The sequence below is a fragment of the Collinsella sp. AM44-11 genome, from assembly GCF_003467145.1.
Classification (GTDB): domain Bacteria; phylum Actinomycetota; class Coriobacteriia; order Coriobacteriales; family Coriobacteriaceae; genus Collinsella.
This window is the reverse complement of the sequence record NZ_QSFE01000001.1, coordinates 115,343-170,965: the sequence shown is the minus strand read 5'-3', so window position 1 is coordinate 170,965 and position 55,623 is coordinate 115,343. Positions and strand designations below refer to the sequence as shown.

58 protein-coding genes, 5 tRNA genes and 1 pseudogene (2 of these 64 only partly in view) are annotated in these 55,623 nt (G+C 57.1%); 9 read left to right on the top strand and 55 right to left on the bottom strand.

Features of this window, described 5'->3' with window-relative positions:
* The 4 genes from DW943_RS00830 to DW943_RS00815 all read right to left on the bottom strand — a co-directional run.
* On the bottom strand, nt 1–466 hold the 5' portion of the coding sequence (locus DW943_RS00830) for an adenine phosphoribosyltransferase (RefSeq protein WP_117861916.1). It extends 65 nt beyond the left edge of the window; 466 of the gene's 531 nt are visible here — the first part of the coding sequence; it begins with the start codon at nt 464–466; its stop codon lies beyond the left edge, outside the window.
* A gap of 40 nt (nt 467–506) precedes the next feature.
* The gene (locus DW943_RS00825) at nt 507–1,385 is read right to left on the bottom strand and encodes a MerR family transcriptional regulator (RefSeq protein ID WP_117861915.1); all 879 of its coding nucleotides are present in this window, start codon (nt 1,383–1,385) and stop codon (nt 507–509) included.
* Between the two features lie 3 nt (nt 1,386–1,388).
* Nucleotides 1,389–1,823 (bottom strand): FHA domain-containing protein, encoded by a 435-nt coding sequence (locus DW943_RS00820; RefSeq protein WP_006236002.1) that lies wholly within the window; start codon nt 1,821–1,823, stop codon nt 1,389–1,391.
* Between the two features lie 66 nt (nt 1,824–1,889).
* Nucleotides 1,890–2,594 (bottom strand): CDP-alcohol phosphatidyltransferase family protein, encoded by a 705-nt coding sequence (locus tag DW943_RS00815; protein ID WP_089573364.1) that lies wholly within the window; start codon nt 2,592–2,594, stop codon nt 1,890–1,892.
* A gap of 396 nt (nt 2,595–2,990) precedes the next feature.
* Between DW943_RS00815 and DW943_RS00810 the strand changes: the two genes are divergently transcribed.
* The 6 genes from DW943_RS00810 to DW943_RS00785 are packed head-to-tail and all read left to right on the top strand — an operon-like array spanning nt 2,991 to nt 7,607.
* Nucleotides 2,991–3,719, top strand: coding sequence for a lantibiotic protection ABC transporter ATP-binding protein (locus DW943_RS00810; RefSeq protein ID WP_055250122.1), 729 nt, complete (start codon nt 2,991–2,993; stop codon nt 3,717–3,719).
* Nucleotides 3,716–4,486: a hypothetical protein gene (locus tag DW943_RS00805; protein WP_117861914.1), complete on the top strand. Its 771-nt coding sequence runs from the start codon at nt 3,716–3,718 to the stop codon at nt 4,484–4,486. Before DW943_RS00810 ends, DW943_RS00805 begins: the two co-directional genes overlap by 4 nt.
* Nucleotides 4,486–5,301 carry a lantibiotic ABC transporter permease gene (locus DW943_RS00800; RefSeq protein ID WP_117861913.1) on the top strand — a complete coding sequence of 272 codons (816 nt, stop codon included), beginning with the start codon at nt 4,486–4,488 and terminating at the stop codon, nt 5,299–5,301. The genes DW943_RS00805 and DW943_RS00800 overlap by 1 nt, the downstream gene beginning before the upstream one ends.
* A 16-nt stretch (nt 5,302–5,317) precedes the next feature.
* Nucleotides 5,318–5,476, top strand: a complete 159-nt coding sequence (locus tag DW943_RS10410; protein WP_158566041.1) for a hypothetical protein — start codon at nt 5,318–5,320, stop codon at nt 5,474–5,476.
* Between the two features lie 44 nt (nt 5,477–5,520).
* The gene (locus tag DW943_RS00790) at nt 5,521–6,183 is read left to right on the top strand and encodes a response regulator transcription factor (protein ID WP_117861911.1); all 663 of its coding nucleotides are present in this window, start codon (nt 5,521–5,523) and stop codon (nt 6,181–6,183) included.
* Nucleotides 6,171–7,607 carry a sensor histidine kinase KdpD gene (locus DW943_RS00785; protein ID WP_158566039.1) on the top strand — a complete coding sequence of 479 codons (1,437 nt, stop codon included), beginning with the start codon at nt 6,171–6,173 and terminating at the stop codon, nt 7,605–7,607. The genes DW943_RS00790 and DW943_RS00785 overlap by 13 nt, the downstream gene beginning before the upstream one ends.
* Before the next feature lie 606 nt (nt 7,608–8,213).
* On the opposite strand, the gene DW943_RS00780 is transcribed toward DW943_RS00785, so the two are convergent.
* The 32 genes from DW943_RS00780 to DW943_RS00630 form a co-directional block, all read right to left on the bottom strand.
* A tRNA-Pro gene (locus tag DW943_RS00780) sits at nt 8,214–8,290 on the bottom strand.
* A gap of 80 nt (nt 8,291–8,370) precedes the next feature.
* Nucleotides 8,371–9,585, bottom strand: coding sequence for a bifunctional phosphopantothenoylcysteine decarboxylase/phosphopantothenate--cysteine ligase CoaBC (gene coaBC / locus DW943_RS00775; protein ID WP_233543545.1), 1,215 nt, complete (start codon nt 9,583–9,585; stop codon nt 8,371–8,373).
* A 2-nt stretch (nt 9,586–9,587) separates the two neighbouring features.
* Entirely contained in the window at nt 9,588–10,307 is a 720-nt protein-coding gene (locus tag DW943_RS00770; protein ID WP_117861909.1) for a zinc ribbon domain-containing protein, read from the bottom strand.
* Complete coding sequence (locus DW943_RS00765; RefSeq protein ID WP_117861908.1) at nt 10,304–11,113, bottom strand: Nif3-like dinuclear metal center hexameric protein; 810 nt, start codon at nt 11,111–11,113, stop codon at nt 10,304–10,306. Before DW943_RS00765 ends, DW943_RS00770 begins: the two co-directional genes overlap by 4 nt.
* On the bottom strand, nt 11,110–12,288 hold the full coding sequence (locus DW943_RS00760) for a cysteine desulfurase family protein (RefSeq protein WP_117861907.1): 1,179 nt from the start codon (nt 12,286–12,288) through the stop codon (nt 11,110–11,112). Before DW943_RS00760 ends, DW943_RS00765 begins: the two co-directional genes overlap by 4 nt.
* Before the next feature lie 6 nt (nt 12,289–12,294).
* Nucleotides 12,295–12,966, bottom strand: a complete 672-nt coding sequence (gene rpe / locus DW943_RS00755) for a ribulose-phosphate 3-epimerase (protein ID WP_117861906.1) — start codon at nt 12,964–12,966, stop codon at nt 12,295–12,297.
* An 18-nt stretch (nt 12,967–12,984) separates the two neighbouring features.
* Nucleotides 12,985–13,992, bottom strand: coding sequence for an NAD(P)H-dependent glycerol-3-phosphate dehydrogenase (locus DW943_RS00750; protein WP_117861905.1), 1,008 nt, complete (start codon nt 13,990–13,992; stop codon nt 12,985–12,987).
* 9 nt (nt 13,993–14,001) lie between these two features.
* Nucleotides 14,002–14,685: a glycerol-3-phosphate 1-O-acyltransferase PlsY gene (plsY, locus tag DW943_RS00745; RefSeq protein ID WP_117861904.1), complete on the bottom strand. Its 684-nt coding sequence runs from the start codon at nt 14,683–14,685 to the stop codon at nt 14,002–14,004.
* Nucleotides 14,678–16,012, bottom strand: coding sequence for a ribosome biogenesis GTPase Der (der, locus tag DW943_RS00740; protein WP_117654759.1), 1,335 nt, complete (start codon nt 16,010–16,012; stop codon nt 14,678–14,680). Before der ends, plsY begins: the two co-directional genes overlap by 8 nt.
* A gap of 10 nt (nt 16,013–16,022) precedes the next feature.
* Nucleotides 16,023–17,465 (bottom strand): DUF512 domain-containing protein, encoded by a 1,443-nt coding sequence (locus tag DW943_RS00735; RefSeq protein ID WP_117861903.1) that lies wholly within the window; start codon nt 17,463–17,465, stop codon nt 16,023–16,025.
* Nucleotides 17,466–17,467: 2 nt separating this feature from the next.
* Nucleotides 17,468–18,367, bottom strand: a complete 900-nt coding sequence (locus DW943_RS00730) for a 4-hydroxy-3-methylbut-2-enyl diphosphate reductase (RefSeq protein WP_117757988.1) — start codon at nt 18,365–18,367, stop codon at nt 17,468–17,470.
* A gap of 2 nt (nt 18,368–18,369) precedes the next feature.
* Nucleotides 18,370–19,098 carry a lysophospholipid acyltransferase family protein gene (locus DW943_RS00725; RefSeq protein ID WP_117806927.1) on the bottom strand — a complete coding sequence of 243 codons (729 nt, stop codon included), beginning with the start codon at nt 19,096–19,098 and terminating at the stop codon, nt 18,370–18,372.
* Between the two features lie 3 nt (nt 19,099–19,101).
* Nucleotides 19,102–19,788 carry a (d)CMP kinase gene (gene cmk, locus DW943_RS00720; protein WP_117636034.1) on the bottom strand — a complete coding sequence of 229 codons (687 nt, stop codon included), beginning with the start codon at nt 19,786–19,788 and terminating at the stop codon, nt 19,102–19,104.
* A 65-nt stretch (nt 19,789–19,853) separates the two neighbouring features.
* Entirely contained in the window at nt 19,854–20,783 is a 930-nt protein-coding gene (locus DW943_RS00715; protein WP_117861902.1) for a pseudouridine synthase, read from the bottom strand.
* Nucleotides 20,784–20,805: 22 nt separating this feature from the next.
* A complete protein-coding gene (gene scpB, locus DW943_RS00710; RefSeq protein WP_117861901.1) occupies nt 20,806–21,534 on the bottom strand; it encodes an SMC-Scp complex subunit ScpB in 729 nt (242 codons plus the stop codon).
* A gap of 11 nt (nt 21,535–21,545) precedes the next feature.
* Nucleotides 21,546–22,358 carry a ScpA family protein gene (locus DW943_RS00705; protein ID WP_117861900.1) on the bottom strand — a complete coding sequence of 271 codons (813 nt, stop codon included), beginning with the start codon at nt 22,356–22,358 and terminating at the stop codon, nt 21,546–21,548.
* 84 nt (nt 22,359–22,442) lie between these two features.
* On the bottom strand, nt 22,443–23,126 hold the full coding sequence (locus DW943_RS00700) for a site-2 protease family protein (protein ID WP_117861899.1): 684 nt from the start codon (nt 23,124–23,126) through the stop codon (nt 22,443–22,445).
* Nucleotides 23,127–23,135: 9 nt separating this feature from the next.
* Nucleotides 23,136–23,432, bottom strand: coding sequence for a hypothetical protein (locus tag DW943_RS00695; protein WP_117861898.1), 297 nt, complete (start codon nt 23,430–23,432; stop codon nt 23,136–23,138).
* Entirely contained in the window at nt 23,419–25,452 is a 2,034-nt protein-coding gene (locus DW943_RS00690) for an ABC-F family ATP-binding cassette domain-containing protein (RefSeq protein WP_117861897.1), read from the bottom strand. The genes DW943_RS00695 and DW943_RS00690 overlap by 14 nt, the downstream gene beginning before the upstream one ends.
* A 75-nt stretch (nt 25,453–25,527) precedes the next feature.
* Nucleotides 25,528–25,600, bottom strand: a tRNA-Ala gene (locus DW943_RS00685).
* 478 nt (nt 25,601–26,078) lie between these two features.
* Nucleotides 26,079–26,154, bottom strand: a tRNA-Ile gene (locus tag DW943_RS00680).
* Between the two features lie 198 nt (nt 26,155–26,352).
* Nucleotides 26,353–26,425 (bottom strand) — tRNA-Ala (locus DW943_RS00675).
* A 118-nt stretch (nt 26,426–26,543) separates the two neighbouring features.
* On the bottom strand, nt 26,544–27,701 hold the full coding sequence (locus DW943_RS00670; RefSeq protein WP_117861896.1) for a hypothetical protein: 1,158 nt from the start codon (nt 27,699–27,701) through the stop codon (nt 26,544–26,546).
* 379 nt (nt 27,702–28,080) lie between these two features.
* Nucleotides 28,081–28,155 (bottom strand) — tRNA-Val (locus tag DW943_RS00665).
* Between the two features lie 138 nt (nt 28,156–28,293).
* A complete protein-coding gene (locus DW943_RS00660; protein WP_117861895.1) occupies nt 28,294–29,082 on the bottom strand; it encodes a DUF3825 domain-containing protein in 789 nt (262 codons plus the stop codon).
* A 45-nt stretch (nt 29,083–29,127) separates the two neighbouring features.
* Nucleotides 29,128–29,640 carry a Fic family protein gene (locus DW943_RS00655; protein ID WP_233543543.1) on the bottom strand — a complete coding sequence of 171 codons (513 nt, stop codon included), beginning with the start codon at nt 29,638–29,640 and terminating at the stop codon, nt 29,128–29,130.
* Nucleotides 29,640–29,825 (bottom strand): hypothetical protein, encoded by a 186-nt coding sequence (locus DW943_RS10405; RefSeq protein WP_117757177.1) that lies wholly within the window; start codon nt 29,823–29,825, stop codon nt 29,640–29,642. Before DW943_RS10405 ends, DW943_RS00655 begins: the two co-directional genes overlap by 1 nt.
* An 11-nt stretch (nt 29,826–29,836) precedes the next feature.
* Nucleotides 29,837–30,526: a helix-turn-helix domain-containing protein gene (locus DW943_RS00650; protein WP_117800183.1), complete on the bottom strand. Its 690-nt coding sequence runs from the start codon at nt 30,524–30,526 to the stop codon at nt 29,837–29,839.
* A complete protein-coding gene (locus DW943_RS00645) occupies nt 30,507–31,175 on the bottom strand; it encodes a DUF3990 domain-containing protein (protein WP_117800184.1) in 669 nt (222 codons plus the stop codon). The genes DW943_RS00650 and DW943_RS00645 overlap by 20 nt, the downstream gene beginning before the upstream one ends.
* 198 nt (nt 31,176–31,373) lie before the next feature.
* A complete protein-coding gene (locus DW943_RS00640) occupies nt 31,374–31,673 on the bottom strand; it encodes a nucleotidyltransferase family protein (RefSeq protein WP_117800185.1) in 300 nt (99 codons plus the stop codon).
* A gap of 28 nt (nt 31,674–31,701) precedes the next feature.
* On the bottom strand, nt 31,702–31,980 hold the full coding sequence (locus tag DW943_RS00635) for a hypothetical protein (protein WP_117800186.1): 279 nt from the start codon (nt 31,978–31,980) through the stop codon (nt 31,702–31,704).
* Between the two features lie 306 nt (nt 31,981–32,286).
* Complete coding sequence (locus DW943_RS00630) at nt 32,287–33,135, bottom strand: hypothetical protein (RefSeq protein ID WP_117800188.1); 849 nt, start codon at nt 33,133–33,135, stop codon at nt 32,287–32,289.
* Between the two features lie 297 nt (nt 33,136–33,432).
* Here DW943_RS00630 and DW943_RS00625 point away from each other — a divergent pair, with 297 nt between their 5' ends.
* Together DW943_RS00625 and DW943_RS00620 are read left to right on the top strand one after the other, a co-directional pair.
* Nucleotides 33,433–33,993 (top strand): hypothetical protein, encoded by a 561-nt coding sequence (locus DW943_RS00625; RefSeq protein ID WP_117861893.1) that lies wholly within the window; start codon nt 33,433–33,435, stop codon nt 33,991–33,993.
* A gap of 176 nt (nt 33,994–34,169) precedes the next feature.
* Entirely contained in the window at nt 34,170–35,324 is a 1,155-nt protein-coding gene (locus DW943_RS00620) for a hypothetical protein (RefSeq protein ID WP_117861892.1), read from the top strand.
* A 340-nt stretch (nt 35,325–35,664) separates the two neighbouring features.
* On the opposite strand, the gene DW943_RS00615 is transcribed toward DW943_RS00620, so the two are convergent.
* The 4 genes from DW943_RS00615 to DW943_RS00595 form a co-directional block, all read right to left on the bottom strand.
* Complete coding sequence (locus DW943_RS00615) at nt 35,665–36,771, bottom strand: hypothetical protein (protein ID WP_117861891.1); 1,107 nt, start codon at nt 36,769–36,771, stop codon at nt 35,665–35,667.
* 251 nt (nt 36,772–37,022) lie between these two features.
* A complete protein-coding gene (locus tag DW943_RS00610) occupies nt 37,023–37,631 on the bottom strand; it encodes a hypothetical protein (protein WP_117861890.1) in 609 nt (202 codons plus the stop codon).
* Between the two features lie 12 nt (nt 37,632–37,643).
* Nucleotides 37,644–38,588 carry a hypothetical protein gene (locus tag DW943_RS00605; protein WP_117861889.1) on the bottom strand — a complete coding sequence of 315 codons (945 nt, stop codon included), beginning with the start codon at nt 38,586–38,588 and terminating at the stop codon, nt 37,644–37,646.
* A 505-nt stretch (nt 38,589–39,093) separates the two neighbouring features.
* The gene (locus DW943_RS00595) at nt 39,094–39,450 is read right to left on the bottom strand and encodes a hypothetical protein (protein ID WP_233543541.1); all 357 of its coding nucleotides are present in this window, start codon (nt 39,448–39,450) and stop codon (nt 39,094–39,096) included.
* 135 nt (nt 39,451–39,585) lie between these two features.
* On the opposite strand from DW943_RS00595, the pseudogene DW943_RS00590 reads away from it, so the two are divergent.
* Nucleotides 39,586–39,750: pseudogene (locus tag DW943_RS00590) on the top strand (IS200/IS605 family transposase); the annotation flags it as partial.
* Nucleotides 39,751–39,902: 152 nt separating this feature from the next.
* Here DW943_RS00590 and DW943_RS00585 read toward each other — a convergent pair.
* The 15 genes from DW943_RS00585 to DW943_RS00520 form a co-directional block, all read right to left on the bottom strand.
* Complete coding sequence (locus tag DW943_RS00585) at nt 39,903–41,273, bottom strand: P-loop NTPase fold protein (RefSeq protein WP_117861887.1); 1,371 nt, start codon at nt 41,271–41,273, stop codon at nt 39,903–39,905.
* A gap of 70 nt (nt 41,274–41,343) precedes the next feature.
* Nucleotides 41,344–41,484 (bottom strand): hypothetical protein, encoded by a 141-nt coding sequence (locus DW943_RS10555; RefSeq protein ID WP_199572709.1) that lies wholly within the window; start codon nt 41,482–41,484, stop codon nt 41,344–41,346.
* 57 nt (nt 41,485–41,541) lie between these two features.
* A complete protein-coding gene (locus DW943_RS10550; RefSeq protein WP_199572707.1) occupies nt 41,542–41,955 on the bottom strand; it encodes a hypothetical protein in 414 nt (137 codons plus the stop codon).
* 9 nt (nt 41,956–41,964) lie between these two features.
* Nucleotides 41,965–42,984 carry a dTDP-glucose 4,6-dehydratase gene (gene rfbB, locus DW943_RS00575; RefSeq protein ID WP_117861886.1) on the bottom strand — a complete coding sequence of 340 codons (1,020 nt, stop codon included), beginning with the start codon at nt 42,982–42,984 and terminating at the stop codon, nt 41,965–41,967.
* A 2-nt stretch (nt 42,985–42,986) separates the two neighbouring features.
* A complete protein-coding gene (rfbA, locus tag DW943_RS00570; RefSeq protein ID WP_117647901.1) occupies nt 42,987–43,874 on the bottom strand; it encodes a glucose-1-phosphate thymidylyltransferase RfbA in 888 nt (295 codons plus the stop codon).
* Between the two features lie 635 nt (nt 43,875–44,509).
* A complete protein-coding gene (locus tag DW943_RS00565; protein WP_117861885.1) occupies nt 44,510–45,733 on the bottom strand; it encodes an ATP-grasp domain-containing protein in 1,224 nt (407 codons plus the stop codon).
* On the bottom strand, nt 45,730–46,860 hold the full coding sequence (locus tag DW943_RS00560; RefSeq protein WP_117861884.1) for a DegT/DnrJ/EryC1/StrS aminotransferase family protein: 1,131 nt from the start codon (nt 46,858–46,860) through the stop codon (nt 45,730–45,732). Before DW943_RS00560 ends, DW943_RS00565 begins: the two co-directional genes overlap by 4 nt.
* A gap of 75 nt (nt 46,861–46,935) precedes the next feature.
* A complete protein-coding gene (locus tag DW943_RS00555) occupies nt 46,936–48,396 on the bottom strand; it encodes a lipopolysaccharide biosynthesis protein (RefSeq protein ID WP_158566037.1) in 1,461 nt (486 codons plus the stop codon).
* The gene (locus DW943_RS00550) at nt 48,383–49,609 is read right to left on the bottom strand and encodes a hypothetical protein (protein ID WP_158549081.1); all 1,227 of its coding nucleotides are present in this window, start codon (nt 49,607–49,609) and stop codon (nt 48,383–48,385) included. The genes DW943_RS00555 and DW943_RS00550 overlap by 14 nt, the downstream gene beginning before the upstream one ends.
* A 49-nt stretch (nt 49,610–49,658) precedes the next feature.
* Nucleotides 49,659–50,732 carry an EpsG family protein gene (locus DW943_RS00545; protein WP_117647896.1) on the bottom strand — a complete coding sequence of 358 codons (1,074 nt, stop codon included), beginning with the start codon at nt 50,730–50,732 and terminating at the stop codon, nt 49,659–49,661.
* The gene (locus DW943_RS00540) at nt 50,729–51,988 is read right to left on the bottom strand and encodes a glycosyltransferase (protein WP_117861882.1); all 1,260 of its coding nucleotides are present in this window, start codon (nt 51,986–51,988) and stop codon (nt 50,729–50,731) included. The genes DW943_RS00545 and DW943_RS00540 overlap by 4 nt, the downstream gene beginning before the upstream one ends.
* A gap of 47 nt (nt 51,989–52,035) precedes the next feature.
* Nucleotides 52,036–53,136 carry a non-hydrolyzing UDP-N-acetylglucosamine 2-epimerase gene (wecB, locus tag DW943_RS00535; protein ID WP_117861881.1) on the bottom strand — a complete coding sequence of 367 codons (1,101 nt, stop codon included), beginning with the start codon at nt 53,134–53,136 and terminating at the stop codon, nt 52,036–52,038.
* A gap of 30 nt (nt 53,137–53,166) precedes the next feature.
* A complete protein-coding gene (locus DW943_RS00530) occupies nt 53,167–54,384 on the bottom strand; it encodes a nucleotide sugar dehydrogenase (protein ID WP_117861880.1) in 1,218 nt (405 codons plus the stop codon).
* Nucleotides 54,385–54,396: 12 nt separating this feature from the next.
* Entirely contained in the window at nt 54,397–55,617 is a 1,221-nt protein-coding gene (locus DW943_RS00525) for a glycosyltransferase family 4 protein (RefSeq protein WP_117861879.1), read from the bottom strand.
* Nucleotides 55,614–55,623, bottom strand: partial view of a sugar transferase gene (locus DW943_RS00520; RefSeq protein ID WP_117861878.1) — the final stretch only. It continues 692 nt past the right edge of the window; only the last 10 of its 702 coding nucleotides appear in the window; its start codon lies off the right edge, out of view; the stop codon is at nt 55,614–55,616. The genes DW943_RS00525 and DW943_RS00520 overlap by 4 nt, the downstream gene beginning before the upstream one ends.

Below are 55,623 nucleotides of genomic sequence, written 5' to 3'. Positions count from 1 at the left end.
GGTTGAGAAACGCAAGCTCAAGTATACAACCGTAACCGATAAGCTTTGCGCCCATATCTCGCACCAGTTTACCTGTTGCCTCGACGGTTCCGCCCGTCGCGACCAAGTCGTCCAGAATCAACACGGTATCTTTAGAGCTGATAGCGTCGGCATGGATCTCAATTGAATCGGTGCCGTACTCGAGCTCGTAGCTCTGGCTTACGGTCTCGCGCGGCAGCTTGCCCGGTTTACGTGCGGGAACAAAGCCGGCGCCAAGGGCTACAGCCACCGGTACGCCAACCATAAAGCCGCGAGCCTCGGGACCCACGACCTTGGTGATCCCCATGCCGGCAAAGTGCTCGGCGAGGGCATCGGTCATGGCTTTGAGCGCCTCGGGATTGCCAAAGAGCGGCGTGATGTCTTTAAAGACGACTCCGGGCTCGGGATGGTCGGGGATGTCGACGATTTGAGATTCGAAGTCGTACATTGCATGACCTTTCAATGAGTTGCCGAAATATCAGCAGCGGTTATTTGCCCGCGGTGACGGTGCCGGAGTGCGAAGGGGCGACGACCTTGAGCGGCTTTACGAGAGAATCCTCGTGCGAAGCAGGCGCGGCAGTTTCTTCGTTTTTGGCCTTGGTGGACTCGGAGCGAGCGATTTCCTCATCGAGTGCATCGATGTCGGCGTCCTCGACCACGGCGTTGAGTGACTCAAAAACGCGGTTTTTGAGCAGCGCGGTGTGCACGCCCTCCGTCAGGTCGTGAAGCTTCTTAAACGCACGCTCGAGCTTGGCGTCGCGCTCGTCATCGGAGGTATCCATGCCGAGCATGCTCACGAGAATCTGCTCAAACATCGAAGACTCGCGGTTTGCCGACGATACGTACTGACGCAGGTTGCGCGGCTCAATGTGGAAGCGCGACAGCTCCGAGCAGTAACGGATAATTGGGAAATCTCGGCCATCGACGAGCTCTCGGTTCTGCGGGCTCTTGATGATGCGGATAAGATCGTTCTCGGCAAGGGAGCGGATAAACGAAATCTCAACACCGAGCATATCTGGAATCGTCTCGATGGGGTGCAGCTTTTGCTTGGTCTCCTTGGGCTCCGTCTTAAGCGGAACATCGGACAGAAGACCCACCTCGTAAGCCAAAGTGGACAGGTCCGTTGCGTTTTCCAAGCGCTGCTTAATGACGTTGAGTGGCATGTAGCGGGTCTTCTGCAGGTGCAGGATGACCTCGAGACGGTCAACGTCTTCCTTGGAGTACTGGCGATACCCCTTAGGCGTACGATGAGGGGTGATGAGCCCCTCATCTTCTAGAAATCTAATTTTTGAGTTCGAAAGATCGGGGTATGCGCCTCGAAGAAGGTTGACGACTTGGCCGATACTCAGATAGTTGCGTTCGGCCATGCCCTACTCACCGGTTTCGATGCGCTCCGGCGTGCTCTCGTGGTAGATGAGCGTAAACGTACCGATCTGGACGGAAGAACCATCGTGCAGCGGGGCCGCGTTGACAATGGCGCCGTCGACCCAGGTGCCATTGAGCGAGCCCAGGTCCTCAATGCGAGCGCCGAGGCCCTCGCGAATAATGCGCGCGTGGCTACGCGAAACGGTCATGTCATTGAGGAAGATGCCGTTCGCAGGATCGCGGCCGATGGTGGTCACGTCGTCCTCGAGCTCAAAGGCGGCACCAGTCTGCGGACCCTTGACGATGGACAGAACGGGTGCGGTGATGCGCACGTTGGCCATGAGGTCGGGAACGGTGACGTCGCTTGAAGGCACGCGGAATACGCAGGTAGCGTCAGCAGTCTTATCATTCTGAGGCATATTGTTAACCATGTTGTCCATGACAACCCCTAACTTATCGCGGACGTGCCGCAAATAATGAACCGTACGTAATCATACCCCAACGAATCAGTCTTCGATTTCAGGGTTCAGAAAGTCGATGTCCTCGTCCTCGGGATGCGCGAGAGCCTGTTTAATGGCCACTCCGCCCTTAATGGAATAGATGACAGCCGTGAGCATGGAGAAGATCACGCCGCCGTACACAAAGAAGATGCCGAGGGGCACCGAGCTTCCGTTGAGGCCCGGGAAGGCCGTAAGGGTTGAAGGTAAAAGATGCAGGCCGTCAATAACGGGGAACCCGAGCAGCATGAGCGAGAAGCCGGTCATGAGCAGTGCAGTGGCAATCTTTCCGGGAAAGACGACATCGATGGGGCGACGGTGATAATGACGCACGATAAGCGTGCCGATGCCCAGATAGATGTCGCGGCCAATAATGAGCACGCAGACCCAGATAGGCAGCTCTCCGCGGACCACCAGCCCAAGTACGCCGGTGAACAGCAGCGCACGGTCGCAGATGGGATCCATGACCTTGCCGAGCCACGAGACCGTCTTGGTCATGCGGGCGATCTGACCGTCCATCCAGTCGGTAGAGGCGGCAACGGCGTAGATAACGATGGCGATGACGCGGTTGTTATCCGTCACAAACAGGTACAGAAATACCAGGGTGAGGATCAGGCGCGTAAAGGTGATGAAATTGGAGATCGTAAAGATCTTATTCGACGGGTAATCGGAAGTGCCGATAAGCTCCTTTTTGATCTTCTTTTTGATGCCCACAGGACTCCCCCGCTGGTTAACGACAAAACTTTCGCTACTATACCCGTTCCTGCGATGTCTATCCAGCGTAAGCATAGAGAGTCCAGACATGAGGAAGGCGCTTTTGGGCGGCGGTGGATTTCACATTCGTGTACATCAGCCTCCAAACATGCCGAAAAATGTCGGTTTTGGAGGGTGATGTACACGTTTTGATTCGGTGATTACATCGATCGGGAAAGTTGTTGCTTTAAGCAAATTAATCATGATGTGCGGGTCGAGAAGGGCTGGCGCCAAAAGAGCCCAACGGCCGTTACGGTTTCGTTAGAAACGCGCCCCACCATGGATGGTGAACCCGAAAGGTAAGGCGCGCGGGCACGGTGACTCGGCCCGCGCTCCCGGAAGAGAAAGGATAAACCCATGGGTTACATGCTCGAGACGCGCGGGCTCACCAAGCGCTTCGGCCGCGGCGACCAGGCGCAGGACGCCGTGGCCGACGTGAGCCTTCATATCCGCGAGGGCGAGGTGTACGGGCTGCTCGGCCCCAACGGCGCCGGCAAGTCGACAACGCTCAAGATGATCTGCGGGATGCTGCGGCCGACGGCCGGGGAGATCCTCTTTGCCGGGCACGCCTGGCGCCGCGAGGACCTCTACGCAATCGGCAGCCTCATCGAGGAGGCGCCGCTCTACCCCAACCTCACCGCGCGCGAGAACCTGCGCGTGCGCACCACGCTGCTGGGCCTTCCCGAGAGCCGCATAGATGAGGTGCTCGCCGCCGTGGACCTCGCGGACACCGGGAAGAAGCGCGCCGGGCGCTTCTCGATGGGCATGCGGCAGCGCCTGGGGCTCGCGCTGGCGCTGATAGCCCGGCCACGCCTGCTCGTGCTCGACGAGCCCACCAACGGCCTCGACCCCATCGGCATCGAGGAGCTGCGCGACCAGATCCGCGGCTTCGCGGCGGCGGGTACGACGGTGATCGTCTCGAGCCACATCCTCTCCGAGGTGCAGCAGATGGCGGACACCATCGGCATCATCTGCGGGGGGCGCCTCGCCTACGAGGATGCGCTTCGGCCCGGGCAGGACCTCGAGGAACTCTTCATGAGCTTCTGTCGGGAAGGGCGACGAGCGCGCGGGGAGGTGGCGGCATGACGGGTGAGAAAGGCGGCCTGCTCGCGGCCCTGCGCGCCGAGGCCCTGAAGTCGCGCCACGCGGCACCGGTTCGCCTGGCCGTGCTCATGGCGCTGCCGATGCCGCTGCTCGGCGCGATGCCCTACCGGGGCGTGCAGATCTTCAGCGCGTGGAACTACTGGTACGCGCTCTTCCTGCCCGTGTCTCTTTCGCTCGTGGTGGCGTGCGTCGCGCGGGCGGACGCTCGCACGCGGATGCGGGGGCTTTTGGGCCTGGGCTTCCCGCTCGGGCGCGCCTGGTGGGCCAAGGCGCTCTGGTGCCTCGCGCTCTGCACGCTCTCGAACCTCGTGGTCTTCGGCATCTACCTCGCGGGATCGGCGTTCTCCTCGCAGGGCCTCACGGCCGCGGGCACGCTCACGATGCTCCTCTGCGCGCTCGTCAACACGGTGACTGCGGCGTGGATGATCCCCGCAGGGCTCTTCCTCACGGCGCGGCTCGGCATGCTCGCGGGCATCTTCTGCCCGCTCGCCGCGCAGCTCGTGGGTGGGTTCGCCTGGTCGCTGATGCCGCTGCCGCAGCTCTTTCCGCCGTCGGCGAGCATGGTCATCCCCACGAGCTTCATCCCCGTGCTGCCGAGCGGCGAGCCGCTCGCGGCGGACATGGCGCTCGGCGGGGCGCTCGCGTCAGACGGCATGCTCACGCTAGCGGGCCTTGCGGTCTGCGCGCTCGCGTTCGCCGTGCTCACGGCGGCGGGCGCGGCCTGGTTCGCGCGCTCCGAGGAGAGGTGATGGCCGTGACACGACTCTCCGACCCGACGCCACGCATGACTCTCTCGCGGGCCCTGCTCTCCGAAGCCCTGCGCCTGGCGCGCTCCCCGCTCGCGGCGGTGCACCTCGTCTGCGGCCTGGCAGCCGGTCTTGCCTGCGGCGAGTACTTCTCCGTAACCCGATGGGACCCGGCGCTGGGCGCGGACGCCTACGCCCAGTTCCTCGGCGCCCTCATGCCGCTCATGTCCGCCATCGTCTGCGGGCTCGCCGTGGACGAGGAGCGCGCTGCCGGGCGCCTCGCCAACCTCACGGCGGTCCCCTCGCGCGGGCGCGCCGTTGCGGCGAAGCTACTCGCCCTTGCGGCGCTCGGCGCGGGCGCGCTGGCCGTGGCGCTCGGCGTGTTCGGGGCCGTGCTCGCCGTCGCCGGGCGCCTGCCGCTCGGGCCCGCTCCGCTTGCGGCCGCCTGGGCGGGCATCGTGCTGGGCGGCCTGCCCCTCTACGCGCTGGGGCTTGGCGTGGCCCTGCGCCTCGGCCGCAACGCCGCCATCGGCGCCGGCGCGGCGGGGGTGCTCCTCGCGTTCTTCTCAGTGGGCGGACTTGCGCACGGTCTCATGACCGGCGAGCTCACCGGTGCCCTGGCGACGCCCCTGAGCTGGGTGCCGCTCGCCTGGCCCGCGCGCCTGGGGTCGCTCGGGGTGGAGGCCTTCATCGACGCCGTACGCGCGGCGGGCCCACTCCTCACGACTGCGCTCGCTGGCCTCGTGCTCACCCTTGCAGCCGACGCCGTTCTTCTTGCCTGGTTCTGCCGCTTCGAGGATGGGAGGGCAGATGCGTAGGAGGCCGCTCGCCGCCATGCTCGCCCTCCTCTCCGCAGCGCTCCTTCTGGGCGGGAATGCCCTGCTCGACGCCGGCTGGGGGTCGGCGCTGCGCTCGATCGCCGACCGCGTGCTGCCCAACCCTGAGATCGTCATGTTGACGCCCGCGGCTGCGCGCAGGGCTCTGGACCGCTGAGCGCGGCGCTAGTACAATTCCGACGAGAGTTTCAGGAGGTCAACATGGCGAGGATACTGGCAGTGGATGATGAACGGGCGATCCTCGACGCGCTCGCGCGCGTCCTCGGCCGCGACGGCCATGAGGTCGTCAGGGCGGCGGACCCGACGGCGGTCCCGGGGATGGACCTCTCGCGCTTCGACCTCGTGCTCTGCGACGTCATGATGCCGGGGCTCGACGGCTTCGAGCTCGTGCGGCAGATCCGTCCGGACTTCGACGGGCCCATCGTCTTCCTGACCGCTCGCGTGGCCGAGGAGGATGCCGTGGCCGCCTACGGCCTGGGCGCCGACGACTACGTCCGCAAGCCCTTCGGGGCCGCGGAGCTGCGCGCCAAGGTCGCGGCCCATCTACGCCGTGAGCGCCGGCCGCGCTCGCACGCCCTCTCCTTCGGGGAGGTGCGGATCGACCTCGGGGCGCGCGACCTCGCCGTGGGTGGCGAGACCGTGCCGCTCACGCCCACCGAGTACGCCATCTGCGAGTACCTCGCGCGCCACCCCGGGCAGGTCATGAGCCGCGCGCAGATACGCGAGGCGGTGCTCGGCTGGGAGAGCGACGCCGACGACGCGGCCATATCCATGCAGGTCAGTCGCGCCCGGAGGAAACTCTCCGATGCCGGCGCCGATCCGATCGCGACCGTCTGGGGGATGGGGTACAAGTGGCAGCTCTGAAGATCGGGGCGCGAGGTCGCGGGGGCATGCCGCTCTCCTTCGTCATCGCGCGCTACTTCGCCTACGCGTTCGCGGCGGTCGCCACGGCGTGGCTCGCCTCGTTCATGGTGCTCTCCGTGGCGATCAACGCGGGCTTCGTCTACGAGGCAAGCTGGGGGCCGGCCAATGCGCGCGAGGTCGCGGAGGGCCTGGCACGCGACGGCGTCTGCGGGCAGCAGGACGTGCCGACGGCCTACCGCTACCTCATCCTGAACAAGGACGGATACGTGCTGATGACAGACCTCGAGGGCACGCGGCTCGAGGATGCGACGGAAATGGCCAGTACGGCACTCGCCGCGGATCCGGGCACAGTGGAGATCGAGGGCGGGGGCTCGGGCCTCACCTACGCTGCGTTCCCGCTCAAGGGCGGCGGGGCCTGCGCACTCGTCAGCGAGTACCTGCCGCAGTGGGTCTCGCGCGATCTCGCCAGCCTGCTTCCCAACCCGCAGAACCTCATGCTCGTCGGCGCCGCTGTGGGAAGCGCGCTCGCGCTCGCGCTCGTGGCGCGCCGTGCGAGCCGCGTGATCTCGCGCAAGATGGCGCCGCTCGCGGAGGCGGCGGGGCGCGTCGGCGCGGGGGAGCTCGACTTCGCGGTCGGCAGCACCAACGTGCGCGAGGTGAACGACGTCCTCGCCGCGATGGACGCCATGCGGGCCTCCCTCGCCGAGTCGCTCGAGGCCCGCTGGGCTGCGGAGCGGGGGCAGCGCGAGCAGATGGCGTCGCTCGCCCACGACCTCAAGACGCCGCTCACCGTGCTGCGCGCCAACGCCGACTTCGTGGCGGAGGAGCTGGAAGACGAGAATGACAGCGACCTCTCGGCCGCCGCGCGCGACATAGCCGGCGGTGTCGAAAGGCTCGACGGCTACGTGCGCCTGCTCATCGAGGCCTCGCGCGGGTCCGGCGGGGCGGAGAGGGCCCCCATGCGGCCGGCCGAGCTCTGCGAGCAGGTCCTCGCCGAGGCCGCCCAGATCGCCCGGGCGCGAGGCGTGACGCTCGACGCGGCCACGGGCCCCGCTGTCGCGGGCGCGCCCGAGGCCCCGCTCGACCGAACCGCCCTGGCGCGAGCCGCCGCGAACCTCGTGGCCAACGCCGCCGAGCACGCGCGCTCGCGCGTGGCGGTCTCCTGCGACGTCGCGGGCGGACACCTCGTCATCGAGGTGGCCGACGACGGACCGGGCTTCTCTCCCGCCGCCCTCGAACGCGGCTGCGAGCGCCTCTTCACAGACGACTCGTCCCGCTCCTCGCGCGACGGAGGCCGCCACTACGGGCTCGGCCTCCATGTCGCCTCCGAGGCCGCGAGCGCCCACGGGGGCTCCGTCTCGCTCGCCAACAGCCCCTCGGGCGGCGCGGTGGTCACCATCGCGGTCCCCCTGTGCGGGATCTGACGACTTCCTCGATGTCTACCTCGACTGCGATATGTCGCTCGCCGAGGCCGCGACGAGATGGTGTTGCGTCTGCCCCGCTTGGTGCTTCTAGCTCAAATTTGATCTGATGTAAGGCTCGTGCAATCCTGCATGGGCCGTTCTTTTGGCAATTGCTCGACCGATTCGTGGCTTGAAACACAAATTATCGAGTTAAGGAGACATGGGGTCACACAGCGGCTCTCAGAGCGCCCGCCGCACTCCCCCGCCATTACCCTGCGGCGTCCTCGTATAGAGCCCATCCTGCTTGGCGTTTCGTTGCAACAGCCCACTTGTCCACCGATCAAGTGAACTACTGGAATAAATACAGCGACACGCTTGTCCGTTATAGTCGCTATATCTGTGTTAATCGCCGCGATAAATACAGCCTGTACTCGGCTGCATACCAGCTACGCGTATGTAGATTCATATCGCGTTAATAAATCGGCTCAAGCGTGTGCAAAACGCGCAAGTAGCCGCAAAAGGCGATTATCGCGCAGGTAGATTTTTGGCACCCTGTTGCTTAAACAAAATTAAGCAATTGCTTAAAACAAAAAAGGTCAGGCACAAGGTGCCTGACCTGCAAACTTCTGGTCGGGACGACTGGATTCGAACCAGCGACCCCTTGACCCCCAGTCAAGTGCGCTACCAAGCTGCGCCACGTCCCGAAGCTTTTGTTTGTTGCTCTGCTCTCGCTCGCAACAGGGAGTATATTAACCCGAAACTTTAGACTTGTGCAAGAACTTTTTTACAAATTTTGAAGCAAGTCCAAAATTGTATCTGCGAGCTGGGGTTTTGTTAGAACGGGAAGTTCTTGCGTACCCGTTGTGCTCACAATCCAGGCCTTGTTGGTATCGGTTCCAAAGCCCGAATCGGCGCGTGAGACATCGTTGGCGATAATTACATCGCAGCCCTTGCGGGTCAATTTGCGCTCGGCGTACTCGACAACGTTATCGGTCTCGGCCGCAAATCCGATCACGCATCGCTCGCCCTTTTGGCGCGAGAGCTCGGCCAAGATATCGACCGTCTCGACGAGCTCGATGCGATCCAAGCGTTCGTTAGACTTTTTGAGCTTATGGTCCGCAGGGGTGGCGGGGGTATAGTCGGCGACGGCGGCCGCACAAATTGCCGCCTCGGCCGTCTGGAAGGCGCTCAGCGCAGCCTGGAGCATTTCTGCGGCGGTCTGTACGCGCACGCACTCCACACCGCGGGGAACGTCGAGCGATGTCGGGCCCAGCACGAGCGTGACCGCAGCACCGCGGCGAGCAGCCTCCCCCGCCAGGGCGATGCCCATCTTGCCCGAAGAACGGTTGCCAATGAAGCGCACGGGGTCAATCGGCTCGTGCGTAGGACCGGCGGTGATCACGATGCGCTTGCCCGCCAGGTCTTGCGGCACGGGATTGAGCACCCTGCAGACAGCCTCGACGATGTCCTCGGGCTCGCTCATGCGTCCCGTGTCCACGTCGCCGCATGCAAGGTAGCCGCTGCCGGGTCCCACCACATGGACACCGTGCTCGCGCAGCGTGGCCATGTTGGCCTGCGTCGCCGGCGCCTTCCACATGCCGTTGTTCATAGCAGGTGCGATCACGATCGGTCGCGGCGTGGCAAGCAGTGTGGTAGAAATAAGGTCATCGGCGATGCCATTGGCCATCTTGGCGATGATATTGGCCGTCGCGGGCGCCACGACCACCAGATCGGGCTCCTGCGCCAGCGAAATGTGGTGGATGGGGTCGGAGGGATCGTCGAATAGGCCCACGGCAACTGGCTCGTTGGTGAGCGCACGGAAGGTGAGCGGGCCCACAAACTCGGTGGCATGCTCGCTCATAACGGCCTTGACGCGCGCGCCGCGCTTTTGCAGCAGGCGCACGATATTGCACGACTTATAGGCGGCGATCCCGCCGGTAATGCCCAGCAGGATCGTTTTTCCCTCAAGTTGCATTGAATTGTTGGATGTCGCCGTCATCGCTAGGCTTCCTTGCTAGGGAGCACGAGCAGGCGGTGGCAGTACGGGCAGTGCGTAATCTCACTGCCGTCGTGGTTGAGGTCGCTCATGGACGATGCCTGCAGCGCGGTGTGACAGACCGTGGGGATGTTGCCCTTGATGGTCTCGACGGCCAGGCCGCGGAACTGCTTGAGCAGGCGCTCGTAGTCGCTGAGCACGTCGGTGGGCAGCGTAGCGGCCAGCGCGGTGCGCTCCTTGGTGGCGGCTTCGATCTGAGCCTGCAGGTCGGCAGCCTTGGCGCGGGCGGCCTTGGTATCGGCCTTCACGCCCTCTTCGAACTTGGCGATGATTGCCTGCGCGCGGGTCTCGCGGTCGAGCGCCTCTTTGTGGGCGACAACGACGTCCTTGCGGGTGTGCTCAATCTTGTCCAGACGCTTGGCCAGGGTGGCGAGCTCGTTCTCCAGGTCCTGAACCTCGCGATAGTCAGAGCCGTCGACGTGGCGCTTCTTGGCGGCCTCGATGGCGTTGTTGGTCTGAATCTCGGTGGTGTTGAGATCGTCGAGCTCAATGTCCAGGTCCTTGCGTTGGGCGTAGAGCTTGGTCATCTCGGACTTGAGCTTTACATAGGTCTTGCGCTTGGAAGCGAGCTCCTTGAGCTCCGGCATATTGGCAAGTTCGCTCTTGTTGCGGGCGAGCTCCAAATCGATCTGTTGCAGCTTGAGTAGCGTAGCGCCGGCGCTCATAAGTTCTCTCCTTTTGTCACAGTCCACCATTGGCAAGGGTTCAGTATTTTAATCGCATGACGGGGGTCGGCCCCGGCGTCAACTGCAGAGTTCATCAATATATCAACGAACGGCTCCTCGGAGCGGTCGTGGCCGAGCAAGATCACCGGCAGCCCGCGCAAGGCAAGGTCTTGCGCCACGTGGTAGCCCGCCTCGCCCGTCACGATGACATCCGCACCGGCGGCGATGGCAAGCTCGCCAAAGTCACCCAGCGAACCGCCCAAAATTGCGATGGTGCGGCACGGGTGATCGGCCTCGCCCCACACGCGCGGGTCGCTGCCAAACGCCGCTGCGGCGCGTGCGGCAAGGTCGCGCAGGCTGCAGGGGTCGTGGAGGGTCGCGAGTGCGCCCAGTCCGCAGGCCTCGGGGTCGTCCACGTGCTCCAACGAGCTTGCGGGCGCGGCGTCCAAAAGCCTACTTAGGCAGATACGTGCCTCGTGCGAGCGGTCCAGGTTGGTGTGGAGCGAGATAATGCTCACGCCGCAACGGGCTGCCTCGTAGAGCGCCGCGCTGCATTGGGGGCGCGTCGCGCCGGGCGGGCAAAACGCCTCGGGCGCCTTGATATAGATGGGATGATGCGTTAGCAGCACGTTGGCACCGGCATCTTGTGCACGGCGAACATTAGCTTCGGTCGCATCGAGCGCGCAGGCCACGCCGGTAATCTCGGCGGCAGGGTCGCCCACGGAGAGCCCTACATGATCCCAGCCCTCGGCGTCCGTCTTGGGATAGCGTGCCAGTAGGGCGCGCTCGAGCTCGGCGACGATCATACGGCACCTACGATCGAGAGCAGCGTCTGGGCAAAGTCGTCCAGATCGCCTGGATTCACGCGATCATCGAAGGAGATGCGCAAGGCACCCAGCGCCTGTTCGCGGCCGATGCCCATCGCGCTGAGCACGTGGCTCGGGTCCATGCTGCCACTCGAGCAAGCCGAGCCTGCCGACACCTCAAAGCCGGCGGCGTCGAGCTTGATGATGAGTTCCTCGGAGTCCATGCCGTCAATGTAGATCGATACCATGCCGGGAAGACGGTCGGCTTGCGCGTAGTCACCCATGGTGGCGTGAATGCGCTGGTGGGCCGTAAGCGTGGCGTAGAGCTTGTCGGAAAGGGTTTGCAGCTTCGCGCGCTCCTGAGCCACATGGGGCGTCAGAGACGAGGCGGCAGCGGCAAAGGCGAGCTGCGTGCGCAGGTCTTGCGTGCCGGCACGACGACCGGCCTCCTGTCCGCCGCCAAAGATGCGCGGACGCAGCGGCGTGCGGCTCTTAAGGTAGAGCGCACCGGACGCCACGGGACCGCCAATCTTGTGTGCGGCAACGGACATGGCGTCGACGCCCAGCTCGGTGACATCGAGCGGAATATGCAAGTAGCCCTGGATGGCATCGGTATGAAACAAGGCGCCGGCAGCATGTGCGGCGGCGGCCAGCTCGCGGATGGGCTGCACCACGCCGGTCTCGTTGTTGGCGACCATAATGCTCACGAGCGCCACGTCGTCGCTGAGCAGCTCGACAAGCGCGGCAGGCTCAATGTAGCCCGCGCGGCAGGGCTGCACCAGGTCGACGGTAAAGCCGGCGGCACGCAGCAGCGGCAGGTTGTCCAGAATCGAATCGTGCTCGATGGACGAAACGATGACACGATCGCGCTTGCGATCGCGCTGGCGAGCGCCCTCGGCAAGACCGAGCAGTGCCAGCTGGTTGGCCTCGGTGCCGCCGTTGGTCAGGATGATCTCGGACGGGCGAACGCGCGCGCCAAAGCTGCGGGCAATCTCGCGACGGGCGACTTCCAGCCGTGCGGCGGCCTTGCGGCCAAGCGAGTGCAGCGAGTTGGGGTTGACGCCGGCAAGCTCACTGTCGTCATATTCGCGCTGCGCAAGGCGCGCCTCGGCGCGCATGGGCGTCGAGGCGGCATAGTCAAGATTCACGGGTATGCGGTTTTGACCTGCGGTCATAAGGGTTTACGCCTCCTGTGCGGCCTCGTTGCCCAATTTCTGCAGTAGCGCAACCTCGGCGGCGGGATCTTCGGACTTAAATACGGCGGAGCCGGCTACGAGCACGTTGGCGCCAGCCTTGACAACCTCAGCGATGTTCTTGGAAGAAATACCGCCGTCGACCTCGATGAGGGGTGAAACGCCGTGACGCTCGCACATGGCCTTGAGCTCGTGCAGTTTGGCAATGGTACCGGGAATAAAGCTCTGGCCGCCAAAGCCGGGATTCACGCTCATGAGCAGCACCATATCGACGACATCGATGATGCTCTCGAGCACGCACACGGGGGTGGCGGGGTTGAGCACCACGCCGGCCTTGACGCCGCGCTGCTGCAGATGCGTGAGCGTGCGGTGCAGGTGTGTGGAAGCCTCGTAGTGCACGGTGATCATGTCGGCACCGGCATCGGCGTACCAATCAACCGTCTCGTCGGGGTTCGACACCATCAGGTGCGCGTCGACCGGTACATCGGTGGAGCGCTTGATGGCCTTGAGGATATCGACGCCAAAGGTCAGGTTGCCGGTAAAGTGACCGTCCATGACGTCGAAGTGCACGTAGTCGGCACCGGCGATCTTGTCGAGTTCGCCCTTGAGGTTGGCCATGTCGGCCGAAAGGACAGACGGAGCGATTTTGATGGAACCCATGGTAGAAGCCTTTCTGCGCTAGTCGGTGAGTCCGTAGAACTCTTGAGAAGGGACGCGATCGGTAAGAATCTCGAGCGCCCTATCCAAAGTAACACCGTTGTAGAGCGTTTGCTCCACAGCAAAGGTGAGCGGAATGTCTACACCCAGTGAACGGGCAAGCTCACTGACGCTGCGGGCCGCGACGGCGCCCTCGACCACCATATGCGTACGTGCCTGGTACTCGTCGAGCGAGACGCCGTGGGCAAACTCGTAGCCAAAGGTGCGGTTGCGCGAATGCTCGGAGGTGCAGGTGGCAATGAGGTCGCCCATGCCGGCAAGCCCCATGCAGGTCATAGCCTGGCCGCCGCGGGCGTGCACCAGTCGGCTGATCTCGGCCAGGCCGCGCGTCATGATGAGGGCGAGCGTGTTGTCGCCCGCACCGCTACCGGCGGAGATGCCGCACACGATGGCGATGACGTTTTTCATAGCGCCGCAAACCTCGACGCCGGTCATGTCCTGCGACAGGTAGATGCGGAAGGCCGTGGATAGGAGCAGGTCCTTAAAGGTCTCCCCTACCTGCGGATCTTTGCTGGCGATGACGGCGGCAGAAAGCCCGCCGCGGCAGATCTCCTCGGCATGGTTTGGGCCCGAGAGCGCCGCGACACGCGACTCGTTGCCGATCTCACTGGCGATGACCTCGCTCATAAGCAGGCCGGATTCGGGCTCAATACCTTTGGTGAGGCAGAGCACCGGGGTATCGGCGGCGATGAAGGGTGCTGCCTGATGGCATACGCTGCGCAGGTGCGTGGAGGGCACGGCAAAGATGATGGCCTCGGCACCGTCGAGCGCCTGTGACAGGTCCGTGGCGGCGACAACGTTGCCGGGCAGCTCGTAGTCCACCAGATACCGGGGATTGCGGTGCTCGGCATTGATGCCGACGGCCGTCTGCTCGCTGTGGGCCCACATGGTCACGCGCTCGGCTCGCGCGGCGGCAAGACCGGCGACGGCGGTTCCCCAGGAGCCGGAGCCAATCAGCGCAACATTCATGACTCTCTCCTACTTATCGTCGGGCTCGGTGACGCGCTTGGTAAACGAGAGCTTGGACTCCTTACCCGTCATGAGCTTTTGGATATTCGCGCGATGGGCCCACACCACGGTGATGCCGATCATCGCCATGCAGAACTTGAGGTCCAGGCTGCTGTACGGAAAGACCGCGCAAGCAGCGATAGGAAGTCCGATGGCTGCGGCAAGCGAACCCACCGACACATACTTGGTGATGGCAACGGCTACGATAAACATGCCCAGCAGCGACAGGCCAATGGGCCAGTACCAGGCAAGGATCACGCCCAGACCAACGGCGATACCCTTGCCGCCGTGGAAGTTGAGATAGGGCGAGAAGATATGGCCCCACACGGCTGCCAGGCAAATGACACCGAGCATCCAGTCGCCGGGGGCTCCGGGCGCCATGATGCTTACGGGGAAGCCATAGCCCACGCCCGCGATGAGCGGACGGGCGATAAGGACGCAGATGGCGCCCTTAAGGCAGTCGAGCAGCAGCGTGAGCGCGGCCACCTTGGGGCCGGCCACGCGCAGCGCGTTGGTGGTGCCGATGTTGCCGGAACCCGCCTTGCGAATGTCCGTGTGGTTGAACACGCGGCCCAGGATCAGGCCAAACGGAATCGCCCCGATAAAGAACGAGACCACGGCGCAGATGGCGGTCAGCAGAATCGGATTATGCATCCTTTTGTTCCTTCTTCCTAAAGAAGAGTCGAATGGGCGTGCCGGCAAAATCGAAAGTCGAGCGCATGCGGTTCTCCACGTAGCGCTGGTAGGTGTCGTTGACCAGGTCGCTGTGGTTGACGAAGAACGTGAACGTCGGCGGGTTGATGCCCGTCTGAGTCACGTAGTGCATGCGCAGGCGGCGCTTGCCGTCCACCACGGTGTGGCCGAACTCGCGCAGGTCGGTGAGGAAGGTGTTGAGGCGCGAGGTGGTGATCTTTTGCGAGCGCGTCTTCTCGGCGGCGTCGACCATCGCCCAGATCTTCTCGACGCTGCGGCCGGTCAGGGCAGAGATGCGCAGGTACTGGGCCCAGGGAGCCATAACGCCCAGACGGCGGTCGACGGTCTCCATGCAGGCCTCGCGCTTGCGGTCGTCGTCGAGCAGGTCCCACTTGTTGAGCAGCACCACGATGGCGCAGCCGCGCTCGATGGCCAAGCCCATGACCTTCTGGTCCTGCTCGGTGACGCCCACAGAGGCGTCGACGACGAGCAGTGCCACGTCGGCGCGATCGATGGCGCGCAGGCCGCGGACCATCGAGTAGTACTCGATGTTCTCGTACACGGTGCTCTTCTTGCGAATACCCGCGGTGTCAACCATGCGGTAGTGCTTGCCGTTGCGCTCCACGACGGTGTCGATGGCGTCGCGCGTGGTGCCGGCAATGTTGGACACGATAGAGCGATCGGCGCCCAGGATGCGGTTGAACAGCGACGACTTGCCGGCATTGGGGCGGCCGATGATGGCGACGTTCAGGGCGTCGGGGAACTCATCGGCGACCTCGTCCTCTTCCTCCGGAAGCAGGGCCACGATATCGTCGAGCAGGTCGCCCGTGCCGTGGCCATGCAGGGCCGAGAGGGGCGTGGGCTCACCGACGCCGAGCGAATAGAACTCCCAGATGCTGTCGTTTTCGCGATCGGGGTTGTCGAGCTTGTTCACCAGTAGAAAGACCGGCTTGTCGCAGCGCTTGAGCATGCGGGCGACCGACTCGTCCTCCTCGGTGACGCCGGTGCGGCCGTCGACCACAAACAGGATGACGGCAGCTTCCTCGGCGGCGGCGAGGGCCTGGTCGCGGATGGACGTGGCAAAGACGTCATCGCTCTTGAGCGGCTCGATGCCGCCCGTGTCGACAATGGTGAACTCGCGGCCGTTCCAATCGGCCGTGTGGTATGAGCGATCGCGCGTGACGCCGCGGGACTCATGGACGATGGCGTCCGAGGTTTGGGCCAGGCGGTTAACGAGCGTGGACTTGCCCACGTTGGGGCGTCCGACGACGGCGACGATTGGTTTCATCTGCTCTCCTTTAATGGATAGGGTCAGCGGAATTAGTAGAGTCTGCGGGCACAATGCCAAGGATATGCTCCAGGGTATCGAGCAGCTCATGCGGCATGGTCGACACCACATGAACCTCGGCGCCGCGACTGGTAAGGCTTGCGAGTAAATCGTCACGATGATACTCGTCAAGCGTCATGCCGTCAGCGTTGAACATGAGCTTAGGCACAAAGAGCATAACCCCCGACAGATCTTGGGGCAGCTGCTCCAAGATGTCACACGCGACGATGAGGCCGGTCACGTCCACGTTGCCGCCGAAGTAGCGGTTCTTGATGGCCGTAACAGTGCCGCCGAGACCATGCGGCGACTCCACAAAGCGCGCCACGGTGTCGCGCGCGCTGGCGCCGGAGAGGCACAGCAGGTGCTGGCTGCGGGCGGCGATGGCCTCGCGGACGCGGGCCAGTCGCTCGGCATCGGTAGCCAGCACGTCGTCGGTCTCGTCCAGATACGAGCGGATCATGCCGATGCCGTCGTAGTACTGCGGGTAACCGTCGTAAAAGTCTGCCTCGGGAGGATCGATGCCAGCGTCCAGATAGAACTCATCGCTCATCTGGAAGGTGTGGCGGCCAAAGCGCTCATAGGCGCGGTCCTGGTAGGGACGGATCATGGCAATGGTCTCGCGCGCTAGCTCGGGCTTGTCGCTGTAGGACCAGCTAAAACGGTTCTGATGCTTGGTAAAACCGAGCGGCACAATGCCCAGGCTTGTGATTTGCTCGTGCTCCTCGCAAAAGCGCAGGGTCTTTTCCAGCTCCTCGCCGTCGTTCATGCCGGGGCACAACACGATCTGCGCGTGAATCTCGATGCCGGCGGCCATGATGGTCTCGAGTACGTCCATGCCTCGCTGAGCGTTACGGCCCATCATACGACGGCGGACGTCGGGGCTCACAGCGTGGACCGACACGTTCATGGGACTCATGTTGCGCTGGATGACGTTTTGCACGTCCTCGTCGGTGAGGTTCGTAAGCGTGACAAAGTTGCCTTGCAAAAAGCTTAGGCGATAGTCGTCGTCGCGAACATAGAGCGTGGAGCGGCCGCCCTTGGGGAGCATGGTCATAAAGCAGAACACGCAGGCGTTGACGCAGGTACGCATGCCGTCGAAGATGGGGCCATCGAACTCCAAACCCCAATCCTCGCCGGGAAAGCGGTCGAGCTCGACGGGGGTGACGGTGCCGTCGCGCGGATCGAATACCTCGAGCTCGACGGTATCATCGTCGGCCTCCCAGAGCCACACGATCATGTCGGTAAGCTGCTCACCGTTGACCGTGAGCACGCGCATGCCCGGCTCGATACCCACATCCCACGCGGGCGATTCGGGACGCACGTTCTTGACGAGCGCGCCCTCACCCGGCTCGGGGTCGCGGCTGCGCCCGTAATCGGCCACCTCGGCGGCGTATGCGGGTACGGTCTGGTCCATGGTTAGCGGCAAAGCTCCTTGATGCGCGTGACGGCGCGTTCGATGTGTTCTTGCGGGGTGGAGGCTCCGGCGGTGATGCCGATGTGGTGAGCGTCGGCAAACCACGCGGCCTGGAGCTCGGAAGCTTCCTCGATGTGATGCGTGCGCTCGCAGGCGTCTGCGCAAATCTGCGCCAGGCGGCGGGTGTTGCCCGAGTTCTTGCCGCCCACGATGACCATGCAGTCGCAGCGGTTGGCAAGTGTGGCTGCTGCCTGTTGACGCTCACTCGTGGCGGCGCAGATGGTGTTGATCACGCGCAGCTCCTGCACGCGCGGGGTGATAGCAGCCACGACCTCGGCGAGGTTCTGCGCAGTCTGGGTGGTTTGCACGACGAGGCCTACCTTGCCCTTGAGCGACAAGGCGGTGGCGTCGGCGGCACAGCTCACGACCTGTGCATCATTGCCGGCGTGGCCCAAGATGCCCTCAACCTCGGGATGGCCCGGCTCGCCTACGACTACCACGCGGTAGCCCTCGCGTACCAGGCGCTCGGCGGCCACATGGACCTTCTTCACGTAGGGACAGGTGGCGTCGACCACGGTAAGGCCGCGCTCGCGGGCAGCATCGATCACTTGCGGCACCACGCCGTGGGCGCGGATGATCACGGTACCGGTTGCGGCGCTATCCAGGTTCTCAGCCAGGCTAACGCCTGCCTCAGCGAGCTCGCGCACCACGATAGGGTTATGGATGAGCGGACCCAAGGTATGGACCTGAGTGCACTCCCCTGCCTGCGGCGCAGCGGCCAGCGCCATATCGAGCGCACGCTGTACGCCGTAGCAAGTGCCGGCGTGGGCGGCGATCTCGATGGTAGGCGCGGTGGCTTGGTCGGACGCGGTCACGGCAGTGTTCGTCACGTTCTCGCTCATGGCTAGAACCTGCCCGGATGCTCGGCGCACAGCTCGTCTCGCATGGCGTAGACGCGGTTCATGGCCTCGGACTCAAACCAGGCCAGGCGCTCCGTACGCTTAAGCCCGGCCGGCGCGTCCGAAAGCGAGACGGCCTTGCCGGCACGAATCCAGCACTTCTTGGGACGCATGAGCTTTTTGCCCGCGGGCGTGATGTCGGACCAGCCACAGATGGCAAGTGGGTTGACGGGCGCCTTGCCCATCTGAGCGATGAGCGCAAAACCGCCATGGACCTCGGGCTTGATCTCGCGCGAGCGGATGCGCGTGCCCTCGGGGAAGATCAGGACGTCCTCGCCGCGCTGCAGCGCATGCTGGGCGGCGCGCAGGCACTTCATGTCGGCGGTGCCGCGCTCCACGGGAATGCCGCCCACGCGGCTAAAGGCCCAGCGTACGATCTTGCTCTTGGCGAACTCGGACTTAAAGATGGGGCGGATGCGGCGCCCGCCAAAGAACAGCGCCGTCTCCACGGCCAAGAGCTCGGCCATCGAGGTGTGGTTGCAGATGACCACGCTGCCGCGTCCGTCCTGGCGCTCAAACAGCAGGTCAGCGTCCTCGACCTTCCAGCGCCACATGAGCTTGGAGAAGGCCCACAGGATGGCCATGACCACGACGACGGTGCCGCGGATGAGCGCCGGGAACTCGGCATAGGGGGCGTTGTAATAATCCTCGGGCGTCTGCTTAAACAGGCGCATGGGCTACCTCCTTTGGTTGATGAGGTCCTCGATAATGCGGACGACCTCGTCGATGGTATGGGCGGTGGAGTCAACGTGCACGGCGTCCTCGGCGGGCACGAGCGGCGCGACCTCGCGGCTGCTGTCAAGCTTGTCGCGCTGCTTAAGGGCGTCGAGAGTCTCGTCGACCTCGGCCTCGAGCTGCTCGGCAGTAAGCGGCTGGGCGTCGTTTTGGTGACGCTGCAGCACGCGGCGGCGGGCGCGCTCGCGCGGGTCAGCGGTCAGGAAGACCTTTACTTGCGCGTTGGGGAATACGACGGTACCGATGTCGCGACCCTCGGCCACGATATCGCGGTCCTCGGCGGCGCGGCGCTGGTGAATGAGCATGGCGGCGCGCACGCCCGGGTAGGCCGAGACCTTGGATACGTTGGCGTCGACCTGCGGGGTACGGATGGCGGCCGAAGCGTCCTGGCCGTCAATGGTCAGGCGCGTGTCCTCGCCGGTGCCGTTGGTAAAGCGAATCTCGATCTGCTCGGCGAGGGCGTCGATGGCCGCCTCGTCGTCCAGGTCGATGCCGCGGTCGAGCGCGGCGAACGTGACGGCGCGATACATGGCGCCCGTGTCGAGCTTGTTAAAGCCCAGCTGGCGGGCGATCTCCTTGGCGATGGTGGATTTGCCGGAACCGGCGGGGCCGTCGATGGCGACGATCATGCAATGCTTCCTTTCGATGGTTGACGTGCTGGTATGGTTCGGGGCGCTGGGGCGCGGCGGGTTGCCTAGCCTGTGTAGCGCTCGCGGTAGGTGTTGCGCTTGGGTGCGGAGCCGTGGCTGCCGTGGTGACGCGTGCGGCTGGCGGGCGTATCTTGGGGCTTGCCGCCGTTGCGCTTGGCGCTCGCCTGCTTGGGCGGGATGCCGCCGGCCTTGAGGATCTGCACCTCGCGGTCGGTGAGCTCGCGCCATGAGCCCTTGGCCACGCCCTCGAGCTCAAGGCCGGCAAGGTTGCAGCGGTGCAGGCGGATCACAGGATGGTGAATCTTGCCCAGCATGCGCTTGACCTGGTTTTTACGACCCTCGCGGATTATGACCTCCACGGCGGTGGTGCCGGGTTTGACGCCCTGGGGAGCTACGGCCTCGGCCTCGCGCGCGTTGATGACGCGGCAGATCGCCGGCTGGCACAGGCCGTCGTCGAGCTCGATGCCGCTGCGGAGTGGTTCTAAGTCGCGATCGGTCAGGTGGCCGTCCACGAGCGCCTGGTAGGTCTTATAGACATGCTTGCTGGGGTGCAGCAGATCCTGCGACAGGTCGCCGTCGGTGGTAAAGAGCAAAAGGCCCGTGGTGTCGCGGTCCAGGCGGCCCACTGGAAACAGGCCCGGAAAGCGGTCGCGCGGGACCAGGTCGGCCACGCAAGGGCGCTCCTGCGGGTCGCTCATGGTGGTGAGGTAGCCGGTCGGCTTGTAGAGCATCAAGTACACGGCGCCCTGGTTGAGCTTGACGGGCATGCCGTCGACCTCGATGTGATCGTGGTCGACATCGACCTTGGTGCCCAGCTCGGTCACGACCTCGCCGTTGACGGTCACGCGGCCGGCGGTCATTAGGTCCTCCGAGCCACGGCGGCTCGCCACGCCCGCGCGCGCCAAAAAGCGCTGCAGGCGCATAGTGTGCGGATAGACGGGCTGGGCGTCGGTGGCGGGTACTGCGTTACCCATGGCGCGCGTCTCCCCTACTTCGTTAGTCCTCGTCATGCAAATCCTCCGAGGTCTCGTCGACGACCAGGGTTTCCAAGTCCTCGACTGCCTCAACATCTTCAACATCGGTATCGAGCAGTTCGCGCTCTTCGTCCAGGTCATCGGCCTGCTCCTCGAGCGTGGACTGAATGCTGCGGCCGCTCAGGCGCTCGCGGATAAACTGACGCGATTGCTCGTCGGGGGCAAACTGCTCCAGGTCGGGCAGGTCGCGGGTGGAGCGCAGACCGAACTTTTCCAAGAAGGCGTTGGTCGTGCCGTAGATGATCGCCTGACCGCGCTGGGGGTCGCGACCGAGCTCGCGCACCAGACCCTTGTCCACGAGCGATGCGATGACGCCGTCGGAATTGACGCCGCGGATGCCTTTGACCACCTCGCGCGTCACGGGCTGGTGGTATGCGATGACGGCCAGGGTTTCGAGCGCCGCCTGCGACAGCTTTTGCGTGTCCCAGCTCAACACATAGGCCTCGACCACATCGTGGTAGGCGGGATGCGTAAACAGGCGCCAGCCGCCGGCGACCTCGCGCAGCTGAAAGCCGCGGTTGGCTTCCTCGTACTCAACCTTGAGCTCGGCGAGCAGCGATGCGCATTCGCCGGGGGCGATATCTAGCGCACCTGCCAGCGCAGGCGCGCTCACCGGATCGCTCGACACCAGCAGCAGCGCCTCGAGGGCGCCTTTGAGGCTGTTTGCCTCCAGCGTGGAAAGGGTTGACATGGTTGCCGCTCCTATTCGGTGAGCTCGGGGCCATCGCCGGGCACGTATGCCTCGGCGCCCTCGACTCGGTTGATGCAGATGGTTCCGAAGATCTCGTCCTGGCTCAGCGTGAGCGAGCCGCGCTTGGCGAGCTCGAGCATGGCCAGGAAGGTAACGACGAGCTGCTCGGTGGTGGCGTCGCCGTCCAACAGCTCGCGGAAGGTGCAGGTTTGGTGCGCCATGGTAAAGCGGTCGACTGAGGCCACGGTCAGGTCGAGCGGAACGCGATGCGGCGCCACGTGCTCGGCCTCCAGTAAGAAGGTCTGGCGCTTGCCGTCCAGGTCGGCGCAGATGACGGCCAGGCCGCGCAGGGTGATGCCAGCCAGGTAGTCGGGCATGAGGCCCAAAAACTCCGGGTCGGGGCCGGCCACACGCGGATGCATACGGCTTTCGGCCTGCATCCGCGCGCCAAGGGCTGCCGCCGCGCCCTTAAACTGCTTGTAAGCAATCAGGCGCTGAATCAGGACCTCGCGCAGGGCGTCGCCGTCGAGCGTACTGAGCTCCTCGAGGTCTTCGTCGAACTCGTCATCGTCGTCATCGACTTTGCGCGGGGCCTCCTGCGGTACCAGAGAGGCGGCCTTGATGTCCAAAAGGGTTGCCGCGACCAGCAAAAAGTCGCTCGCCACGTCCAGGTCCAGCGCCTCGATGCGCTCGGCCTCGGCAAGGTACTGCTCGGCCACCTCGCTAATGGAGATGGCGCCGATATCTACTTTTTGGCGGGTTACCAGCTGCAGCAGCAGGTCGAACGGTCCGCTGTAGACCTGCGTCGACACGCGATACGACATCTTCGACCTCCTTTGACGGCGCCTTCGCGGCGCGGTTTGGGTGCATGTTACGACCGTTTTGCACGGTCGACCTGTAAGTTTACCTTAGATGCCGGCGATTGCGAAGTTGAGCAGCTGCTCAGCGAGCGGATACACGGTAACGTCGAAATAGCGGCCGATCACGTCGATGCCGGTCCACATGGGCAGCAGATACAGAACCATGATGAGGATGGGCATGGCGTATTGCTGCAGGTGGTAGTAGTTGTTGAGCGCCTTGCCTTTGAGGAAGGGCACGATGATCGACGAACCGTCGAGTGGCGGGATCGGGATGAGGTTGAAGAACGCGAGTGACAGGTTGACCACGATAAAGGTGGCGCCGAAGTTCATGATCTGTGACGCCAGGGCAAAGGACATGTTGGTATAGAGGCTGCCATATGCCGCGTGCATGAGGGCGGCAGCGAGGCACGCGAGCGAGATGTTCGATGCGGGGCCGGCTACGCTCACCAGGACCTCGTCGCGCTTGGGGTGCTTGAGGTTGTTGAGGTACACGGGCACGGGCTTGGCAAAGGCGAACACCGGTCCTCCGGCGGCGAGCATGAGCAGCGGCAGGATGATAGTGCCAAACGGGTCGATATGGTTGAGCGGGTTGAGCGAGACGCGTCCGCGCGAACGCGCCGTCTTATCGCCGAGTGCCCAGGCCGCCGCGGCGTGTGCGCTCTCGTGGATCACGATACCTATGATAACGGCGACGGCGCTGGCGAGCAGATTCATGATGTAGCTGCTGGACATGGCGCTCCCCTAGCGGACGCGACACGAGGCGCGCGTGAGCAGGTAGTCGGCTACAAACAGGATGACGGCCACGATGGCGTAATCCAAGCGGAACACACCGCCAAAGGGCGACGTGATGACGCCGTAGCCGGCGATGGCGCTCGGCAGCGCGCGCGAAAGCTCAACGACAAAGCCCACGATCTGCAGCTTGGCGGTGAGGCCGCTAAAACACAGCAGCACGGTCATCGCACTCATAAAAATGCCGCAGATGCGACAGGCGATGGCGATGATGCTCATCGCCACGGCAGCGGCCTTACGAGAGTTCACGCGCGGTCTCCTCTTCGATCTGGGTGGAAAGCTCCAGCCATTCGTCCTCGAGCTTGGGCAGCTCTTGCTTAAGGCCGTTATATTCCCCCAGCGCGGCGTTGAACTTGTCTTGATCGGCATAAAGCTCTTCGCTCGCCATCAATTCCATAAGCTCGTCATAGCGAGCACGCTTTTTGTCGAGCTCCGTCTCGATCTTCTTGAGCTGGTTACGCACGCCCTTGAGCTTTTTGTTGAGCGCAGCGCGGGCTTGGGCCTCGGCGCGCTTTTGCTCCTTGGTCTTTTTGCCCTCGGCAGGCTTAGGCGCCGCGACGGGGGTGTCGGCCTGGGCAGCGCTGGCCTTGGCGGACTTGGTCGTGGCCGGCGCGCTCTCCGTGGACGCCTCGGCGGCGGCGCGGGCTGCGAGGTCCTCGCGCTTGTAGAGGTAGTAGTCGTAGTCGCCGTCGTAGACCGTGACTTGTCCGTCGCGGATGTCGATGACGCGGTTGGCCACGGCGCGCACCAGGTGTTCGTCGTGGCTGATCAGCACGATGGTGCCGGGGAAGTTTTGCAGGGCGTTCTCGAGCATGTCCACCGAGTCGATGTCTAGGTGGTTGGTGGGCTCGTCCAGGCACAGGAGCGCCTCGGGGGCCACGAGCATCTTGGCCAGGGCCAGACGCGCTTTTTCGCCGCCGGAGAGGACGCGAACCTGCTTCTCGATGGAATCGTTGTCGCTAAACAGGAAGGCGCCAAGTAGGCTGCGCTGCTGTGGCACGGTCCACTTGGGCGTGACGGTGTCGATCTCTTGCAGGACGGTATTGGACTCGGTCATGCCCTCGAGTGCGTGCTGGGCGTAGTAGGCCACGCCCACGTTGGTGCCCAGGTCCCGGGTGCCGGTGGTGGGCGGCTCCAGGCCGGCGAGGATCTTCATGAGCGTGGACTTGCCAGCGCCGTTGGGGCCGACGAGCGCCACGTGCTCGCCGCGGTAGAGCTTGAGGTCGATGTCGCTGTAGATGTGCTTGTTGCCGTAGGACTTGGAGACGCCCTCCAGGCCCACGACCATGTCGCCGGAGCGCGGCGGGTCAGGGAACTTAAAGTCGATGTGCTTGTGGCCCTCGGGTAGGATGACAAGCTCCTTTTTGATCTGCTCGATCTTGCGGATGCGCTCCTGGGCCTGGGCTGCCTTGGTGGGCTTGTAGCGGAACTTGTCAACGAAGACCTGCATATGGGCGATGTCGCGCTCCTGGGCGGCGCGCTTGGCGCGCATCTGCTCCAGGTTGTCCTCGCGCTGCTTGAGGTAGCTGCTGTAATTGCCGGTGTAAGTGGTCACGCGACGGTTTTCGAGTGCGGCGACGTGGTCGACGCAGGCGTCCATAAAGGCGCGGTCGTGGCTGACGATGAGGACGGCGCCGTCGTAGTTGGCGATAAAGCCGCGCAGCCACTGGACGCTTTCGAGATCCAGGTGGTTAGTGGGCTCGTCCAGAAGCAGCAGGTCAGGATGGCGCAGGAAGAGCTTGGCGAGCGCGATGCGCATCTGCCAGCCGCCCGAGAACTCGGAGCATGGGCGCTCAAAGTCAGTGACCTTAAAGCCCAAGCCGGACAGGATCTTGCGGGCGTTGCTCTCGAGCTCGTAGCCGCCCAGGTGCTCAAAGCGGTCCTGGACCTGGCCGTATTCGTTGAGGAGTGCGTCGACGTCCTCGCCCTGCTCGGAGAGCTCGGTGATTTGGGCCTGCAGCTCGTTAGCGCGCTCGCCCATGCGGCGGATTTCCTTGGCGGCGGCCATGACCTCGGCGAGGATGGTGGTGTCCTTTTGTTCCAGATTAGTTTCCTGCTCTAGGTAGCCCACCTGGCAGTCCTTTGCGTACTGGACCTGGCCGGAGTCGGGACTGTCGATGCCCATGATGATTTTGAGCATGGTGGTTTTGCCGGCGCCGTTGGGGCCCACGAGCGCGAAGCGCTCGCCGGGGTTGATCTGGAAGGACGCGCCGCTAAAGAGGACGCGTGCGCCGAAGCTTTTTTCGATCTTGTCGACCAGGAGGATCATGGTGCCGCCTTTGACCTTGTGTGCCTATATGAAAAAAGGCCCCAACTTGCGTTGGAGCCTCATTCAATGCTCGGGTGGAGACGAGGGGGATCGAACCCCTGACCTCTTGACTGCCAGTCAAGCGCTCTCCCAGCTGAGCTACGCCCCCGTGCGAAGAAGTACTATACGGGAACTCGGACGGCGATGCAAGGGCATTTTTGGAAAAACTTTCCGGGGGCGCGGGCGCCGGAGTCCCGCGGGGCCGCGACGGCGGAGACCGGCGCCCGCGGGGCGCGCCCCGCGGGCGGGCGGCGCTGCCGCCGCCCTCCCATCAGGCTCCACTCCGGTCGCCCCCGGGATCCCCGCCACGAAACCGGCCCGTCTACTACGTTTGGGCGACATCCCCCGACCATGGCGTCTCGGGCAGAAATAAAACCGCAGGTAGACGGCCTGCGGTTTTCGCGAAATACGGGGTATGGTGGAGGGGTCGGGGTTAAACGTAGTAGATGGGCCGGTTTCGTGGCGGCGGCATCGCAGGCAGCCGACCGAGGGCACCCGGAAATGAGCAAGCAGGCTATTTGCAAGTGAAAACTAATGCCATGAAAAAGAAAACAGGCCAGACATATTGCCTGACCTGTTGAAAAACCTGGTGGGCCCTCCGGGATTCGAACCCAGAACCCAGGGATTATGAGTCCCCTGCGCTAACCGTTGCGCCAAGAGCCCTTATAAAGTGGCGCTTGCAGTTGGGGTGGCAGAACGGCCTCCAACGCTTTGAACCACGATGTGAAATACTACCATGCGCGCGGCACCCGTTCAACGCACGATCTTGTCGACCAGGAGGATCATGGTGCCGCCTTTGACCTTGTGTGCCTATATGAAAAAAGGCCCCAACTTGCGTTGGAGCCTCATTCAATGCTCGGGTGGAGACGAGGGGGATCGAACCCCTGACCTCTTGACTGCCAGTCAAGCGCTCTCCCAGCTGAGCTACGCCCCCGTGCGAAGAAGTACTATACGGGAACTCGGACGGCGATGCAAGGACATTTTTGGAAAAACTTTCCGGCGGCATCGCGGGCAGCCGACCGAGGGCGCCCGGAAGTGAGCAAGGCACCCGTCTAACGACCGATTTCCAGCCAGTTGCATAGTACGTTGGCTCGCAACTCCATTTCCGTCGTCTTTTGCGCCTTAGTTTTGCACCTATAGCGTAATTCCAAGCGCGAGCAAAGACTTCTCACGATCGCATCAAGCTGCTCGGCATCGTTAAGCATGTCGTGCGTAACCAGGAAGACGTCATACCCCATACTTTGCAGCGCCGTCATGCGTTTGGCATCGTGGTCGAGCACGGCGCCTGATCCGTGGATGACCTCTCCCTGAATCTCCACGATGTCCGCCTTCATTATGGTTGGATTCACGATTACGATATCCCCGTAGCAGACTTTTTGCCCTGCAATGCTCTGCGCCGATGCGGTAAGCGGCGTAAGGTCGTTAACATAAACGTTACGAAAGCCGGCACCGCCGCGAGAGCGAGGAAGCGATAGCAATAAAATTGCTGCAACTTCAAGCGGAGAAGCTGCTATACCTGTCACCAGCTGCGCGGCGTTGTAAAACTTTGTACCCCACTTTCGTCTTTTCATCTTACTGGCGTACTCATGAAGCTCGTGTAATTCGATGAGCGGCTTCCTCATCCAGAGCGAAGTGCCCTTTAGCCTTGTGACCTCCTTCGTCTTCTTTTGTCCGTTGGGCCCCTTCCTATTTACCTGTTCTTTGGCATTTATGCGCACATAAACGCGTTTCCATTGTGGTTCGTCTTGGCTTTCATCGAGGTCAAAGAGGGATTCGGTGGTTGCATTCTCGGCAGCCTCATTGGCTTTGTCTAGTTCCGCCTCTGCTGCTGCGGTGGGCTCAAAGACTGAGAACCATCCGCAGAATTCGTACATGGCAAGGACAAGATCGGTTGGAGATACAAAGCGCGCCATGGTAAATAGCGTCACAAGTGGATTGGTAACCCTAAAGCTCATCGCGGTTTCCAGCGTGCTATCTACCTCCGAAGCATCATCACAGTGGATTGTTGTCCGTAATCCCGAATGGTAGTTAACGCCACCGGGCACTGTTGTGGTAATAATCGGAGTTTTGAGGACGTCGACTACAAAGGGCGATTGAGATAGGGCTCGCCAGCCGTCTTCTGGGCTTGGCAGTCTTGGGTAGAGGTCGCGGACCTGCGGTGGGCAGCGCCAGTAGCGGAACGCGGTGTTTGCACAAATGATCTCGTCCATATGGGCCTCCCCTAGCTTTGGCTGCGTGCCGTTACGTTTGCAGGTAGACCGATTATCAATGGCGGCATCATGCGGGTAAGTACCGGAAGCTGACCAAATGCTGACCAATAGCTTGACGCATTTCGCCTAAAGATCGCCGTGTGGCACAAATCTGCTAGCAGGCGTTCTGGGGCCGTGGTTCCTATCTCCACATTTGTACGTGAATCCCATGGTAAATTCAATGAAAGAGCGCATGAGCTTTATGCAAAACGCGCGATGACGTCAGCACATGAGAGATCAGCTAGAAACGCGTTTAAATTTTTCGATTCGAGTTTGGTGTCAAGCTTGGCGTCAAAAAGAAAAAGGCCAGAGACTTAACACCTCTGACCTGTTCTTTAGATGGTGGGCGATACAAGATTCGAACTTGTGACCCCATCCGTGTGAAGGATATGCTCTACCCCTGAGCCAATCGCCCGTCGCCTTTCGGCAAAAGAGATACTATCATAGCCGCGCGTGGTTTACCAAGAACTTTTTGCCCCCGATTTTAAATTCGTGGATGCTAGCTAAGCCAAAGCAACCAAAGCAATAGGTAAAACTGCAGCTAAACCACCATTTACAGCTTTATCCACGAAGTCTCAGGGCGGCAGATGAGTCGCGCGTTGTTGTAGGCCATGTCGAGCGTGAGGCAGGTGCGCGCGGCGTAGAAACCGTCCTCGCGCTGGATGGTCAGCGCTAGCTCGGGTTTGTCACCGGTTAGGCACAGCGGCAGCAGCAGTTGGATCCGGCCGCCGTAGAACTGCGGCACGGCGAGCGTGTAGTTGGCGGCGGCGCGGCGGGCGGCTTCGACGACGGCGCCCTCAAAGGCACGGCGCAGCAGCAGCGAGTTGTCCTCCCCCATCAGGCTAGCGGGAATACGCGTAAGGTTCTCCTCGTCGCCCAGAATGTGGTCGATGTTGGAGCGGATGGGCAGGCGGTAGTCAAAGACCAGCTCGGAGGGGTCCTCGGCAAAGCGCACGCGGCACGGCAGGTACTCAAACGAGACCAGCATGGGGTCGCTCTCCTTAAAGAAGCCCTTCAAAAACCAGCGCTGGCGCGCGTCGGGCTTGGTGTTGGGCTCAAACAGGCCGTAGATGGTCTCGTAGCGACGCGTGTACAGGCCGGTATTGAACAGGCAGCGGTCATCGTCGAACACCAGCGGCAGGTTGGACGGCCCGGTCTGGTCCACGTCGCGCTCGGTCAGGAACACCGCGCGGCTAAACGAAAACGACAGGTAGTTTTTGAGGATGCGGTTGCCGGGACCCCAGTCCTCGGGGTCGGCGAGATCGGCCAGACGGTCGTAGCAGGTCTCGGGGCAAAACGCAAACTCGTAGACATTGCTGCACAGGGTGCTAGGGAGTTCCATGTGGCGTCCAATCAATTCATTAACCGGCGTGCGGATGCTTAGATTCTATACGAGCGACAGATCGCCCGTGCCCGCAACGAATCCGCAGCGCAGCTCTTCGGCTAGCTCGCTGTTCGTGCGGCGACTGGAAACGAGGTCCTGGATCCAGGCGTAGTACTGGTTGTCCTTTGGTTCGGGGCTGTCAGACAGCACGACCGGAGTGCCTGCGAACCTTAAGACGGACAACGCAAAGACAAGGCTGGTTCGTTTGTTACCGTCTTCAAAGATGTGGTCCTTGACCATGTGCTCGGCCGCGTAGGTGACCTGGTCAAAGATGTCTGTGAAGCGATCGGCCGGCGATTGACCGAATATCGTACAGAATGCACCCGCAAGCACGGACTCGACGCGTCCAAGCTCAAGCGCGGCCCGGTCGCCTGTGGCGTCGGTTGTATAGCAGCGCCCGACCGTCATCAACGTGCTGTGCAGGCGCATCACGGCCGCGGCCATATCTTCGAGCGAACCGGCATCATCGAGCACGAGCGGCGCGAACGGATGCGCTCCCCGCTTCGTGTCCGCCATCATGAGTTCTCCAAGAGCCTGAGCGCGTTGGGCATGTTCGAAATGGTCAGCCGAATAGCTTCGTCGATTGACGTGGTGCCGCCGAGCAAAATCGGTGATGCTGAATTTGCCACGTGCGCAGTTGAATGATCTTCTTGAGCAACGCAATCAGCGCCGTCATCTTGTTGAACATAGCTCCAAGGCATGTCTGACTCCTCTATAGCTTTACAGACGAAATAGCCTGCGAGTCGTACTCCAGAGCAATCGGTTGCCAGACGAGGTCTTCGATGGTGCAGTTTAGGGTGTCTGCAAGCGCCAATGCCGAGGAAACCGAGGCGCGGCGTAGGTCGAGCTGGTTCTGCTCGTAGAGTTGTATGGCGCGAAGCTTAACCCCCGATTGGGCGGCGAGCTGTTTTTGCGTTAGTCCGGCAGCCTTTCGTGCCGCCTTGAGGCCCTTTTTGTCTGCCTGGGCGTTGTTCCATTTTTCGATGACAATCTGGGCGAATTTATCTTCGGAGGCCTCGTGGAGCGGATGGTACGAGCCGATGATCCAATCGAGCGGAGCGACTTCGAGTAGCTTATTAAAGCCCAAGCTGCTCATCCATTGCGAATAGGCCATAACCCACCCCGCCCAATACTGAGGCGAACGGTCGAACGGATAGGTCTCCCTACATCTGACGGGGGTCAGTCCCGCATGGGCGATAATATCGCGCGCGAGCTCGTCGCCCGCCATGCCGCAGACGACGCGAGGCATACCGCGCTCAAACTGTTTCATCTCAAGAGCGTTCGACATGATCGCCGTCAACTCGGCTGGAGTCAGCCCTTGGTCACAGAGAGCAAAATCGACCGCCTCGCCCAGCGTTCTCATTGCATCCTCGAGATACATCTCACTGTAGGCGTGGGTCATCGCCCGTCATCCCCTCTCGAATGATATCGACGATACGTATTCCCTCAAACGGGTTTTCGGCAAGGAGCTCCCGATACTGCGCCCTTGCCGCTTCATCTCGTTCCTTGGCCAATGGACCATACAGAGCTTGCTGCGCACGTTCAAATCCAGCAAAACGAATGCTCTTAAACGCACGCTCGCTTTTGAGCACAATCTGCTCCCCCAGGTTACCGAGCCTCATAGATCGTCCAAGCTGATTAACGGTGATCGTATTGTTTACAAAAGCTCTGGCATAGCTAAAGTACGAGTCGTCCGCACGCCACCCCCTTATTACGTCGCAAGTGCTCGTCTGAGGTAGAAAGTGATCATGGAGATATTCGCACGCCCCCGCGGCAATGGCGGTATCTTTGCGAAAAGAACGATGCTCAACGAGCAACGCTATCCAATGCAGGACGCAATATTGCGGCGATAGCAAGTCAAGAACTTTGAGATCGGCTATATCGAGTTCATAGCGATTCGCAAAGCCATCGGCATCGCGCGAGCATGCCCATTCCCTTGCAAGGTCGAGGCTCTCTGTGCAATAGAATCCCTGTCCATAGTCGTTATGGATTTTCCCCAGGCCAAGCTGGGGAGTCTCAATGATTATCTGAGAACCATGCCACAGTTCCACGCGAGTCTCCTAACAGGTATCGCTCTAGCGATAGTATAACATACTATCGCTAGAGCGATACCTGTATTCAAATAGCAAGAGGGTGTCTGGAACCGAGTTTGAGTTCAATACTGACTTCTAAGGCTCGCCGTGTCCGGAAGTATGCGACAAAACTCAGACTTGCTGATCACGCCGGAGCACACTAACGCCTCGTCCTGCTTACAGAGCTTCATAGACACGCACCTCATCTTGCTCGATGCTTTTGCGGAATGCCGGGCGCATGTGCTCTGGTGGGTTGGTGACGATATCAACCTTTCGCCCAAGTTCCCTCTCGAGCTCATGGGAGAGTTCGTAAAGCGTGCCGAAAGTCATAGTGTTGCCGCATACTAGGCGCAAGTCAATATCGCTATCGGGCGTTTGTTCGCCTCGGGTAAATGAGCCAAATAAATAGGCTTCGCTGACGTCGTATTGAGCCAGCACGCGGGAGGCGACGGTGGATATGTCGGAAGGCGAAATCATGGGATATTTTCCGTTCAACAGTAGAACGTCAGGGGGCCAGCGCCGAAACCGCCGGTCCGGCTTTTTGCCGTTCTGCAAGCTCGAAGATAAACGGAGCGTTTGATCTAATAAATTCTGTCAAGAAATTGAGGTCATCAGCAGTAAATCCTTCGACGTTGAACCATTTGACCGCAGGCAAGAAGCAATCCGCATGGTCAAAGCCAAAGTCAACCGGGCGTTCGACGGCTACGCGAACGGTTCCGTCTTCTCTTGTCTCTGAGTAGGCAAACTGAGTGCCGTCATCAAGCTGAACATAGCTCCAAAGCATGTTTGCCTCCTTATGTTTACATCCGAGTATAATGAGCAGACTAGATGGTTTGGATGTCCTTGTAGAACAAGTTTGTCATAAAGACATTTTTAGAATTTATGCAGACCCTCCGAAAAAGAAGATGCCCTCAACCCAAAGAGATTGAAGACATCTTATCAGTGGGCTTTCTTTTGATTCCGTTGGTCGCGCCCTACGACCAATTTCTGATTTTAAGTATGTTCAGGTAATGAAGGAAATGAGTGAGATTTCGAAAATGAGTTTGGCAGAATTAGGCAGAGTCAAATAACGAATGCCTCGTGTTATTTCTTACCCTTTGTTCGGAAGCAGAAGCTTGGTATATATCTGGAAGACAGTAAGAAGAAATAGGTCTTCCATGGTCTCGATTCTCTCGCCATCGAAACCGCCGGGGCACCCGTAGTACCTATTGTTGGCCTCGTCACCAGAGCCGTAGGTTGCCGCGTAGAATGCAGCGGTCGACGCGAATCGGCAGGCCTCTATCTCGGGGCTCGATTCGAATTGATAGTCATTTTTTAGATAGGAAATGGGGGCGAAGGAAGCGTCCCTCGATTCGAAGGCCTCGGAAAGGACCTTACGGATAAGGTAATCGTACCCCGGGGTACAGCTATCAGGGGGCAGGAACGAAGAGTCCAGGCACTCGGGAAGAAGGTTAACCCGAGGTTCTGGCAGTCTCTCCCCCGCATACCTTTCGAGGCTGTGAAGCACGTATTTCCCATCATCATAAAGAACAGATTCATCTTTTGGGAAGCGGTCACGGAGGACGGCTTCGACTGCGGCGATGCAACGGACGAACAGGTCTTCCTCTCCCCTGACCCGCAAGTCAAGACTGCAGTATTTAAGAATCAGATTCTGCACCTCCGGCACTAGGCAGCAGAATCCCCAATACATCTTACGTGAATAATGGAAAAGATCATTGTGCATGGCGGCAACGGCGCAAAGCGGTATTAGGCCTCTGTCGGCGTAATGGTTCGAGATGAACTCAATCGCTCGTGCCTTATTCCCTTCGGCGTGCCTACGCTCATCCCTCTCGTCCTGACGACGTTCGAATACTTCCATGCGCTTGCTCTGATATATTTGTATAAAGGCGATAACAATTGTCGCAGCTAAAGAAAATACCGAGCATATAAATTCAGGCATCGTGCTTCTCTCCAATAGAATTCTTATACAAAATCCAGTAATCACGCGATCCAATTATTGAGCATTTTTACGCATAGGGCGTTTGCTTTGATCGGAGCCATTTCATTATGAGCTTGTGCGAGTCTAACGGAATATTGGTGAGCCTATAAGGACTGGTTAAATCAAGCCATCTTTCGTCGACGAATCGGCGTCATCTGACAATGCATGAGGAGAACGTTGATAGATATACACCATCGTTTAAGCTCACTGGATTAGTTCTTGATAAGATGCGAAGAATAGCAGCAAGGAGATGATTGTATGGTTCGGCGAATCTCTAAATCGGAAATTGGCGGCGCACTTGAGCAGTGGCATGTCGGTTCATTAATGAAATTTGTTACGCAGAGAGTTTATGCGGAACAACTTATCCAGGGAATCCCCTACCTGCAGGCGGTTGATGAATTTAGATCAAAAGAGGCGGGAGATGGAAGGTCTGATGCCTACGAGGGTCTCCTTACAAGTTTTATGTCTGTTGGTTCAAGTCGTGCAATTTACTGCATGACGGCACTTGAAGATTCGAATTATCAATTCTTCCTACAGAGTAAGGATGGGCGGCGCATTAGAGACGAATTTTCAAATAGAGGCGCTGCAGTTTTGATTAAGGATCCTGTCGAGTTTTTGCTTCGATTTCAGGAAGCGGAACCTGAAGGTATCAATTTTGGACTGGTTTCTTATGACGGAGACATATTTGAGCCCAAGGTGGCGTTATCCAACTTTAAGCAGGCAGCCAGTGAAGTTACTTTCCACAAGAATCGTGCATATGAATATCAACATGAGTTTCGAATCGTCACTGGCCACGACTGCGATATCGACTTTAAATAGGAGGACAGGGATGGTGTAACGCACAACGTGTTCAACGGTTACATTCCCTATCAGGGTTTGAGACTTGGCTCCCTTGATGACATTGCTGAATTGCTTACCTTTCAGTGAGCGTCTATCGACAACGTTAAAAGGCGCGAGTTGAATTATGTTTCACTTATAAGGGCGGAGGATCCAGCATGAGCAAGAACAAAAGCGACCAGAACGCGCACGAAGAGCAAGTGTTCAATGATGTTCTTAAGCTATCGATGGCCTCGGGTGGATACAAGAAGAAAGCTGCCTTGAAGGTAAGTGGATCTATTAACGCAGGCAGCGAGTGCCCTGATATTGTTATTACCCGCGAAAATGGATCCATTGTTGGTTTGGAACATTTTAGAATCGACCATAACATCAAACATGGTCGAAACGCTCAATCAAAATCTGCTGAGCTCACATCGGTAATGAAAGCTGACTATGAAAAGCTGGTGCCAAGGCTTAAAGCCGACGACGTATCGTCGGAGGAAATGGCAAGTTTAGTCGCAAACTATGTCTCAGTGGCCAAATATTATCAAAGCTGTGCATGTTGCGATGATTTGACGCGCTCTCTAGATGCTCGGTTGTTTGGTGAAAAAGCAGGTCATGCTCGCAAATTGCCTAAATACCGCAATCACCTTACTGAACTTAGTGGTGATGATGGACGCATTGAATTGGGCTATTTAATTGAAATTCATTCAGATTTTCAGGGATTATTCATGCACGATGGAACAAGAGTGGCCCGCCTCGACAGTGGGCAATGCCCACTTTATGCGGAAATTTACGATCTTCTATTCAGGGCATCTTGTGAGGTCGATTGGATCCTAATGGGTTTTTACCCATGCTTGACTGACCAGATTGCAAATGCCGCCATCATAGATTGCCGTAATAATATGTTTAAGGAGAGCTGCCGCAGGCAGCGTCTTAAAAGAACGGAATATTTAGGTCTAGGTAAAACGGAACCCTTTCTCAAGCAAAGTAGAGTCGGAGAATCAGAAATTGAGCTTTGCGGAGATAAAGTAAATATCAAAATTGAAAAACCCGCTGAAGGGATTTCCCCTGAGCTCCTATTTTGCACTGCGATAAATGATGCTGCAAGAGCATTAAATCTTGATAGAAGCGGCGAAACGTATACAGCAACGATTTCTGTTCAACTGATTTACGAACTCGTGCGGATGAGGAGCAAGGGGATTCGAGGCATTGTGACAATTTACGATGTTATGCGGCTGCTTTTAGAAATTGAGTGGGCTGTATTAAAACAAGAGATTGACAGCTTTGGCGTACGGTACAACATTTCCGAAACACCAGACTTTTGCTTATAGACAATCCGGGATGTCACTAAGAAACCAGCTCATACAGCTCACCAATGAGTCCGGTTTAATATTTGCCCGCTTTAGCACCGTCGAATATTGCGAGGCAACTCTGATGGTCTTTCGCTTGGGCACCAGGGTCGACAAAGATCCCGGTGCCCTTTCGTTGCCTTCAGTCTAACCTGCGACATTATTGAATGCTTTTCTCATTCATGTGGACCTGGGTCGCATGTCACGATTCAGCCCATGATCACGTCCGTATGGCCTCTGCCTTCGATAATTGGGTGCCTATAGACAAACACGCAAATAGTTATACCTTGTGAATGTCTCTTTCTTCCAAATGGCAGCTATCTCAACAACGACATGCGGCAGCTAGAAGCACTGTAGCAAGCAGGAAAAACGTAAAGGAGACTGCGATCCAGTTGCTGTCGCCGGTCTTGGGGAGTGTCGCTGCGGTCGCGCTGGTGGCTTTAGGCTTGGACGGCGCAGGCACCGTGGTCTTGGTCACCCTCGTCTTGGTCGTTATGTTTGTCTTGGGCGACGTAGCCGCAGGCTTCATTGCGGGAACCGTCGTTGGCTCCGTACCGGGTTGCTCTGCAGCGGGACCGGCGCCACCATCAGGCTCGCCCGTCCCGCTGCCCGGCACGTCGCGTCCATCGGTCTCCCCCGCCGGAGGCGTGGCGACATCGGGCTCAACCACCACATGCGGTGCCACCGCACCGGAGGCGTCCACCATGCCGCTAGCACCAAAAGCCCCACCAGCAGGCGTCACAAACCGCGCGGACACTAGCGACCCACCCGTGCACGCAACGCCGCCGTCGGCACCGGTCGCATCAAGCCACGAGGCGTCGACGGAGAGCCGACAGCTGGCCGCGCCATCGCCAATGCCCGCGTCCTGCAGATACGCGCCGTAGGCGCGCACGCCCGCTCCGGACCCGGCGCCCGCGGCAACGACGCGCCCGCCGCCGCGCACGGCCATGTCGCCAGCGATCACGCCGGCGACCGCCTCGTCCGTAATATCGGCCCCGTCCGCCCGCGCATCGACTGAGCAGCCGTCCACCACGAGCGCCTGCGAGACGTGGATCCCGCACTGCGAGCCCGTCGCCGTCAGGGACCCGGTGCCGCGAAACGTCAGGTTGCCCCACACCTCCATGCCGCACAGCGTGATGTCCGCATCGGGCGCATGCGACTCCGTCACGGAGTTTTGCCCGGCAAGCGTCAGCACCAGGTCGCCCTCGGCGCCGATGGCCTCGCCCGCGTAGCCGTTAAGCTCCAGGTGGTCGGCATCGGTCCAGGCCCAGCCGGGGCCCGACACGCCCGGCTCGCAGTACGTCGCGCCCGCGATGATGAGGCTCTCCGCGCCCGCGGCATAAGAAGGTCCGCCCAGCAAAACGCATAGGCAGGCCACGGCAACAAACGCAATGTAATGACGGCTGGTGTAGGACTCGGCAGCAAACATACCCGCTCCGATCTTCGCAGGAGCCAATAGAATGTGCACCAGAAAATGCCCTGGTAGCAGCAGCTATTAGTGTATCGAGATCAGACTATGGGCGAGGAAGAAACCCCGAGATCGATTCCCGAAATTAGGTGTAAATCGTTTTGCCAATCGGTGAAAGGAAGGAGTCTCGCCACATCAATTGATGCTACGCTTACCATGATCTGCTTAAAAAGCAACTCGATTTATACGCCGACGATAACCTCACGGTCAAATTATAGTATCGATTCCGCGTCGGTTTGAGTCTTGGGCATTTCCTCGCAACCCTTTAGGCAAATAAATATTCTCGTGAAAACAAAAGTGTTATAAAGCAGGGATTTCGTTTCGCACACTATTCGAAACGAGAGAGCTAAATACATAAAACAGATGAGCACTTCAACATAATAATCGCAGCAAATCACTGCAGTCAATTTTAAAAACGTAGTTTGATCGATTAGAGAGATCAAAAGGCTCAACGTAAATGCTGTTGCAAATAAAACAAGCGCGTTCTCGTAGTAACGAAGGAAATTCAACAGTGGGTTACCTTCTTTTGAAGCCAGCCCATGAATATACGCACCATCCAGCAGACTGAAAAAGATTGCAAAGATTGAGAGCGCAACTCCGAATAACCCCAAAAACACATCCTTTAATGTCATGGACAAATTCACAATTAACTCAACGGAATTCGGAGCATTAAGCATATTTAGTGAAAGAACCAAGGAGATAACTGAAACTCCAATGGAGATTGGCAGGTTTCCTTTTACGGGCTTTAACTCGTGCAGTGCACCACTGATTAATTCGCCAACACTTCTTACTTCAGCAAATTGGGAAAGAACGTCAGGCATTAAGAGACCCTTCTAAATTTTATTAACGAGTAATTCAAGGATATTGAGCGCTTTGTAATAGAAGGCTGCATTATCTTCACTTGCTTCAGGTAGATAATTGCGTTTCATGCAGTAGTCTGCAATTCTCTTGTCGTCGTCACCGCTTAGATTTCCAGTACTTGGAATCTGAAGCTCAGAACCAAGCTGATTGTCAGTAATTTTGACTTTTGTTCCATCAGATTTTTCACCAGTTACCGTTGCTGAGGCGACGCCAGAGGCAATGCTATCCTGGAAAAGGTCAGAAATCCCCTTAGCTGATTTAGGAGAATTGAAAGTTAAATTTCCCGTTTTTGAGTCAACCGAATTCATTGCGGAACGTACACACGCTAGTATCGGTCCTGGATCAATATCATTGTTTAAAACCAAAAATCGAAGATTAATTGACTTTATTTTCGCAAATTCGTTGATAGTCTCATCAATACTATCAGGCAAGGGCATGTTAACAATATTAATTAGAGCATTAGGAAGTTGAGGCAAGCCTGTCTTATCCCTTTCTCGGTTAGCCTCGCGAGTGTAACGATCGACAACTTTCCTCAAAACGGCTTGAAAACTCTTGAGATTGGGGCTATGACCCTCATTCTTGATAAGGATCATTCTATGGCTCTTGAGATAGATAATAAATCGAGAATATGGAGCGGTTGGGACGGAGCTTGGAGATGGAACGAGCTCATTATCGACAACGATAGTCCGCACCCGGTAATAAGTTTCACGAATCAAATTTCCCGTGAGAACATATTCTGAATTTATTAGCTTTAGCTCAACATCTGAGAAATAGCTGACATTTTTGGAGGTACGAACTTTCTGTTCGTTGCAGAACGCTGGATACAAAATGTCTTGGAAGTGGGTCAACATGGGGTCATTATCTGGCCCATATGTAATGTTGAAATTTGCAATACTTAGTTTTTTCACTTCGTCCATATGCATCCCTTAAATAACAATTATTGCGCGGGCACTCTTGTTTGTCGCGCAATATTTTAGTTCATATAAGCTTAAGGTCTGCGCCATGACAAACGCTTCATATTGTGGATGTTTGTCAAATAATGCCTTCGAATATGCAACTCAAAGAAAGGTAAAGGCGCTAAATCGTCTCGTCAGCCTCGTTCATCAGTCGGTTTCAGATATAGATGAGTTTTTCGCTCTTTAGGAGTTGATTAAAAACACGGTCGAGATCTTCATCGTTTTGTATTGTGACGTTGCACGGCTCGGCCTCTTTGAACTTATAACGGTCATGGATCTTTTCAAGATCCTTGCACACGCCTCGGTCGATGGAAATGACGGCAGGGTACGACGGATCGAATTCAATGGTGAATACCCTGAATCGATATCTATCCGAACGAATCTCGAAGCAATAGGAATTCTTCTTGTACAAGTCGTCTGCATTCATAAGGTCGACTTTTGGAGTTTGATCTAATGCGCTGGTTGGTTATTGAGCGTTGGTCAAAATGGTTGTTTTTACGGTAGCGCTAACAGCGTAGCCCTGGCCGAGCAGCCGCTCGAATACCACCTGCGAGTTGGTGACGCCCTTTCTCAGGAGGTCGTCCACCAGGCCGGTGTGCCCGGCGAGCACGCCCGGCGCGGCCCTCCTCCCGCTGTTCCCGTGGGGCAGGGCCCTGAACCCGTGGGCCCTGACCGTCCTCGCCCGGGAGCGGGTGAGCCCCGTCCTCCTGCAGAACTCCGCGAGGTTGCATGTCTGCGGGTCGAACCCGTCGCCCTCCTCCGCGGCCATCTCCCGGAGCGCCGCGTCTATAATCTCCTGTAGGTCATCGTGTCTCTCGTTCACCTCAATGGTCCTCCTAACGCCGGCGTGTTGGCACCACCAGCGTAGTGGCGGCGGGGAGGCGCGGTGGCCATTATTCGGTGACCGGGATTGGTCAAAATCGTTTGACTATCAGTGGCTAAAATTGCCCGGCGCTAACACAAGTTCGGCAACAGGAAGTTCTGGGCGGAGGGCTACTACGTGTCCACCGTCGGCCTGAACGAGGCGACGATCGCCAAGTACATCAGGGAGCAGGAGTCCCACGACATCGCGCTGGACAAGCTGAGCGCGAAGGAGTGCGAGGACCCCTTCAAGAGGAGGTGATCCTGCCGGTTCGACCGGCGCGCCACGGGTCAAGATGCACTAGGCCTGGACGAAGTCCGGGCCCGCGCCTTTAGACGCGAGTCCGGGGCCCGTGGGTTATACCCTAAGAGCAAACCACCCTTTTTAAGGGTGGTTCTGATTCAATCTAAGAGCTAGTCTTGCACCCTTAGGGTAAAAAACACATCGGCAAAAGTATTTGCGAACAGAAAGTTCCCTTTATTTACAGCTTCAACTCGAGGGTCATTTAATTTACCGATATAAATTAATGCACACACTCCGTCTACAAAATCTCGACGACTCTTCTCTGAAAGAAGAGATTCATTCGGCGCGGATTCATTAATTTCAATAATCGAGGAATCTAGCTGGTTTAAAAAACGTTTACTATGGCTCGCCAAATTGTAAACAGAAGAGAATGAGTGGCCGCATTTAACCTCATACCATTGTTCAGGTTCATAATAAGAGAGCACTATCAAAACCGGAAGAAGCGCGAACTTCGGAAAGACTTCAGCGGTTCTATAGGAATAAGAGGGCGAAATATATATGAATTCAAAAATGGTTCTAATTTGATCGAACAACCTGTTTAAAGCACGACAAGATGCGTTTTTATAGTCAAGTAATTCTCCGATTATATCGATAAACGGATGACCCCTGTTAACTCGTAGCCCCTTAAACTCTAAGTAATCCAAAGGCATAATGCGTTGAAGCTCAAAACGCTTATCATAGAACCGTTCGAGATAAGCCCTTCCAACAAAACTAGAACCATAAACCCCTTCAAGCGAATGGGAAAGCTGAACAATATCCGTAGAATAAACGACGATTACATTTGGAAGTTGAAATATGGCTTTTGTCTGCTCTAATAGACGAATAGCGAATTCAGGCTTACAGCGATCCAAATCATCAATAAACAGAATGGCATATTTTGCAACTCTTGGAATTAGACTCGTAATTAGTCGATTTAACTTCTGCCGTAACTGAGTTCGGGTCCTATAATCTTCAAGAAAATCCTTTTCATCGGTACAATCGGTAAGATTTCGAATATTGATATCGATATTATGAATTGCAAGAATGCAGTTAATGATTTCTGAAATTAAAAGCGGAATATTTATTGAGGTATCTACGCAACTCTCACCGATAGACTCGCTAAAGGAAGCTAAAAGAGGGAGAAGCGGATCGTCAAAAAAATCGTTCTCCCAAGCATTAAAATACAAGGGAACGAAATGGCAAATATCGTTATTTTGTAATAAATCCTGAAGTTGAGAACCCAATTCGATATAGTTATTACCCAAAGCCGGATTGAGGCTTTTTAGAATCCATTCAATTTGTTTAACAAAAAAAGTCTTACCCGTTCCCCAAGGTGAATCAACTACAAACGTATAAGGTGGCTTGACCATTAGCAACATCTTTAGGAAGTTGGCAATATCATCCTTTCTGCGCAACGAATTTCTATCGAAAGCGGATTGAATAGCAAGTGAAGTTGGCTCTTCATCCACGCGTTTAATAATAGTTCGTCCTACAGAAGCCATACGATGACTAGCCCCTCTTGAATAGATCTCTCGTGTACATTTTGTCCGAGATGTCCACGAACTCGTTGCCCTAACGTTTATCGACGTTCACGTCGCAGCCGGCCTTGAAGGTCTCAGGGCCGTGCGTCACCTCGGAGCTGAAGAACTCCGGCTCGTCCAGCGTAGGCTCGTAGACCACCACGGGCACGCCCTTAGCCTTCACGCACTTCATGGCGCCTTGGATGGAGCCTCGCGCGGAAGTTGTCGGGTTGGACTTCATCGTCAGGTATTACATGCCCGCGACCGGCATCTTATCTAGTCGATACCCTTGCTGGCCTTTCTTGATCGAGTCCGCAATGGCATTAACAAATAGGTCCTGCATTTGCGGCGCAGACATCATATTGCCGACAAGAGAACCCATAAGTTGTTTGGTCATTTCGTTCTGAGCGTTGGAATTCGCCAGCTCAAGGGAATGCCTAGGCTCAGCCTCGAGTCTCTCCATCTCAAGTTTATGAGTTTCTTTCAAGTTATCAATATCAACTTCATGTTGCTTCATGAGCTTATCGATTTCAGGCTCGTTTGACTCTTTGAGCGTTCGAATTTCTGAAGCAGATTTATTTCGGGCAACAAAATATGAGCTGATACAAGAAATAATCGAGGCAAGTATCGAAACGATATACGGCGCAATTGCTGACAACTCCATGCTGTTTCCTTACTGCCCCTGCGCGCGGTAGCGGGCCTCGGTGGCCTCCTTGGCCGGGCGCCACCAGGCCTCGTTCGCCACGTACCAGTCGATGGTGGCCTTGAGCCCCTCGGCGAAGTCGGTGTGCGCCGGCCTCCAGCCCAGCTCGCGCTGGAGCTTGGTGGAGTCGATGGCGTAGCGGCGGTCGTGGCCGGGGCGGTCGGCGACCCAGTCGAAGTCCTCGGGGTCGCGCCCCATGGCCTCGAGGATCATGCGGAGCACCGTGATGTTGTTCTTCTCTCCGTTCGCGCCGATGAGGTAGGTCTCCCCCATGCGGCCCTTGGTCAGGATGTCCCACACCGCGGAGCTGTGGTCCTCGGTATGAATCCAGTCGCGGACGTTCTCGCCGCGGCCGTAGAGCTTGGGGCGCACGCCGTCGACGATGTTGGTGATCTGCCTGGGGATGAACTTCTCCACGTGCTGGTAGGGGCCGTAGTTGTTGGAGCAGTTGGAGATCGTGGTTCGCAGGCCGTAGGTGCGCGTCCAGGCGCGCACGAGCATGTCGGAGCTGGCCTTGGTGCTCGAGTACGGCGAGGACGGGTGGTACGGCGTCTCCTCGGTGAACTTGGCCGGGTCGTCGAGCGCCAGGTCGCCGTAGACCTCGTCGGTGGAGACGTGGTGGTAGCGGACGCCGTATTTGCGGACGGCCTCCAGCAGGCGGAAGGTGCCCTCGACGTTGGTGCGCAGGAAGGGCTCGGGGTCGGCGATGGAGTTGTCGTTGTGGCTCTCGGCGGCGTAGTGGACGATCGCGTCGTGGCCCGGGACAATCTTATCGAGGAGCTCAGCATCGCAGATGTCGCCAACGACGAGCTCGACCCTATCCTCGGGCAGCCCGGCGATGTTCTCGGGGTTGCCGGCGTAGGTCAGCTTGTCCAGGACGGTCACGTGCACCTCGGGGTGGTTGTTCACCACGTAGTGCACGAAGTTGCTGCCGATGAAGCCGCAGCCGCCCGTGACGATGATGTTCTTGGGTTCGAAGATCTCAGACATATTTACCCCCTATTTACCTCGTTTGCGACATTCAAAAGATACTTACCGTACGCAGTCTTCTTCAGCGCTTCGCCCAGTTCGTACAACTGATCATGTCCGATGAAACCGCGGCGATAAGCGATTTCTTCCAGGCACCCAATGTAATAACCCTGGCGGCTCTGCACGGCCTCCACGTACTCGGCGGCCTTTAAAAGGCCTTCGGGCGTGCCCGTATCAAGCCACGCCATGCCTCGGCCCATCAACTCGACGGACAGTTGACCATAATCTAGATAGGCATTGTTGATGCTCGTGATTTCCAGCTCTCCACGCGCGCTTGGTTTAACGTTTGCCGCAATATCGGAAACTTGTCCATCATAGAAGTACAGCCCTGGTACTGCATAGTTCGACTTTGGGACCTCGGGTTTTTCCTCGATGCCAACCACACGATGATTTTGATCGAACTCCACCACACCGAAGGCCCTGGCATCCTGCACTGGGTATCCAAACACAACGGCCCCGCCATGGCATTCCACCTTTTCCTTTGCGCGTGTAAGCACGCGAGTGAGGTCTTGACCATGGAACATGTTGTCACCCAGAACCAGCGCACACGGCTCACCAGCAAGAAAGTCGCGTCCGATGGTAAAAGCTTCGGCTAGACCGCGAGGCTCGGCCTGCTCTGCATACTCCAAGCGCATACCCAACTCAGTGCCCTTGCCGAGAAGTTCCTTGAACGCTGGGAGGTCACGCGGCGTCGAGATGACAAGAACTTCTCGAATACCGGCGAGCATCAGCACTGAGAGTGGGTAGTACACCAGAGGCTTGTCGTAAATCGGCAGCAGCTGCTTGCTCACCGATTTTGTTATGGGGTGCAGTCGGGTCCCCGATCCACCTGCGAGAATTATGCCCTTCATTAGCCAACCGTTATTTCTTTTGTATGATTATTCGGCCTGGCTGAGAAGCTATTCCATAAACCAGCCGGTCTCCGTCTTCTTATAAACCAGGAAGTCGCACAGTTTGTGCAAAATTAAACGTTTTCGTTGCCTCTCATTACATGTCAAGGCCATTGGATTTCATGCCTGTCTCCTACGCTTGGCCTCGTACCTTGCGTGCAACTTCGCGCTTAGACCGAGTTTCTTGAACTCAACTACGGTCATCACAAGCTTAATAACCGTAGCTAGTATTGGCGTTATTGTCGTAAAGTGAAATGTGGCCGACAACCAGTCCGCCGATCTCGACAATCTGCATCGTCGAAATATACAACAACCTGGCAAGATAAGCGTCGTAGCAGGTCAAGTGCCATCTAATTAGTTGGCCATCCCACTGACATCTTGAAACGCACTAGCCAAAAAGACAGACCCTTTTCGTAACCTCCAAGGCCTCTAAACCCGTTCAATTCCGTCTCGTCCTAAATTCCCAAAGAAATAAATGAAGCTGTACTCAGTAGAAGCCCCATAGTACGTCGATTCATCCCTATTCAGGCTCAGAGTCGAGGAGCTAGTGGCAATATGTGATAACGCTTATGAGCACGATATTGTTCATGTCGTGACTACTCCATCTCAGCCCATATATGATTGCCGATGCTGCTTAGAAACCCGTTCATCTCCGCTTCCCTGTCGAAGCGGAGGAACTCGATGCCCAGTGCCTTGTTGGCGCCGTCAAACGCCTCGACAGGTTCACCAGGCTGCTTGTAGATGACACTGCGATACATGTGAGGTCTAATGGCACCTGAGTTCGCAATACCCCTGAATACTCCGTCCACGTTCGAGTGCAGCACATAAGTTGCGTAAGCACCCTCGCATACAGAGGAATCCCACGAGATGTCCCCAGGATTCTCCCCCATTGCGCAGAGGACATTGGCGCCCACGAGGTCGATGCCGCTCGCATCAGAAAGCTGCACGGGAATCATGTTTCCGCCCGCGCGGCTTCCCAGTTCTAGCACATAGGGCACTCCGTCCTCGCCTAAGATGACTTCAACGTTAAGCTCCCCGAAGCGCACGCCCAGAGCTGTCACGAGCCGCTGAAGAACGTCTTTCACAGCGCTATTGTCGTCAGCAGAAAGCCCGGAAGGGATTTTTTTCCCGACAGGAACAAGACCACCCAAGCCCTCGTCACGTAAGCAAGACATAAGGCCCCAAAAATGCACCTTGCCGTCAACAACAAATATGTCTCCGCCGATCACATAAGGGAATGTCTTTCTAATATACTCTTCACAAATCAGCGTCCCGTTACGCGAAAAATCGCGGGCGTGATCAATTGCCCTACTGAGCTCAGAAAGGTCAGTAAGTACGCTTACCCCCTTAGAGCCAGAAGAATCTGTTGGTTTAACAACGATGGGGAACCTGAAACCCTCCACAAGGTGCGACACTTCCTCAACGGTGGCGTTTCTTGAAAACGAAGCCGTTTGAGGGCACGGAAGCCCAGCTTTTTTGAGAAAAGCCCGGAACAGGTGCTTCTCCGACATGGTCACGATTGCCTTCAAAGGGTTGGTAGGCAGCCCCATTGCCTCTGCAACGTACCCCGCCGTAGGGGATGCCGGATCGCTGCTGTAGGCAAGTACGCCCGAAACGTCTTCTTTGTGAGCTATTTTGAGCATCAGCTCGCGGTCGGTAGTGCTTGCTTGGTAGGAAGTGTCGGCCACATACTGACCAGGATTATCCGGTAGATAGTCGCAAAGCACCGTGCGAAACCCCAGTTCCTTCGCTTTCTCTATGGCAACAACTTGTTGGCGTGATCCACCCAACATCAAGATTGATTTCTTGGAAACACTCATCGTGCGCACCCCCGCACAATATTGCTGATGCAATCAACATCTTCCAATGCAAGATCGGCGTACATGGGAAGCGTGATCACCTGGGATGCCGCCTTCTTTGCCACTGGCGTGCGGTCGCTTGAATACACGCTTCGATAGCATGCGTAATCGTTGACCAGCGGATAGAAGTATTTTCGCGCGCCGACGCCAGCCTTTTCCAGGGCATCGAAAACGTCATCGCGCGTGGCGCCGAAGACGCTCGGATCGAACAGCACGGGAAGGTACGCATAGTTGTGGCGGATGTTCTTGGCGGGACGGAAAACGGTTACGCCGGCTGTGCCTTCAAGGTTATCCCAATAACGCTCAGCAACGGCCTTGCGCTTGCCGATCTCGGCGTCCAGATGACGAAGATTGCAGACGCCCATAGCCGCGCAGAACTCATTCATCTTGGCATTGCCGCCGACGTACTCGACGTCCTCGGGTCCCGTGATGCCGAAGTTCTTCCATTGGTTGAGCAATGGATACAAATGTTCGTCCTTGAAGCAGACGCAACCACCTTCGATAGTGTTGAATACCTTGGTCGCATGGAAGCTGAACATGGCCGCATCGCCGAAAGTCGCCGCGCTATCGCTGCTTCCGTCCTCGTTCACGCGCTCGACGCCGAAGGCATGGGCGGCATCATAGATGACCTTAAGCCCGTGACGGTCAGCGATCTCCTGGATGGCATCAACATCGCAAAGATTGCCGTAAACATGCACAGGCACGATGGCGCAGGTGCGCGGGGTGATCAATCGCTCGATGCTCTCGGGATCTAACGTTAGATTCACGGGATTCACGTCGGCAAATATGGGGGTAAGTCCTTTTCGCACGATAGCGTGAGTGGTAGAGGCAAAGGTGAACGGTGTAGTGATGACCTCTCCACCGGCCGGAAGAGCCATGGCCTCGAGGATGCACTCTAGGGCGTTGTGACCATTTGTGAACAGCGCAAGGTTGTCGATCCCCAAACGCTCCTTGAGGTCTGCCTCGAGCTTCTTATGCTCAACACCCATATTGGTAAGCCAATGGCTCTCCCAAAGAGGCGCGACCTCTTCAAAGTATTCCTCCATAGGAGGCATGGATGATCGTGTGACAAGAATGCGGTTACCCATATCAGGTACCTTCCCTTCGCTATGCAGCTTTCAAAGAACGATGACTAAAACGGTTGCAGTATTGACGCAACGTCTTTAACGACGTTTTGCACCCAAGAAATCCCTGGCGGTATTAATGAGGTATTCAAATGCTTCGAGTTTAAAAATGCCTGCGATACCAAAATAGGCAATTGCCATTGCGGCAATTTCGGCAAGAATCTGAAGTGCAGGGAGGACAGTAAATGAGCCACAAAACAGCGCAAACCCGCCTGCAATTGCAGAGATTAAAAATGCAGGAGCGATATCACGCAATTGCTCAGAATAGGAATACCCGATAACTCGTTTGTTAGGATATGCGTTAACAAACGTTGAAATGATGCCGGTAGTCATATACATGGCGACCATTAGGTAAATATCTTTTAGCACAAACGCCGCAAACAAAATGAAGCAGATGCCATAAGCCTTTTTTACTAGTTCAAGTTCAAGAAACAAATCAGATCGCCCCATGCCGTTTAATGCTTGAAGATTGGTCGTGTGAATTGGCAGTAAGGCATAGATGAAGCAGTACATTCGCAGGAATGGAACACAGAACAACCATTTTGGGCCCAAAAGAATCCCGACTATCGGCTCGGCAGCCACAGCAAATAACGTCATGGCAGGAACGATAAGGAAGGTCGAGGTTTTTAATGCTCTTCGCACGAGCCTTTTTACGTAGGAGGCGTTGTTTTGTACGCGAGAAACTGCGGATAACATCACTGGCTGAATTGCCCCATCAAGCACGGATCCCAATGCTTGAGGATATTTTTTTCCCTGTGATATTAAACCAAGATTTGAAGCACTAAATTGCTTGCCAATAATTAAATCAGATAAAGATTGGTAACCCTGTTCAAGTAAGCCGGAAATGAGGAGCTTCCAACTAAATGCAAAGTGTTTGCAGGCTTTGCGCTTGTCAAATACGAAACATGGAACCCATCTAGCCTGAAGCCCGAGAACGAAGCAATTAACAACTTGGTAGACGAGTTGCTGTAAAACAAGTGCCCACAGTCCGGCTTCGGTAAAAGCAGCTCCTATGCCGAGAATGCCTGATACGATAACTGCAACTATAGTGGCGTTAAATACCTTACGAAATTCAAGTTCACGTTGAACTATTGCAACTTGCACTGAGTTGAAAGCAGTGACTAGCAATAAGAATCCAAGGACACGAAGGGGCCAGACGATGTTTGGCAGGGCGTAAAAAGTTGCAATTGCAGGAGCAGAAAAAAATACTAACGTAAATAAAACTGCTGATACGGTAAAACTTAGCCAGAATACCGTTGATAAATCAGTCTCATCAATCTCTTCAGCCTGTACCAGTGCAGTATTGAGACCAGACGTAACAATCACATTGCCCACATTAACAAATACAAGCATTATTGCGAGTGCGCCAAATTCCTTAGGTGAAAGAAGCCTTGCCATCACAACTTGGATAGCAAGTTCAACTACGGCACGCCCGCCTTTCTCAAACACCTTCCAGAATAAGGCACTTACAGTTGCACCCTTCAAATTATTTACTTGCATTAAGTTGGTCCTCATACATAGATCTTTTGCAAATTCTCTCTAAAAACAAACGCTGAAAGAACATGCCTCTTGCCTCAAGTTCAGACAGTGGCAGCGTATCAAGATTGGTGGCAGGTAGCTTAAACACAAATTCAGGGTCGACATCGATCTGCGATTGAGCCGCATTGAAACTCTTAATAGATTTCTCTATGTAAGCGCTGTCATCCATTTTGATTACGTTTTCGATTAATGGAACAACATTAAATCCTGCAGAATCAGACATGATGTCTCCAACATCATCAATGAAGCCATATCCCTCGCACTCATACGTGTAGTGGCGCATGCATATAGACGGTAGGGCACATTCAGCTCCCCTCCATAACGAACCAGCAACTCCGATATTAAGATGACAGGAAAGCATTTTAGTCTTGAGTTGCTCTGGCGATAAAGGACCCATAAGCGCAACTTGAGAACGAGCCGCTTCGGGCAGACGTGAGAGAGCATCCTTAACCTGCTTCTCCCCTTGCCCGTATCCGACAATGAAAAGTTTCGCTTCCGGATGTCGTTCATATATGTCGCTGAATGCTTTTATCAAACCAAGCATGTATCCCTTATGCGGGAAATCGAAACGAGCGCAAGTGATGATATTGAATTCATCCCTCCGGCTTTTTGCCTTTTTTTCAATGATCTCATCCGCCGGTGCATCCAGGGGAAATATGGCTTTTAAGACCTTTGATTCTTTATTGGCTACGTTTAATCCATATTCCTTCTCATATGCCTTAAGGTGAATGTCGCTGAACCCTATAAGATTTCCCGTTCGATCAATCCACTCGGCAGCATTTGAAAGTCGCAGTCTCCAGCGTTCACGAGTATGACCGGAGCGTAGGCATGTTTCAGGCAGCACGGCGCCGCCTTTAAAATGAGGAATAGTAAGTAAATGAAATAAAGTACGGCACTGCCAGTCCTTCATCACATGCTGGGAAATGCAGTAGCGAAGCAAATCCGTTGTAAGGACGACAACATCTTCATCATCAGCAAATTTAAGTGATGGATATATTGGTCCAAAGGGCGTTCGCTTCACATAATGCTTTTCAATCTCAGGAGCATCTGTAATGTTTTTATAGGCGGAAGATTTTTCATGCTCCTCGGTTGTAAGCCAAACAACACGATATCCTTGATTAATGCAATATTTAATTAGCTGTATTTGTATGTTTTCGATACCGCCGATACCCATATACGGTCGATCAATTACCAAACATTTCATTTCTTGATCTCCAATATTGTTAAAAAGAGGCAAACAAATATGGATCGAAAGTCGTTCCCTGGATTTGATGCGCAAGGTAAATGAGCAATAAGAGAGATATTCCCATATAAGCTATCAATTGTTGATGCTTCTCAAGCTCTTCAAGAATTGCCGGTATCAAGGCAATTACAAACACCCAAACATATTCGATAGCCCTAGCCATTACCTCATTACTTAAAAACAGTGAGTACAAAAGCATGCTTAATATCGAAGACCAGATAGCAACGGAAGTCGTCTTATTTTTAGCTAACTTATCTATATCGAAAAACAGTAAGCAACCGACGGTAAGTAATTGAAGCATAAGAAGGTTATTAAACTTGAAGGAAAGCGCATAATGCGATTTACCAAATATAGCAAGCACTCGTGGCAGTATGTTTGGTAAGAAGAAAGCGGATACCAATATTAAAACAAAACAAGCAACTAAAGACTTTTCAATGGTGCTTTTAGTTACAGGACGATTGACGAATGGATATAGGACGGCAAAGATAGCTGCACTTCTATGGAATGAGGTAGCGAGCAGCAGAAGTATGAAGAACTTACCCGGTTTTCTCTCTAATAAATATTTGCTTGCAAACAGACAGATGCAGAACGCAAGGGTCTGACGAAGAACGTAGAAAGAATAGAGATAGAAAATTAAACAAGTTGCAATAAATACGGAATAGCCAGGTTTTTTTGAATATCTATACGCGAAAAACGAAAGCGAAAAAGACGTTAATCCCGATAGAACAATTATGAACTGTCTATAAGTAAAGCCTATATGGGAGAATAGCCAGTTCACAATGACCCAACCATTCTCGTACGCATAAGGATACGGTAGGCTTGCAACCTTAATTGGAGAAGAGCTTAAAACCGAGCATATACCTTCGAAACTATATCCTGAAATTAAATGATAGCCGTTGTAGTAATAAAGAGCGTCTGCGCCATAAAGCTCGCTTCTCATTGCCAAGATAAGGAAAGCTTGAAGTCCGCATATGAAGCAGGCCGCCTTTGGACTTCTATAGAAGATGGTGGCAAATAGTAATATAAGAAAAGAGTTGGCCAATAAAACAATCATTGAGATTCACCATCCAGAGAGATCTGGTGTGAAAAAAGCGCATCGATAAGAATTCGAGCATTGCAATTTGTTTGGAATCTGGTTTTCCATTGTTTGCGCGCAGCAGCCCTCATGAGGGAGTAATCTTCATCATCCATTTTAAGGAACTGCAGAATTGAAGCAGCAATATCCTCGGCACTGCTCTCCTCGGGTATTAGAATTCCATTAAAACCATCGGATACAATTTCATGTGTACCCCCAACGTCAGTGGCCAAAACAGGAATTCCATGGCCACTCGCCTCCATAATTGAGATGGGCAGTCCTTCGCTAGCTGAGACATTTATGAAGAGATCGAAATGATTCTCACGATATTCGCGTAACAGCTGTTTATTTGCGATGTTTCCAACGAAACAGCTCCTTATTTTGTTAAATTGCTTTGCGATTTCTTTGACTTCAGCCAATTTCGGCCCATCGCCGAAATGAGTCCATTCAATCTCAAAACCCCTTGCGTCAAGCAACGTTAACGCCTTAGCAAGCAAGGACACACGCTTGACATCGGTTACAGCAGAGCAGGATACTATTTTGAAAGAAGCACCTCTATTTTCTCTGGACATATCGGGGAGCCAGCAGGTCCCTAAATAACCTGTCCTAATCTTCTCGCTAAAGTCAGGATATGTTTTCTTAAGATACAAAGTTCCATCCTCGGAGCACGGAATTACAGTATCCAAGCAAGAAAGTTGATAATACCTACATGGAAGATAATTGCAGCGTGTACGGTCGTGGTAGAGGTCATATCTGTGTGCACGAGCTATTGCCGACCGACATGAATACTTTTGCTTTAACCAGCAGGCAATGAGTGCAGTATCGTGAAACCAGAAGCTATAAACGTTGGTTGGAATGATTTCACGAAGCTCAAGCTGGTCCTTCAGTGCCTTCCATTTTCTAAAAGCTTTTCCAACGTAATACCGTTGGAAAAGATGTTGATCAACTGAAAACAAAGTGTCAGTTTTGACGGCATCGGCAGCAATCGGCTTAAGCCTCAAGCTGAAAAGCCCCTCAATCAAACAGAAGCATTTTTCGATAAGAGTCTGAGGGAATCCGAGAGCAAACGATATAACATTTTCAGGAGTATCCTGGATCTGCGCTGCGGATGAAGACGCTTCTGTAGCAACAATTACCACTGAAGCAAAATAAGGCGCTATGAATTTTATTTCTGTTTCAAGATATGACTCTGCTGGAGTGGCGCCGTCGTTAAAGGGAAAATGCTTGGTGAGCATTAATAGCGTATTGCCTTTCAACGAGCCATAATCTTTATTACAAGGTACTAGCAATTTCTCACCAGCACATTGGCGATTCGTTCGCACGCATGCCCATCGCCGTAAGGATTTGAGGCGTGACTCATAGCCTCGTACTCCCCCTCGTCTGAAAGCAGGCGGCTGAACTCGCGATAAATCACATCCTCCTCGGTGCCGACAAGCTTCAACGTGCCGGCGGCAACGCCCTCGGGGCGCTCGGTGGTGTCTCGCATAACGAGCACCGGCTTGCCCAGGCTCGGGGCCTCCTCCTGGATGCCGCCCGAGTCTGTCAGGATGAGGTGGCTCGCGGCCATGAAGTTGTGGAAGTCGAGAACCTCGAGCGGGTCGATGATGTGGAGTCTGTCGAAGCCGTCCAGCTCCTCGTGCGCCGCCTTGCGGACGAGCGGGTTCATGTGGATGGGGTAGATAGCCTTGGTGTCGGGATGCTCCTCCATCACGCGGCGGATGGCGCGGAACATGCGGTGCATGGGCTCGCCGAGGTTCTCGCGGCGGTGCGCCGTGATGAGGATGAGGCGGGAGCCCTCGGCCCAATCGAGCTCGGGGTGGGAGTAGCCCTCGCGCACGGTGGTGCGCAGGGCGTCGATGCCGGTGTTGCCGGTGACCCAGATCCTGGACTCGGGCTTGCCCTCCCCGAGCAGGTTCTCCTTGCTGGCCTCGGTGGGGGCGAAGTAGTACTCGCTCACGATGTCCACGGCCTGGCGGTTGAACTCCTCCGGCCAGGGGCTGTAGATGTCGTGCGTGCGCAGCCCGGCCTCGACGTGCCCCACGGGGATCTGCAGGTAGAAGCAGGCAAGCGCCGCGGCGAAGCTGGTCGTGGTGTCGCCGTGGACCAGGACCACGTCGGGCTTCTCGTCCTCGAGGACCGCCTTGAGCTTGAGCAGCACGTCGCACGTCACGTCGAACAGCGTCTGGCCCGGCTTCATGATCGCCAAGTCGTGGTCTGGGATCACGCCGAAGACGCGCAGCACCTGGTCGAGCATCTCGCGGTGCTGGCCGGTCACAGTCACGACGGTCTCGAACTCATCCCTGCGCGCCTTCAGCTCGTTGGCGAGCGGGCACATCTTGATAGCCTCCGGTCGGGTGCCGAAGACGAGCATTACCTTCTTCAAAACGGATTCCCCCTGAAGAGTCACATGGTCTTACAGCTTGTAGACGTTCTCTCCGTCGCCGCAGACGTTGCGCGGGTCGATGATGACGCGGTCGCCGAAGATGCCGGGGTTGTCCGTGACCTGGGAGTGGCCGACCATCACGATCACCATCTCCAGGCCGTCCAGGAACTCATCCATAGAGTGGACCTGGCCGGGAACCTCGTCGCGCTCGACCCACGGGTCGTAGACCTTGACGGAGCCGGCACAGAGGTGCTCGGACATGGACTCGAGCATCTGCAGCGTCGGGGACTCGCGGACGTCGTCGACGTTCTCCTTGTAGGTGAGGCCGTAGATGCCGACCTTCGAGGCGTCGGTGATGCCATGATCCGCCATGACCTCGTGGGCCCGGTGCATGACGTACTCGGGCATGGAGGCGTTGGTCTGAAGGGCGAGGCGGATGAAGTTGGCCGTCTCGGGGTAGTCGCCGACCAGGAACCACGGGTCGACCGGGATGCAGTGGCCGCCGACGCCCGGGCCGGGGTTGAGGATGTTCACGCGCGGGTGCTTGTTGGCGATGCGGATGACCTCGGCGACGTCCATGCCGCCGATGCGGCAGATCTTGGCGAGCTCGTTGGAGAAGGCGATGTTCACCGCGCGGAAGGTGTTCTCGACGACCTTGGTCATCTCGGCGGTGCGGATGTCGGTGACGGAGATCTCGCCCTGGCAGAAGCTGGCGTAGACCTTGGCCACGGCCTCGCCCACCTCGGGGTCGTCGGCGCCGATGGTGCGGTTGTTGTGCAGCAGCTCGTAGACCATGTTGCCCGGGATGATGCGCTCGGGGGCGTGGACGAGCCTGACGTCCCCGCGGCCGGCCTCTGTGAGCAGCGGGCGCACGAAGCGGTCGATGGTGTTGGGCGAGACGGTGGACTCGACTACGAGCACGGCGCCCTCGGGCGCGACCTCGAGGACGGTCTTGCAGGCCGCCACGACGTAGCACGGGTCGATCTTCTTGTCTAGCTTGTCGTAGGGCGTGGGGACCGAGACGATGTAGGTGTCGCAGACCTGGTAGTCGGTAGAGAACTTGATGCCGGCCTCCAGGGCGTCGGCGAACAGCTCGTCCAGACCTTCCTCCTTGAAAGTGGTCTTGCCGGCGTTGAGAGTGGCGACGAGCTCCTCGTTGTAGTCGGTGCCCACGACCTCCACGCCGTGGGAAGCCATCATGAGGGCTGTGGGGAGGCCGATGTAGCCGAGACCGATAACGTTAACCATAGTGTTTTCCTTTCAGTTTCTTGAACCTTGTTTGACGGCATCGGACAGGATGCGGGTCATCTTTTCAGCCATGATCTTTCGCGAGAACTCGCGTGCCATGAATTCGACGGCGGATTTGCTCATTCGGTTAAGCTCGTCAACAAGGTCTTCTTTCGAGGCGAAACCCACCAAATGGCGAATGTCTTCCTCCGCCGAGTCGCACAGGACTACGCCCGCACCGCTTCTGCGCACGAGTTCGGACGCATCTCCTTCGGGTCCGATGAACAACACGGGGACGCCGCGCGCGAATGACTGGAATATCTTTGATGGGATGGTTCCCGCGAATTGATCACTTTTTTGGAGAGAAACTACGGTCATGTCGACTCTCGCATACCGTGCCTCGAGCTCCGACATGGGAATGCCGTGCTCCAAGCCGAGAAAGTCGAGCTTGCCAGCATCCATCATTCGCTCGATCTCAGCACGGGCTGCACCCTCGCCAATCAACTCATAGCTTGAAACAAAGCCCTTCTCCGCGAGTCGCTTTACATATTCGACTGTTTCCGGCACGTTTTGGGACAGCCCCATGGTCCCGAAGTAACCCAAGCGAAGCGGGCGATGCCATTCATGCTCACAAGGAACAACATCCGCGCCATTGGGCACGACCGATATCATTTCCGAAGAGACGCCTTCCGCAGAAAGGTCTTTCTTGAAGCCGTCGGTAAGTACAACCACGTGATCGGCGACTCTACAGAAGGAAAGCTCAAGCGCCTTCATAGCAGCAGCCTTCGCGCCCTTGTTCCCCGTCGCCATCATCTGCTTGTAGGTCAGATCGCGAAACTCGATGACCAGAGGAAGGCGATGCTTCTTGGCATAATGCACACCAAGCCAAGCGGAGAATACCGTGCCGCTTGTGACAAGAACCACGTCATAATCCGTGCCAACCGGAGATCCAGTACGTAGGTTTTTGAGCCCGCCCAGGATGAAGCTAATTCCAGACTCGATTCGCTTCTTAAAGCTAGTGTTAGGCTGAATCTTTGAAGCTGAACGAAAGACGCGAATACGCCCCATTCGTTCTTCTCGCAGGGGAACCATGTCATAACCGTCATAGAGTCTTCCTGTGGGATAATTAGGCCAACCCGTAAAAACAGTAACGTCATGGCCAGAATCTGACCAAATATCAGAGTGATCCTTGGCTCTGAAGGCGGCAGCAATATTCTCTGGACTAAAAAATTGAGTGAAGTAGAGAATCCTCATTTACCT

What these genes read in the sequence shown, in the direction of transcription:
- scpB (WP_117861901.1), bottom strand. Translation starts at nt 21,534, where the DNA reads ATGTCAACCCTTTCCACGCTGGAGGCAAACAGCCTCAAAGGCGCCCTC.
- DW943_RS00640 (WP_117800185.1), bottom strand. Translation starts at nt 31,673, where the DNA reads ATGATTTCGCCTTCCGACATATCCACCGTCGCCTCCCGCGTGCTGGCT.
- DW943_RS00655 (WP_233543543.1), bottom strand. Translation starts at nt 29,640, where the DNA reads ATGGCGGACACGAAGCGGGGAGCGCATCCGTTCGCGCCGCTCGTGCTC.
- DW943_RS00625 (WP_117861893.1), top strand. Translation starts at nt 33,433, where the DNA reads ATGGTTCGGCGAATCTCTAAATCGGAAATTGGCGGCGCACTTGAGCAG.
- DW943_RS10550 (WP_199572707.1), bottom strand. Translation starts at nt 41,955, where the DNA reads ATGGAGTTGTCAGCAATTGCGCCGTATATCGTTTCGATACTTGCCTCG.
- rfbB (WP_117861886.1), bottom strand. Translation starts at nt 42,984, where the DNA reads ATGTCTGAGATCTTCGAACCCAAGAACATCATCGTCACGGGCGGCTGC.
- DW943_RS00700 (WP_117861899.1), bottom strand. Translation starts at nt 23,126, where the DNA reads ATGTCCAGCAGCTACATCATGAATCTGCTCGCCAGCGCCGTCGCCGTT.
- DW943_RS00790 (WP_117861911.1), top strand. Translation starts at nt 5,521, where the DNA reads ATGGCGAGGATACTGGCAGTGGATGATGAACGGGCGATCCTCGACGCG.
- DW943_RS00715 (WP_117861902.1), bottom strand. Translation starts at nt 20,783, where the DNA reads ATGGGTAACGCAGTACCCGCCACCGACGCCCAGCCCGTCTATCCGCAC.
- DW943_RS00765 (WP_117861908.1), bottom strand. Translation starts at nt 11,113, where the DNA reads ATGATCGTCGCCGAGCTCGAGCGCGCCCTACTGGCACGCTATCCCAAG.
- DW943_RS00805 (WP_117861914.1), top strand. Translation starts at nt 3,716, where the DNA reads ATGACGGGTGAGAAAGGCGGCCTGCTCGCGGCCCTGCGCGCCGAGGCC.
- DW943_RS00825 (WP_117861915.1), bottom strand. Translation starts at nt 1,385, where the DNA reads ATGGCCGAACGCAACTATCTGAGTATCGGCCAAGTCGTCAACCTTCTT.
- DW943_RS00585 (WP_117861887.1), bottom strand. Translation starts at nt 41,273, where the DNA reads ATGGCTTCTGTAGGACGAACTATTATTAAACGCGTGGATGAAGAGCCA.
- DW943_RS00750 (WP_117861905.1), bottom strand. Translation starts at nt 13,992, where the DNA reads ATGAATGTTGCGCTGATTGGCTCCGGCTCCTGGGGAACCGCCGTCGCC.
- plsY (WP_117861904.1), bottom strand. Translation starts at nt 14,685, where the DNA reads ATGCATAATCCGATTCTGCTGACCGCCATCTGCGCCGTGGTCTCGTTC.
- DW943_RS00705 (WP_117861900.1), bottom strand. Translation starts at nt 22,358, where the DNA reads ATGTCGTATCGCGTGTCGACGCAGGTCTACAGCGGACCGTTCGACCTG.
- DW943_RS00615 (WP_117861891.1), bottom strand. Translation starts at nt 36,771, where the DNA reads ATGTTTGCTGCCGAGTCCTACACCAGCCGTCATTACATTGCGTTTGTT.
- DW943_RS00565 (WP_117861885.1), bottom strand. Translation starts at nt 45,733, where the DNA reads ATGAGTGTTTCCAAGAAATCAATCTTGATGTTGGGTGGATCACGCCAA.
- DW943_RS00605 (WP_117861889.1), bottom strand. Translation starts at nt 38,588, where the DNA reads ATGGACGAAGTGAAAAAACTAAGTATTGCAAATTTCAACATTACATAT.
- DW943_RS00730 (WP_117757988.1), bottom strand. Translation starts at nt 18,367, where the DNA reads ATGAGCGAGAACGTGACGAACACTGCCGTGACCGCGTCCGACCAAGCC.
- DW943_RS00620 (WP_117861892.1), top strand. Translation starts at nt 34,170, where the DNA reads ATGAGCAAGAACAAAAGCGACCAGAACGCGCACGAAGAGCAAGTGTTC.
- rfbA (WP_117647901.1), bottom strand. Translation starts at nt 43,874, where the DNA reads ATGAAGGGCATAATTCTCGCAGGTGGATCGGGGACCCGACTGCACCCC.
- DW943_RS00650 (WP_117800183.1), bottom strand. Translation starts at nt 30,526, where the DNA reads ATGACCCACGCCTACAGTGAGATGTATCTCGAGGATGCAATGAGAACG.
- DW943_RS10555 (WP_199572709.1), bottom strand. Translation starts at nt 41,484, where the DNA reads ATGAAGTGCGTGAAGGCTAAGGGCGTGCCCGTGGTGGTCTACGAGCCT.
- DW943_RS00725 (WP_117806927.1), bottom strand. Translation starts at nt 19,098, where the DNA reads ATGCGCCTGTTTAAGCAGACGCCCGAGGATTATTACAACGCCCCCTAT.
- DW943_RS00555 (WP_158566037.1), bottom strand. Translation starts at nt 48,396, where the DNA reads ATGCAAGTAAATAATTTGAAGGGTGCAACTGTAAGTGCCTTATTCTGG.
- DW943_RS00660 (WP_117861895.1), bottom strand. Translation starts at nt 29,082, where the DNA reads ATGGAACTCCCTAGCACCCTGTGCAGCAATGTCTACGAGTTTGCGTTT.
- DW943_RS10405 (WP_117757177.1), bottom strand. Translation starts at nt 29,825, where the DNA reads ATGCCTTGGAGCTATGTTCAACAAGATGACGGCGCTGATTGCGTTGCT.
- rpe (WP_117861906.1), bottom strand. Translation starts at nt 12,966, where the DNA reads ATGGGTTCCATCAAAATCGCTCCGTCTGTCCTTTCGGCCGACATGGCC.
- cmk (WP_117636034.1), bottom strand. Translation starts at nt 19,788, where the DNA reads ATGATCGTCGCCATCGACGGCCCCGCCGGTTCCGGCAAATCCACCATC.
- DW943_RS00800 (WP_117861913.1), top strand. Translation starts at nt 4,486, where the DNA reads ATGGCCGTGACACGACTCTCCGACCCGACGCCACGCATGACTCTCTCG.
- DW943_RS00560 (WP_117861884.1), bottom strand. Translation starts at nt 46,860, where the DNA reads ATGGGTAACCGCATTCTTGTCACACGATCATCCATGCCTCCTATGGAG.
- DW943_RS00540 (WP_117861882.1), bottom strand. Translation starts at nt 51,988, where the DNA reads ATGCTCACCAAGCATTTTCCCTTTAACGACGGCGCCACTCCAGCAGAG.
- DW943_RS00545 (WP_117647896.1), bottom strand. Translation starts at nt 50,732, where the DNA reads ATGATTGTTTTATTGGCCAACTCTTTTCTTATATTACTATTTGCCACC.
- DW943_RS00820 (WP_006236002.1), bottom strand. Translation starts at nt 1,823, where the DNA reads ATGGACAACATGGTTAACAATATGCCTCAGAATGATAAGACTGCTGAC.
- DW943_RS10410 (WP_158566041.1), top strand. Translation starts at nt 5,318, where the DNA reads ATGCTCGCCCTCCTCTCCGCAGCGCTCCTTCTGGGCGGGAATGCCCTG.
- DW943_RS00610 (WP_117861890.1), bottom strand. Translation starts at nt 37,631, where the DNA reads ATGCCTGACGTTCTTTCCCAATTTGCTGAAGTAAGAAGTGTTGGCGAA.
- DW943_RS00550 (WP_158549081.1), bottom strand. Translation starts at nt 49,609, where the DNA reads ATGGGTATCGGCGGTATCGAAAACATACAAATACAGCTAATTAAATAT.
- DW943_RS00735 (WP_117861903.1), bottom strand. Translation starts at nt 17,465, where the DNA reads ATGGACCAGACCGTACCCGCATACGCCGCCGAGGTGGCCGATTACGGG.
- DW943_RS00670 (WP_117861896.1), bottom strand. Translation starts at nt 27,701, where the DNA reads ATGGACGAGATCATTTGTGCAAACACCGCGTTCCGCTACTGGCGCTGC.
- der (WP_117654759.1), bottom strand. Translation starts at nt 16,012, where the DNA reads ATGAAACCAATCGTCGCCGTCGTCGGACGCCCCAACGTGGGCAAGTCC.
- DW943_RS00530 (WP_117861880.1), bottom strand. Translation starts at nt 54,384, where the DNA reads ATGGTTAACGTTATCGGTCTCGGCTACATCGGCCTCCCCACAGCCCTC.
- coaBC (WP_233543545.1), bottom strand. Translation starts at nt 9,585, where the DNA reads ATGACGGCGACATCCAACAATTCAATGCAACTTGAGGGAAAAACGATC.
- DW943_RS00760 (WP_117861907.1), bottom strand. Translation starts at nt 12,288, where the DNA reads ATGACCGCAGGTCAAAACCGCATACCCGTGAATCTTGACTATGCCGCC.
- DW943_RS00690 (WP_117861897.1), bottom strand. Translation starts at nt 25,452, where the DNA reads ATGATCCTCCTGGTCGACAAGATCGAAAAAAGCTTCGGCGCACGCGTC.
- DW943_RS00810 (WP_055250122.1), top strand. Translation starts at nt 2,991, where the DNA reads ATGGGTTACATGCTCGAGACGCGCGGGCTCACCAAGCGCTTCGGCCGC.
- DW943_RS00635 (WP_117800186.1), bottom strand. Translation starts at nt 31,980, where the DNA reads ATGCTTTGGAGCTATGTTCAGCTTGATGACGGCACTCAGTTTGCCTAC.
- DW943_RS00630 (WP_117800188.1), bottom strand. Translation starts at nt 33,135, where the DNA reads ATGCCTGAATTTATATGCTCGGTATTTTCTTTAGCTGCGACAATTGTT.
- DW943_RS00770 (WP_117861909.1), bottom strand. Translation starts at nt 10,307, where the DNA reads ATGAGCGCCGGCGCTACGCTACTCAAGCTGCAACAGATCGATTTGGAG.
- DW943_RS00525 (WP_117861879.1), bottom strand. Translation starts at nt 55,617, where the DNA reads ATGAGGATTCTCTACTTCACTCAATTTTTTAGTCCAGAGAATATTGCT.